The 57,671-nt window shown below is 35.9% G+C and carries 52 protein-coding genes (1 of these 52 running past the window's edge); 32 read left to right on the top strand and 20 right to left on the bottom strand.

The window, feature by feature from the left end; all coding sequences use genetic code 11:
• Positions 1-1,653, top strand: the 3' portion of a protein-coding gene (locus ACXAGJ_RS19855; protein ID WP_474842278.1) for a glycosyltransferase family 117 protein. 1,611 nt of this gene lie to the left of the window's left edge; the window shows 1,653 of its 3,264 coding nt (coding positions 1,612-3,264); the start codon falls outside the window, past its left edge; its stop codon occupies positions 1,651-1,653.
• Positions 1,654-1,695: 42 nt separating this feature from the next.
• Here ACXAGJ_RS19855 and ACXAGJ_RS19850 read toward each other — a convergent pair whose 3' ends face one another.
• Positions 1,696-1,914, bottom strand: coding sequence for a hypothetical protein (locus tag ACXAGJ_RS19850; RefSeq protein ID WP_474842276.1), 219 nt, complete (start codon positions 1,912-1,914; stop codon positions 1,696-1,698).
• 77 nt (positions 1,915-1,991) lie between these two features.
• Here ACXAGJ_RS19850 and ACXAGJ_RS19845 point away from each other — a divergent pair, with 77 nt between their 5' ends.
• Positions 1,992-2,639 (top strand): polysaccharide deacetylase family protein, encoded by a 648-nt coding sequence (locus tag ACXAGJ_RS19845; protein WP_474842274.1) that lies wholly within the window; start codon positions 1,992-1,994, stop codon positions 2,637-2,639.
• On the opposite strand, the gene ACXAGJ_RS19840 is transcribed toward ACXAGJ_RS19845, so the two are convergent.
• Positions 2,636-2,938 (bottom strand): thioredoxin family protein, encoded by a 303-nt coding sequence (locus tag ACXAGJ_RS19840; RefSeq protein WP_342039425.1) that lies wholly within the window; start codon positions 2,936-2,938, stop codon positions 2,636-2,638. The genes ACXAGJ_RS19845 and ACXAGJ_RS19840 overlap by 4 nt on opposite strands.
• 70 nt (positions 2,939-3,008) lie before the next feature.
• Positions 3,009-4,247: a metallophosphoesterase gene (locus tag ACXAGJ_RS19835; RefSeq protein WP_474842272.1), complete on the bottom strand. Its 1,239-nt coding sequence runs from the start codon at positions 4,245-4,247 to the stop codon at positions 3,009-3,011.
• A gap of 398 nt (positions 4,248-4,645) precedes the next feature.
• On the opposite strand from ACXAGJ_RS19835, the gene polA reads away from it, so the two are divergent.
• A complete protein-coding gene (gene polA / locus ACXAGJ_RS19830; protein WP_474842418.1) occupies positions 4,646-7,474 on the top strand; it encodes a DNA polymerase I in 2,829 nt (942 codons plus the stop codon).
• A 106-nt stretch (positions 7,475-7,580) separates the two neighbouring features.
• Here polA and ACXAGJ_RS19825 read toward each other — a convergent pair whose 3' ends face one another.
• Positions 7,581-8,045, bottom strand: coding sequence for a hypothetical protein (locus ACXAGJ_RS19825; protein WP_474842270.1), 465 nt, complete (start codon positions 8,043-8,045; stop codon positions 7,581-7,583).
• Between the two features lie 202 nt (positions 8,046-8,247).
• Between ACXAGJ_RS19825 and ACXAGJ_RS19820 the strand changes: the two genes are divergently transcribed.
• The 4 genes from ACXAGJ_RS19820 (at position 8,248) to ACXAGJ_RS19805 (ending at position 11,708) form a co-directional block, all read left to right on the top strand.
• Positions 8,248-9,069, top strand: coding sequence for a TerC family protein (locus ACXAGJ_RS19820; RefSeq protein WP_474842268.1), 822 nt, complete (start codon positions 8,248-8,250; stop codon positions 9,067-9,069).
• A 352-nt stretch (positions 9,070-9,421) separates the two neighbouring features.
• Positions 9,422-10,126, top strand: a complete 705-nt coding sequence (locus ACXAGJ_RS19815) for a hypothetical protein (protein WP_474842266.1) — start codon at positions 9,422-9,424, stop codon at positions 10,124-10,126.
• Positions 10,127-10,150: 24 nt separating this feature from the next.
• Positions 10,151-10,873 carry a hypothetical protein gene (locus ACXAGJ_RS19810; protein WP_474842264.1) on the top strand — a complete coding sequence of 241 codons (723 nt, stop codon included), beginning with the start codon at positions 10,151-10,153 and terminating at the stop codon, positions 10,871-10,873.
• 109 nt (positions 10,874-10,982) lie between these two features.
• Positions 10,983-11,708: a hypothetical protein gene (locus tag ACXAGJ_RS19805; RefSeq protein WP_474842262.1), complete on the top strand. Its 726-nt coding sequence runs from the start codon at positions 10,983-10,985 to the stop codon at positions 11,706-11,708.
• 81 nt (positions 11,709-11,789) lie between these two features.
• Here the strand turns inward: ACXAGJ_RS19805 and ACXAGJ_RS19800 are convergent, their stop codons facing one another.
• The gene (locus ACXAGJ_RS19800) at positions 11,790-12,980 is read right to left on the bottom strand and encodes a serine hydrolase domain-containing protein (RefSeq protein WP_474842260.1); all 1,191 of its coding nucleotides are present in this window, start codon (positions 12,978-12,980) and stop codon (positions 11,790-11,792) included.
• A 55-nt stretch (positions 12,981-13,035) separates the two neighbouring features.
• The gene (locus tag ACXAGJ_RS19795; protein ID WP_474842258.1) at positions 13,036-15,732 is read right to left on the bottom strand and encodes a DUF5916 domain-containing protein; all 2,697 of its coding nucleotides are present in this window, start codon (positions 15,730-15,732) and stop codon (positions 13,036-13,038) included.
• Between the two features lie 281 nt (positions 15,733-16,013).
• On the opposite strand from ACXAGJ_RS19795, the gene rplM reads away from it, so the two are divergent.
• The 9 genes from rplM (at position 16,014) to asnS (ending at position 27,557) form a co-directional block, all read left to right on the top strand.
• Complete coding sequence (gene rplM / locus ACXAGJ_RS19790; RefSeq protein ID WP_474842256.1) at positions 16,014-16,469, top strand: 50S ribosomal protein L13; 456 nt, start codon at positions 16,014-16,016, stop codon at positions 16,467-16,469.
• Entirely contained in the window at positions 16,469-16,855 is a 387-nt protein-coding gene (gene rpsI / locus ACXAGJ_RS19785; protein WP_474842254.1) for a 30S ribosomal protein S9, read from the top strand. Before rplM ends, rpsI begins: the two co-directional genes overlap by 1 nt.
• A 130-nt stretch (positions 16,856-16,985) precedes the next feature.
• On the top strand, positions 16,986-17,780 hold the full coding sequence (rpsB, locus tag ACXAGJ_RS19780; protein WP_073315669.1) for a 30S ribosomal protein S2: 795 nt from the start codon (positions 16,986-16,988) through the stop codon (positions 17,778-17,780).
• 163 nt (positions 17,781-17,943) lie between these two features.
• Positions 17,944-18,765 (top strand): translation elongation factor Ts, encoded by an 822-nt coding sequence (gene tsf / locus ACXAGJ_RS19775; protein WP_073315670.1) that lies wholly within the window; start codon positions 17,944-17,946, stop codon positions 18,763-18,765.
• 394 nt (positions 18,766-19,159) lie between these two features.
• Positions 19,160-19,867, top strand: coding sequence for a UMP kinase (gene pyrH / locus ACXAGJ_RS19770; protein ID WP_073315671.1), 708 nt, complete (start codon positions 19,160-19,162; stop codon positions 19,865-19,867).
• Positions 19,868-19,937: 70 nt separating this feature from the next.
• Positions 19,938-20,501, top strand: coding sequence for a ribosome recycling factor (gene frr, locus ACXAGJ_RS19765; RefSeq protein ID WP_073315672.1), 564 nt, complete (start codon positions 19,938-19,940; stop codon positions 20,499-20,501).
• A gap of 90 nt (positions 20,502-20,591) precedes the next feature.
• The gene (locus ACXAGJ_RS19760) at positions 20,592-23,036 is read left to right on the top strand and encodes a DUF5686 family protein (protein ID WP_474842251.1); all 2,445 of its coding nucleotides are present in this window, start codon (positions 20,592-20,594) and stop codon (positions 23,034-23,036) included.
• Positions 23,037-23,123: 87 nt separating this feature from the next.
• Positions 23,124-25,526: an efflux RND transporter permease subunit gene (locus ACXAGJ_RS19755; RefSeq protein WP_474842249.1), complete on the top strand. Its 2,403-nt coding sequence runs from the start codon at positions 23,124-23,126 to the stop codon at positions 25,524-25,526.
• 588 nt (positions 25,527-26,114) lie between these two features.
• Positions 26,115-27,557: an asparagine--tRNA ligase gene (asnS, locus tag ACXAGJ_RS19750; RefSeq protein ID WP_073315674.1), complete on the top strand. Its 1,443-nt coding sequence runs from the start codon at positions 26,115-26,117 to the stop codon at positions 27,555-27,557.
• A gap of 40 nt (positions 27,558-27,597) precedes the next feature.
• Here the strand turns inward: asnS and ACXAGJ_RS19745 are convergent, their stop codons facing one another.
• The 5 genes from ACXAGJ_RS19745 to ACXAGJ_RS19725 form a co-directional block, all read right to left on the bottom strand.
• Complete coding sequence (locus ACXAGJ_RS19745) at positions 27,598-28,335, bottom strand: matrixin family metalloprotease (protein ID WP_474842247.1); 738 nt, start codon at positions 28,333-28,335, stop codon at positions 27,598-27,600.
• A 466-nt stretch (positions 28,336-28,801) separates the two neighbouring features.
• Positions 28,802-29,383 carry a hypothetical protein gene (locus ACXAGJ_RS19740; RefSeq protein ID WP_474842245.1) on the bottom strand — a complete coding sequence of 194 codons (582 nt, stop codon included), beginning with the start codon at positions 29,381-29,383 and terminating at the stop codon, positions 28,802-28,804.
• A gap of 4 nt (positions 29,384-29,387) precedes the next feature.
• The gene (locus tag ACXAGJ_RS19735; protein WP_474842244.1) at positions 29,388-29,846 is read right to left on the bottom strand and encodes an ankyrin repeat domain-containing protein; all 459 of its coding nucleotides are present in this window, start codon (positions 29,844-29,846) and stop codon (positions 29,388-29,390) included.
• 93 nt (positions 29,847-29,939) lie between these two features.
• Complete coding sequence (gene katG / locus ACXAGJ_RS19730) at positions 29,940-32,186, bottom strand: catalase/peroxidase HPI (protein ID WP_474842242.1); 2,247 nt, start codon at positions 32,184-32,186, stop codon at positions 29,940-29,942.
• Between the two features lie 439 nt (positions 32,187-32,625).
• Entirely contained in the window at positions 32,626-33,384 is a 759-nt protein-coding gene (locus ACXAGJ_RS19725) for a helix-turn-helix domain-containing protein (protein ID WP_474842240.1), read from the bottom strand.
• Between the two features lie 323 nt (positions 33,385-33,707).
• On the opposite strand from ACXAGJ_RS19725, the gene ACXAGJ_RS19720 reads away from it, so the two are divergent.
• From ACXAGJ_RS19720 to ACXAGJ_RS19675, 10 genes are all read left to right on the top strand, one after another.
• Entirely contained in the window at positions 33,708-34,103 is a 396-nt protein-coding gene (locus ACXAGJ_RS19720; protein ID WP_474842239.1) for a molecular chaperone Tir, read from the top strand.
• 4 nt (positions 34,104-34,107) lie between these two features.
• Positions 34,108-34,821, top strand: a complete 714-nt coding sequence (locus ACXAGJ_RS19715; RefSeq protein WP_474842237.1) for a PspA/IM30 family protein — start codon at positions 34,108-34,110, stop codon at positions 34,819-34,821.
• Between the two features lie 33 nt (positions 34,822-34,854).
• Positions 34,855-35,169: a YbjQ family protein gene (locus tag ACXAGJ_RS19710; RefSeq protein ID WP_073315682.1), complete on the top strand. Its 315-nt coding sequence runs from the start codon at positions 34,855-34,857 to the stop codon at positions 35,167-35,169.
• A gap of 165 nt (positions 35,170-35,334) precedes the next feature.
• Positions 35,335-36,060, top strand: a complete 726-nt coding sequence (locus tag ACXAGJ_RS19705) for a hypothetical protein (RefSeq protein ID WP_073315683.1) — start codon at positions 35,335-35,337, stop codon at positions 36,058-36,060.
• Positions 36,061-36,067: 7 nt separating this feature from the next.
• On the top strand, positions 36,068-38,134 hold the full coding sequence (locus ACXAGJ_RS19700; protein ID WP_474842234.1) for a flotillin family protein: 2,067 nt from the start codon (positions 36,068-36,070) through the stop codon (positions 38,132-38,134).
• 142 nt (positions 38,135-38,276) lie between these two features.
• Positions 38,277-38,576, top strand: coding sequence for a hypothetical protein (locus ACXAGJ_RS19695; protein WP_474842232.1), 300 nt, complete (start codon positions 38,277-38,279; stop codon positions 38,574-38,576).
• Between the two features lie 45 nt (positions 38,577-38,621).
• Positions 38,622-38,933 carry a GIY-YIG nuclease family protein gene (locus ACXAGJ_RS19690; RefSeq protein ID WP_474842230.1) on the top strand — a complete coding sequence of 104 codons (312 nt, stop codon included), beginning with the start codon at positions 38,622-38,624 and terminating at the stop codon, positions 38,931-38,933.
• Between the two features lie 129 nt (positions 38,934-39,062).
• Complete coding sequence (locus ACXAGJ_RS19685) at positions 39,063-43,952, top strand: DNA repair ATPase (protein WP_474842228.1); 4,890 nt, start codon at positions 39,063-39,065, stop codon at positions 43,950-43,952.
• 354 nt (positions 43,953-44,306) lie between these two features.
• Complete coding sequence (locus tag ACXAGJ_RS19680; protein WP_170864576.1) at positions 44,307-44,783, top strand: MarR family transcriptional regulator; 477 nt, start codon at positions 44,307-44,309, stop codon at positions 44,781-44,783.
• Positions 44,780-45,256: a GNAT family N-acetyltransferase gene (locus ACXAGJ_RS19675; protein WP_474842226.1), complete on the top strand. Its 477-nt coding sequence runs from the start codon at positions 44,780-44,782 to the stop codon at positions 45,254-45,256. The genes ACXAGJ_RS19680 and ACXAGJ_RS19675 overlap by 4 nt, the downstream gene beginning before the upstream one ends.
• A gap of 57 nt (positions 45,257-45,313) precedes the next feature.
• Here ACXAGJ_RS19675 and ACXAGJ_RS19670 read toward each other — a convergent pair whose 3' ends face one another.
• Entirely contained in the window at positions 45,314-46,150 is an 837-nt protein-coding gene (locus ACXAGJ_RS19670; protein ID WP_474842224.1) for a hypothetical protein, read from the bottom strand.
• 106 nt (positions 46,151-46,256) lie between these two features.
• Positions 46,257-47,075: a hypothetical protein gene (locus ACXAGJ_RS19665; protein ID WP_474842223.1), complete on the bottom strand. Its 819-nt coding sequence runs from the start codon at positions 47,073-47,075 to the stop codon at positions 46,257-46,259.
• A gap of 620 nt (positions 47,076-47,695) precedes the next feature.
• Here ACXAGJ_RS19665 and ACXAGJ_RS19660 point away from each other — a divergent pair.
• The 6 genes from ACXAGJ_RS19660 (at position 47,696) to ACXAGJ_RS19635 (ending at position 52,817) form a co-directional block, all read left to right on the top strand.
• Positions 47,696-48,391, top strand: a complete 696-nt coding sequence (locus ACXAGJ_RS19660; RefSeq protein WP_073315691.1) for a hypothetical protein — start codon at positions 47,696-47,698, stop codon at positions 48,389-48,391.
• A gap of 54 nt (positions 48,392-48,445) precedes the next feature.
• On the top strand, positions 48,446-49,081 hold the full coding sequence (locus tag ACXAGJ_RS19655) for a hypothetical protein (RefSeq protein WP_474842221.1): 636 nt from the start codon (positions 48,446-48,448) through the stop codon (positions 49,079-49,081).
• Positions 49,054-49,848: a sensor histidine kinase gene (locus tag ACXAGJ_RS19650; protein ID WP_474842219.1), complete on the top strand. Its 795-nt coding sequence runs from the start codon at positions 49,054-49,056 to the stop codon at positions 49,846-49,848. The genes ACXAGJ_RS19655 and ACXAGJ_RS19650 overlap by 28 nt, the downstream gene beginning before the upstream one ends.
• A 47-nt stretch (positions 49,849-49,895) precedes the next feature.
• On the top strand, positions 49,896-50,534 hold the full coding sequence (locus tag ACXAGJ_RS19645) for a response regulator (protein ID WP_474842217.1): 639 nt from the start codon (positions 49,896-49,898) through the stop codon (positions 50,532-50,534).
• A gap of 220 nt (positions 50,535-50,754) precedes the next feature.
• Entirely contained in the window at positions 50,755-52,212 is a 1,458-nt protein-coding gene (rpoN, locus tag ACXAGJ_RS19640; protein ID WP_474842215.1) for an RNA polymerase factor sigma-54, read from the top strand.
• A complete protein-coding gene (locus ACXAGJ_RS19635; protein ID WP_073315696.1) occupies positions 52,212-52,817 on the top strand; it encodes a hypothetical protein in 606 nt (201 codons plus the stop codon). The genes rpoN and ACXAGJ_RS19635 overlap by 1 nt, the downstream gene beginning before the upstream one ends.
• Here the strand turns inward: ACXAGJ_RS19635 and ACXAGJ_RS19630 are convergent.
• The 7 genes from ACXAGJ_RS19630 to ACXAGJ_RS19600 all read right to left on the bottom strand — a co-directional run bounded on the left by ACXAGJ_RS19630 (position 52,812) and on the right by ACXAGJ_RS19600 (position 57,589).
• Complete coding sequence (locus ACXAGJ_RS19630) at positions 52,812-53,477, bottom strand: porin family protein (protein ID WP_474842212.1); 666 nt, start codon at positions 53,475-53,477, stop codon at positions 52,812-52,814. The genes ACXAGJ_RS19635 and ACXAGJ_RS19630 overlap by 6 nt on opposite strands.
• 179 nt (positions 53,478-53,656) lie before the next feature.
• Positions 53,657-54,136 carry an ExbD/TolR family protein gene (locus tag ACXAGJ_RS19625; protein ID WP_474842210.1) on the bottom strand — a complete coding sequence of 160 codons (480 nt, stop codon included), beginning with the start codon at positions 54,134-54,136 and terminating at the stop codon, positions 53,657-53,659.
• Positions 54,137-54,159: 23 nt separating this feature from the next.
• Positions 54,160-54,765 carry an ExbD/TolR family protein gene (locus ACXAGJ_RS19620; protein WP_474842208.1) on the bottom strand — a complete coding sequence of 202 codons (606 nt, stop codon included), beginning with the start codon at positions 54,763-54,765 and terminating at the stop codon, positions 54,160-54,162.
• Positions 54,766-55,076: 311 nt separating this feature from the next.
• The gene (locus tag ACXAGJ_RS19615) at positions 55,077-55,559 is read right to left on the bottom strand and encodes an ExbD/TolR family protein (protein ID WP_073315700.1); all 483 of its coding nucleotides are present in this window, start codon (positions 55,557-55,559) and stop codon (positions 55,077-55,079) included.
• 23 nt (positions 55,560-55,582) lie between these two features.
• Entirely contained in the window at positions 55,583-56,191 is a 609-nt protein-coding gene (locus ACXAGJ_RS19610) for an ExbD/TolR family protein (RefSeq protein ID WP_474842205.1), read from the bottom strand.
• A 1-nt stretch (position 56,192) separates the two neighbouring features.
• Positions 56,193-56,666 carry a hypothetical protein gene (locus tag ACXAGJ_RS19605; RefSeq protein ID WP_073315702.1) on the bottom strand — a complete coding sequence of 158 codons (474 nt, stop codon included), beginning with the start codon at positions 56,664-56,666 and terminating at the stop codon, positions 56,193-56,195.
• A gap of 122 nt (positions 56,667-56,788) precedes the next feature.
• Positions 56,789-57,589, bottom strand: coding sequence for a MotA/TolQ/ExbB proton channel family protein (locus ACXAGJ_RS19600; protein ID WP_073315703.1), 801 nt, complete (start codon positions 57,587-57,589; stop codon positions 56,789-56,791).
• Between the last annotated feature and the right edge of the window lie 82 nt (positions 57,590-57,671).

Here is a 57,671-nt window from a genome sequence, read left to right as displayed (position 1 = left end):
TTAAAAAATAAAGCTCGTAACACTTATTATTTCTTGCCACTACTTCTTGGACTCCTTGGATTTGTGTTTATGGCTCAGCGTGATAAAAAGTATTTTTGGGTATTGTTGATTTTCTTCTTGTTTACAGGATTAGCATTAAAAGTATACCTCAACGAAAGACCTTTTGAACCCAGAGAAAGAGATTACGCACTTGTTGGATCTTTTTACGTATTTGCCATTTGGATTGGGTTTGGAGTTTATGCCCTTTTCGATCTTTTGAAAAAATATATCACTCCAAAAATTGTGGCTCCAGCAATTACAGTTGTCTGTTTGCTTGCCGTTCCTGTAGTTTTAGCGTCTCAAAACTGGGATGATCACGATCGTTCTAATCGATATACAGCACAAGCAATGGCAAAGATGTATTTACAATCTTGCCAGGAAGATGCTATTCTATTTACCATTGGAGACAATGACACCTTTGCTCTATGGTACGCACAGGATATCGAAGGGTATCGTACCGACGTAAGAACGGTAAATACCAGCTTATTTGCTACGGATTGGTATATTGACCAGATGAAAAAAGCAGCTTATAACGGAAAACCTATTCCTTCACAATTACAACACAGTTTTTACGCTTGGGGAAATAATGACGCTATCTACTACAAACCAGTGACTAATGACACTATGCTCATTAAAAATTGGATGCGTTGGATTGAGACTGATGACCCAAGAACAAAAGGAAATACAGGAAGTGGTAAATTGGTAAACACTTTCCCTACCAAACATATTAGAATCCCTGTAGACAAAGAAGCTGTATTACGAAGTGGTATTGTTGCTCAAAAAGATGCTGATCTCATTGTTCCTTATATCGATATTCATTTAAAAGGTGATCTACTGTTCAAAAACAGGTTATTGATGCTAGATATTATTGCCAATAACAATTGGGAACGTCCTATCTACTTTACTGGTGGAAGCTATGGAGACGATGACTTTTTATGGATGAAGGATTATTTGCAGTTGGATGGAGTTACCTTTAAATTGGTCCCAATACGCACCAAAGTAGATCGCCGTAATCCATTTGACATGGGTAGAATCGACACCGATTTAATGTATGAAAATGTAATGAGCTGGGATTGGGGGAATAGTAATGACCCTAATATCTATCACGACCCAGAAACCAGAAAAAATGCGATTACGTACAGAAGTAATTTAGCACGATTGGTAGAAGCTTTGATTACTGAAGGCAAAAAAGACAAAGCCAAAGAAGTGATGGATCTGGCTATGGACAAAATGCCCATCGAATACTACGAGTATTATACCCTACTTGAGGCATATATAACCGGGTATTATGAGGTAGGAGAAAAAGAAAAAGCCCGTGAACTTTGGCATAAAGTTGCCAAAAAGTACCAGGAACAACTCACTTATTTTGGTAGTTTAAGCTTAAAAGAACAGTACCAACATGCAGAGGATATTGTGACTAATGTAGAACGTTACCGTAGTGTGGTAGATTTACTACTAATAAATCAAGATCGTGAGCTAATTGAAGAAAAGGCTGAAGAATTTAATAACTACTTAAGATTATTTACACGCTTGTACTCTTCAGACGAAGAATATGATGATGATAACCTGTTGGAAGAGGAAGAAGACACTTCGAAAACGATACTAAAAGACTAAACATTAAAAAAGACTTCTTTCGAAGTCTTTTTTTTTATAATTCTATTGATTAGTAGGGTCTGGATCTCCTGTAGGACCAGTAGTTCCTGGACCACAACCCGTCAAAATACACTTACTTACATAACAATTTGTGTAATTTTCAGTATACCTAGGGCAGGTACCATATGTGCGCGAAGTCTGTCCCCCTTTAATAGATATAGCCCCAATTTTAGAAATTTTTTGGACTTTAAGCTCTAATTTTTTAGATTTTCTTTTTTTCATTATTTAGGTTTTAAAATGTTTCTTTCAAAGATATTAAAAAAGCAGTCAAAAAAAGTAGATTGCAAAACAAGTTTTTAATGATGATTCCTTACAAAACTCCTAACATCCTAAAACAGTTATTCCCATCATACATTTGGGATTTACAACATAAAGATAAACGTACACTATATCTCACTTTTGACGATGGACCCATTCCAGAAGTTACCGAATTTGTTTTGTCCTGTTTAAAAGAATACCATGCCAAAGCGACTTTTTTCTGTATTGGAGACAATGTAAAAAAACATCCAAACATAGCTCGCCAAATCATTTCTGAAGGCCATGTTATTGGCAATCATACGATGAACCATGTAAAAGCATGGAAAACCAATACCAAAGCATATATCTCAAACACACACGAATGTAAAAATAGTATAGAAAAAACCCTGAATCAACCTATCTCTAGGCAATTATTTAGACCCCCATATGGACAGATTAGCCCCATCAAATACAAAGCCTTACAGAAATTGGGATATCAGATTGTAATGTGGGATGTTTTATCCAAAGACTGGGAACAAAAAATAGCTCCTGAAATTTGCTTACAAAACATCATTAAATACACAGAAGAAGGAAGCATCTTAGTGTTTCACGACAGCATCAAAGCTTCAAAAAACTTATATGAAGTATTACCGAAGGTATTTGATTATTTTTCAGGGGAAGGATATACTTTTAAAAGTATTCAGTCTTAAACATATTCTTTCATCAGGCCGATCAAGGTGTTTGCGTCCTGCTCACCACTTTGTCTCCAAACCATCTCACCACCTTTATATATCATCAAGGTAGGCAGTCCTTTAATTCGCAAAGCGGTTGCAAGCTCTTCGTTTTTATCAACATCGATTTTGATTACTTTCCCTTTATCTCCCATTGCTGCAGCTACATCCTTAAGCACAGGGTGCATGGCAATAGAAGGTTCGTTCCATTCGGTGTAGAAATCCAATAGAACCGGAACATCAATATCAATTATTTCTCCAAACTTTGACATGTTCAATACTTTTATTTGCTATGGCATGGTAAATAACCACTCGCTAAACTATCGTAAATATACTATTTTCTCAGAATTAAGCAGTTTCTTTACCTTTTCTTAATTCTATGATAGTAATCTCTGGCCAAATCCCTACTCTTCCTGGGAATGCATGGAAACCAAAACCTCTGTTCACATTCAGATAACGTCCTGTTTCATTATACATCCCAGCCCATTGCTTATACACATACTGCACCGGACTCCACCTCATAAAACCAGGAATTTCAATCCCAAATTGAAAACCATGCGTATGCCCACTCAACGTCAAGTGAAAATGATCATCATGTTTTTTCACCTCATGTTCCCAATGTGAAGGATCATGACTCAGCAACACCTTAAAATCATCCTTAGACACCTTTTTTGACGCCTTGGTCAAATCTCCTGCTTTTTTAAAATTATGCCCCCAGTTCTCGACACCGATTACCGCTATTCGTTCCCCATCTTTTTCGATAAAGGCACTATCATTAAGTAACAGATTAAAATCGATTTTAGTATGTATATCTTTTATCGCCTGAAAATTAGCAGCTTTCTCAGCCTCACTATCCCAGGTCACATATTCTCCATAATCGTGATTTCCCAAAACAGAATATTTCCCGTACTTAGGGTTCTTGATTCTTTTAAAAGTATCAATCCAATCATCCATTTCTTTTGCCATGGTATTTACTATATCCCCGGTAAAGAGCAAAACATCAGATTCTTGTTCATTAATTAAGTCTACTGCGTATTCTATTTTGGCCGGATCATCAAAACTCCCAGAGTGAATATCTGAAATCTGCGCAATTCGAAAGCCATCAAAAGCTGAGGGCAAATCTTCAAAATGTAATACATGACGTATTACCTTAAAATTATACTTTCCTTTAAAAATTCCATGAAGCAGTCCCGCAAAAGGAATTGCAGCAGCACCTAAAGCGATTTGACTAATAAATTTTCTTCTATCAGGCATATACTGTGCTACATTACCATCAAAAAAAGTATTGGTAAGGTAATTATAACCCGCCACACATATTCTTATGATATCCTCTCCAAACATAAAAAGCACCAATATCATTTTTGGGACCAATGTTAGCAACAACAAACCACTTGCTCTCAAAGAATATTTAGTAGGACCAACACTACGGTCATAGTTTGCAAAAGTATATATCACATAGGCCAAAATCCCTAAAGAAATGACCATATAAATAATTTGAACAATTTGATTTTTCGAAAGTGTCTTAACTGCCTGAAAAGCATAAGTTTCGACCAAAAGAAATATCGTAATAAGGATTAACCAGCGCATATATTATTCTAAATTCATTAACAAGACAAAACTATCTCTCCTTTTTCATATGTCGTCATTTTTAAGTAAAAATTAACGCAATACAATTTTATTATCGTTTATACGTTATAATTTATGTAAATTCATGAGAGAAATCTTAATAAATTGTTTCGGAAGTAAAATATTTATTTGTAAATTCGAACAATATTTCCTTTTGGGGCATAATAATTTAAAAATCTTAAACATATAGTAAAAAGACTACTATCGTATTTATAGCAGTTGATACATTGTTATCAATTTTATTTTGGGGCGAAATGCCGTCAGCTCTTGACGGCATTTCTTATTTACATTTATTACCTATTTCGTCTCATTTTGATTAATCTTCTTTTTATATTGCGTTTCTAAAATTTCAACTTGTTATCATGTCACAAAAACGTCTTTTTCTGCTCGATGCCTACGCCCTTATCTTTAGAGGATATTATGCTCTTATCAAAAATCCAAGGGTGAACTCCAAGGGTCAGGACACATCGGCCATTATGGGATTTGTGAATTCACTATTTGATGTGATTAAAAGGGAAAGGCCAGATCATCTGGCTGTTGCTTTTGATAAAGAAGGAAGTAGAGATCGTTTAGAAATATTCCCAGAGTACAAGGCAAATCGGGACGAAACCCCTGAGGCGATCAAAATTGCTGTTCCTTATATCCAGAACATCCTAAAAGCTATGCATATCCCGATCATTGAGCAAGCGGGAGTTGAAGCTGATGATTTGATTGGAACCATTGCCAAGCAAGCCGAAAAAGAAGGTTATCAAACTTATATGGTGACCCCCGATAAAGATTATGCACAATTGGTATCCGAAAATATCTTTATGTACCGTCCGGCTCGAATGGGTAATGGTATTGAAATATGGGGTATCCCAGAGGTGCAGAAAAAATTTGAAGTGGAACGCCCAGAACAGGTGATTGATTATCTAGGAATGATGGGTGATGCCGTGGATAACATCCCCGGTTTACCTGGTGTGGGAGACAAAACAGCCAAGAAATTTATTGCTGCCTATGGCTCTATGGAAGGTTTACTGGCGAATACCCACGAGCTAAAAGGGAAAATGAAAGAAAAAGTAGAAGCCAACGCAGAACTAGGCTTACTTTCTAAAAAATTAGCCACGATTATAATCGATTGTGATGTAACATTCAATGCTGATGACTATGAACTTTCGGAACCGGATACTTCCAAAGTTCATGAGATCTTTGAAGAATTAGAATTCCGAAGACTGAAAGATCAGTTTACAAAGATATTTTCCGGAGAAACAGCTGCAACTACCCAAGGCACTTCAACTCCTGCTGCAAAAAAATCAAGCAAACAAGCGGGAGCTGGACAATTTTCATTATTTGGAGAAACTGAAGATAGCTCAGAAGCTACTTCCTCATCTAGACGTAAAACTATTGCCAACACAGAACATTTCTATCAAAGTATTGCTCCGGGGATGGCAATGAAGTTGTTTTTAAAAAGCCTGCTGCAACAGGAGCATGTATGTTTTGATACCGAAACCACTGGTTTGGATCCATTGGTGGCAGAACTGGTAGGAATCGCTTTTTCCTGGGAAGCAACCAAAGGATTCTACATCCCTTTCCCAGAAGATCGCAACGAAGCGCAAGCGCTTATTGAAGAGTTACGACCATTTTTTGAAGCCGAGCATATTTCAAAAATTGGGCAGAACTTAAAATATGACATCAAAGTACTGGCAAAGTACAATATCGAGGTAAAAGGAAAGTTATTCGACACCATGTTAGCTCATTATCTTATTAATCCAGATATGCGACACAACATGGACGTACTTTCTGAAACTTACCTCAACTACACTCCGGTCTCTATAACCGAGTTGATTGGAAAGAAAGGAAAAAATCAGCTTTCCTTTAGACAAGTGCCCGTAGATCAACAAACCGAATATGCTGTAGAAGATGCTGACATTACGTTTCAATTAAAGGAACACTTCGCTCCAGAATTAAACGAAGCCAAGACTGTTTCGCTATTTGAAGATATCGAAATTCCTTTGCTACGCGTGTTGGCTGATATGGAAATCGAAGGAATCAATTTGGATAAAAAATTCCTAGAATCCCTTTCTAACGAGTTAGACAACGACATCAAAGCTTTGGAAAGCAAAATTTACACAGCTGCTGGTGAAGAGTTTAATATCGCTTCTCCCAAACAGCTAGGTGTAATTCTTTTCGAAAAAATGAAATTAGTAGATAAGCCCAAGAAGACCAAAACGGGACAATACTCTACTGCAGAAGACGTATTATCCTATTTAGCCAAGGACCATGAGATCATCCAAAGTGTATTAGATTATAGAGGGCTTACCAAACTAAAAAGTACTTATGTTGACGCCCTACCTAATCAGGTTAACGAAACCACAGGTCGCGTTCATACCGACTACATGCAAACCGTTGCTGCCACAGGACGATTGAGCTCTAACAATCCTAACTTGCAAAACATACCTATTCGAACAGAGAGAGGTCGACAAGTACGAAAAGCATTTGTTCCTAGAAATGATGACTACACCTTGCTTGCTGCCGATTACTCTCAGATAGAATTACGAATTATTGCCGCGTTAAGTGAAGAAGAAACGATGATTGAGGCTTTCCGAAATGGAGAAGATATCCACGCCTCTACCGCTGCAAGAGTATTTAACGTACCGATTAGCGAAGTGAGCAGAGAGCAACGTAGCAATGCCAAAACAGTAAACTTTGGGATCATCTATGGGGTTTCTGCCTTTGGTTTGAGTAACCAAACCAGTCTTTCTCGTGGCGAAGCCAAAGAATTGATTGACACCTACTACAAAACCTACCCTAAACTTCGCAATTACATGAGCGAACAAGTTGATTTTGCTCGAGAAAATGGATATGTACAAACGGTATTGGGTAGACGTCGCTATTTGAAAGATATCAATTCTGCCAATGCAGTTGTACGTGGAGCAGCAGAACGAAACGCCGTAAATGCACCTATACAAGGTAGCGCAGCAGATATTATTAAAATTGCGATGATCAACATCCACAAGAAGTTAAGGGAAGGCAATTACAAAACCAAAATGCTATTGCAAGTACATGATGAATTGGTGTTTGATGTCTTTAAACCTGAACTCGAAGAGATCAAAACACTGATCAAAACCGAAATGGAAAGCGCTTATGAACTTGCAGTACCTTTGGATGTAGATCTAGGATTGGGTAATGATTGGCTGGAAGCACATTAAAAAGTTATAGCTAACATATATTTTAACTTAAAAGTCAAAAGACCGCTTAACAAATTAAGACGGTCTTGATCTATATCAATAGGATTTCAGGATAATATTCGCCCCACTATTGTCTCTGATATACCAATTCTACTTTTTTAGTTAAATCTCCATCAAAAAGGGTCCATTCATCTGAAACCAGTAATTTATCCCCATCTACCTGAAAAGTTTGGCTGCTCCCATCTTCATAAGTTATCACCAAAGAGGTATCAGATAATTGGTAAGAACCATTTTTAGTTTCTCCTCCACAGGTAGTTCTCAATTCAGAAGCGGTATCCAAATACCCAAATTCGCTAGTGAAATTATAGCCACTTGTAAGACTTTCCAACACAATACGAGAGTTACCATAACAATCGGTTTCTAGCAGTTCGTTTCTGTTGGCAACATTGTCTCCATCAACATCGATCGGGTTATCGGTATTTACTTCGACTAACTGATACGTAACCGCTGCAAAACTCCCAGAATCATCGTCATTAGAACATGATGTTAATAGCGCCCCTAAACACATAATGTAAAAAAATAAGTTTTTCATAGTTTATTAAAATTGATTTGTTTGTTTACCCCCGAACATTACCAACTACCATGCCAATACACCCGTAAAAAACGACTCAACTTCTCATAAACAAATTAACCACTCACTTTCAGCTTCTTAGAAGAATTTTGACCTTGCAAGGTGAGCAAATACAAATTTTATATTTATAATTGCGTGAGCAAAATAACCAATACATACTTTTATGGAACAACTTTTCACACTTGATAGTCTTTTTACACTTTTAATGCTTGTATTGCTGCAGGCGGTTCTCGGTTTTGATAATTTATTGTACATCTCTTTAGAATCAAAAAAGGCTCCTGCAGAAAAACAAAGCTTTGTTCGAAGAATAGGTGTGGGATTAGCCATTGTACTTCGTATTGTATTACTTTTTGCTTTAATGTCTTTAATCCAATACTTCCAGAATCCTTTTGCTAGTCTACGGGATAATGGGATTTTTGAGTTCGAGCTTAATGTCCACGGACTTATTGTGCTAGGCGGGGGTGTTTTTATCATTTACACAGCCGTAAAAGAGATTTGGCACATGATGTTATTGAATGAACATGAAGTTGCACAAAAAGATGTGCGCAAAGGTTCTATCAATACGGTAATCTTTTGGATTGTGATCATGAATTTGGTTTTTTCATTTGATTCTATCCTGAGTGCTATGGCGCTAACTAGTCATATGGAATATATACCCCAATTGATCCTTATGTCAATTGCCATCATATTAGGAGGTATACTAATGATCGTATTGGCTGATAAAGTTTCGAATTTCCTTCAGAAAAACAGAATGTATGAAGTGCTAGGGCTTTTTATTCTTTTGATTGTAGGAATCATGTTATTGTCTGAAGGTGGTCACCTAGCGCATCTATATTTGTTTGGCAACCCTATTACACCGATGAGTAAAACAACCTTCTACTTTGTAATTGTCATCCTTGTACTAATTGACATTGTACAAGGTAGATATCAGAAAAAGCTACTAGCGCAAAAAGATGCTGGATCCAAAATAGAAGGTCCTAAATAAAGAAGCTTATTGTTTCACAAACACATACTTTTAAAAAATAGCAACTGAAAGTTCTTTTCAGTTGCTATTTTTTTGTTCTTACTAACATGGTTTAAACGAGTAACTGAAAGTTGAAAACAACTGAGTACCTCAAGTTCGGAGCAATAATATTTCTTTTTTCAGGCTCTATGCAGCACTCAAATATGTTTCATGTTGCTGTCGTTTTTTTTCTATCCTAATTTACCCCCATCTTTATCCCTTTTTTTTCCCTTTCAATCCTATTTTTTCCTCTTTACAAATCTTTATAGCTATTAAAACCTCTGGTAGCCTGTTATTTGTAGCCATCAAAAACAAACATTTTAAAAACAAAAAAATGAAAAACTTATTTTTTAGAATAGCACTACTATTCGTATTGGGGCTAATATTAGTAAACTGTGAAGATGGTGAGATTGGCCCTCCAGGGGTAGATGGGATAGATGGTATAGATGGGCAAAATGGTGTTGACGGACAAGATGGTCAAGATGGTCAAGATGGCGAAGACGGTGAAAACGGCGTAGGCTTTGATGAGCTCGCAAGATTTGGAAGCCTTGCACTTACTGTAGAAGGAATCCTACCTAATGACATCCCTTTTACAGACACTGAAGTTTTCAAATTTATTGACCCTGAAGAAATCCCTGTCGCAAATTCGGTAGTACCTCTAGCGACTGGTTTACGTTTTAACACAAAACGATTCTTAAGCACAACAGATGAATTTGCACAAAAGTCTTCTGTGAGAATCATAATGGATGTTATAGATCCCGATGCAACGATCCCAACCTTCGAAAATTTTCAGATCAAAGTAGATGATATTGCCATCTTTTTTGACGATGCTACTTTTTTGGGGATCGTGTTTGACAGCAATGAATCTGAAATATTCAACCTAAACATTTCTGACTTTAATTTTAATTCTGAAACCAATCATTTGATTTTCTCATTCTCATTCACTGTCAACGAAGAGGACAATTTTACTAACAATCCTCTTGTAGTTTCTGGAACTGCAGATGTATTTGTTTTGGAAGAAATAAGACCTATTAGATAAAACAATTATTAAAGAAAAATAACAATGAAAAAAATTAAATATATATTCAAAGGCTTTCTAATCTGCTCTGTTGGACTATTAATTACAAGTTGCGAAGTTGAAGATGGAGCACAAGGGCCTGCAGGGCAAAATGGCATTGACGGGGTCGATGGTATTGACGGAGTTGACGGAGTTGATGGAATTGATGGAATTGATGGAACGGATGGTCAAGGGTTTGAAGAGTTGACCCAATTTGGGGCTATCAGTCTTTTTCTAGAAGGCACTCGACCCGACAATATTCCTTTTACCGATAACAATCTGTTTAAATTCACTCCTATATCTCCAAATATTTTACCCAATGCCAGTTCGGTTTTTGAGACAGATACAGGTTTTCGATTTGTATTGGGACGATCACTAAGTGCTCCTAATATCAATCAACCAATAATAAGTATGATACTAGATGTAAACGCTCCGGGAACACCAAATCAGGAATTTGAATTAAAAATACTAATTCAAAATTATGCAGTAATTTCTGCAGATCTAACCATTTTTGAAGTAGAAAATTTTGACATTTTTACTGAAACTGCATTTTCCAATATTAGTGTCACAAATTTTAACTTTAATCTCGAAACAAAAAACCTGAAATTTTCTTACAATTTAGATATATCAGGAGAATTTAACACCACTCAAAATGATCTTTCTGTTTCGGGAGAAGTGGATGTAAATGTACTACAAGTTACCGAAGACCCGCTTAATGATCTAAGATAAACTAATTATTAAAAAAAGAACAGCATCCCAAGTGTACAACAACGTTTCAAACTTAATAGATAGGGTGCTCCAACAAAATGAACGTTCTTTAAAAATCACAATAAACATAATGAAAAATACAAATCATATTTTCAAGCTATTTTTAATACTAAGTGTAGGATTCTTCTTTACCAACTGCGAAGGAGAAGATGGACTACCCGGACTAGATGGTATTGATGGAATCGACGGTATTGATGGAATCGACGGACAAAATGGACAAGATGGACAAAATGGACAGGATGGACAGAATGGTGTTGGTTTCGATGAATTATTAGCATTTGGAGACATTACTATCAATTATACCGGGATAAGGCCAGATAATAATACTTCATTTACAGACACTAACATTTTCAAATTTACAGCAGTCGACGCTAATTCATTAAGAGAATTTAATTCATTTACAACAAATCCAAATGAACCTAGTATAGCCTTTTCCATAATTAGATTTTTGGGACCTCCAGAAAGTAATCTCCAAGGTTCTTCTGTTAGTTTTACACTAAAAGCTATCAATTCTGGAAGCCAAAATGAATCCTTTGATTTTTTACTAAATTTTGATAATTACAATATCATCTTTGATGATAACAGAATACTACAGCTAAATGATAATTTTGAAGGAGAAGCAATAGAAAATTTAAGTATCGAGAACTTTAATTTTAATGATGAAACAAATCAACTTACATTCTCCTTCTCATTTGATGTGTCGGGAGAAAACAATGAAACCGGCAATGATATCAAAATTTCTGGAGAAGTAGATATTATCGTTTTAGAAAACATTGGAAATGCAGATCCCAATTAATACTATTTTAAATTATAAAATCTTTGTCTAAAGCAATATCATTATGAAATCCTTATGAGGGTAATTGGCTCTCATAAGGATTTACCTATTTCTCAGATCAAGATAGAAGTCATAATAATTTAAGAAAGTAGGAATCACTGGACCGTTAAATGGATTTGGTCCATTAAACAACACACAGATTCCTATGTTGTTTTCGGGATCTACCATTATTTGGGTTTTGTACTGATTCACATTACCCCCATGATAGATGACTCTCCTGTTGTGATAATCCAGAATCCTCCAACCCATAGCATAATACGAATCAGTAACCCCTTCCCATAGGTTTACATAGGTGTCTTTATCGCTAGTACAGATCACAGGATTAAAAATCTCTGTAAGCTTGTCTTTTGAAATCACATCTGGGTGATACCCCAACAAAACCTTAAGATACTCCCCCATATCAGATATCGAGGCATTTATTCCTCCTGCAGCGGCTACGTTGTAGTAGTTCTTATGTAGATTATCTAATCGATATTTTTTTGAATAATGGTTATAACTATGCGGTAAAGCAACATCGGGATTGTTTTTGATGGCTTCAAAACTACTTGAAGCTGTTTTCATGCCCGCTGGATTAAAAATACGATCTTTCAGCAGTGCTTCAAATGGTGTTCCTGTGTTTTGCTCCATTACCTTCTCGATCACAGAAAACATCGCATTTTGATATTCATATTCTACACCTTCGCGAGCAACCACTCCTTTTCTCTTGAAGTTTTTAATAATCTGATCCAGATTCATTCCTTGCTGAATCAACCTGGTATAGGTATATGGATACAAACCTGTAGTATGTGACAACACATGGTTTACATTTAATCTTTTGGCCTGTTCCCTATCTCTAAGATCAAATGAAGTTACCGTTTCTTTAATGTTCTGATCCCAGGTGATTTCATTACGATCCGCTAGATTACCGGCAAGAACCGCAGTCACTCCCTTGGAGAGACTTGCTATTCTAAAAACAGTATTGACCCCCACGGAATCTTGAGTATGAATCTCTTTTACACCAAACCCTTTTTTGTAGATTACTGTAGAGTCCTTCACTATAACTACAGCTGCACCTGGACATTCTGAAACATTAAAATTGGTAGCAAAGAACTTTTCATAATGCTCCAAAAAAAATGATAATGATTCCTTTTCTGAAATTTGAGGTTTGGGATCGGGTATTATTTTTTCTTCTGTTGGCTTTGAAGTATTACAAGATATGATACCAACCAACAGAAGAATGTAAAAGTATTTCATATTGCAACAATCTAGAGTGCCGCAATATATGTTTTAAAAATGCTTTTTAAAAAACTTAAAGCACAAACCTATACGTCGCTTTAATCAAAAAAGTATTTTCGGGTTGTTTATCCAGAATTTGATTATTTAAATTCCGAAAAAGATGCTCCCCTGGGTCTCCACTTCCTGTTACGCCCTGAGACCAAACCAAAAATATTTCAGACCCCGGTATATACTCCCATCGTAGCACCAGGTTAGAACGAAACTGCACAAAAGCAAAATCAGGATTACCAAAAGTATAATCCACATCACCATCTCGGTTTTCGTCTATCGAATATTCATCATCGGCAAAAGAGATCTGATCCTGATCATACAATGTAACTCGTTCAGCAAGGTCTTTGGCAACGGGATTATTAACAAAGTTAAAGTCTGTATACCTTCCTCTCGAAATAAAAGGCTCACCATAATATTGTATCGTTAAATTTGGATTGATGTTATAATTTACCCTAATACTGGCGCTTAAGGTTTGTTGATCAATATTTGCCGTGATATACCTAGGAGTTCCACCAAAATCGACCTCGGTCACATACTGCGTTTTATTAGGATTTTGCCTGAACTGTGGATTAAGAGATAAGCTCAACGCATTAAACGGTTGATAATTGAGTCGCACAACATATCGATTAAAAGAGAAGTTGTTCTGTTTAGCTCTCGACCCATCATACCCCAACGTGAAGCTAAACTTTTTCCTTCTATCCGAGCCAAAAAACAGAAAAGCGAAGTTTTCTTCAGAGAATCGCCATCTTGGCCCTCCTTGTAAAATAGTATTCGAAAAAATCCTTGGTTTATGTCCAAATCCAGCTTCGGTCCACCAGTTATTAATGTAATTTATTTCACCTCGAATAAAATATTGGATACGATTGTAGTTTCCATCAAAATCAAAAGTTGAAAACTGTTCGGCAAAAATATTTGCCCTTCGATACAACTTTGTAGGTTTCAAAAACAAATATCGAACATTCGCAAACTGACGAATTTCGTCTGCCTGTCTCAAAAATCCAATATCATTAAGTTCTAATTCTGGTGATCTCCAAAAAACCCCCGCATTATATCTCCAACGTCCACCACCAGATTTCCCTCCTACTAGTTTACCTCCGGTACCTGTTAACGAAGTTCTATTTGGATCAACCTCTACATGACCCGCATCTGGTCGTTGAAAGTTATGCGTAAGCTCTTGCTGTGTTGCTTCAATTGCCTCTTTGGATCCTTCGACATGACTAAGCACCATATTTCCTTCTATATAATACTTTCTATCTTTCCAGTTATGTCTAAAATCTACACCCCCGGAGTAAGCAGATTTTCGAAGGGCGTTCAGATTATTTTCTCTTGTACCCACTAACTCAGAAGTCTCATCTGTATTAGGATCATCACTATCTATTTCGAAAGGATCTCCCAAATCCCGATTTGTAGCTGTAAAAATCCCTCCTATAAATGTATTGCGTTCGTTGAAATCTTTTTGAACCCGTCCTACAAAATAATTGGTAAGAGGTTCCACTACGGCTTCTCTTCTATTTCCATCCTCATCTTGGATGGTGGCAATCTCTCTTTCCGTGATACTTTCTAATACTCCAATAGACCATCCATTTTTAGTTTTCCCACTAAACTTAGCTGCACCAAGAATAGTGGTATTAGTAGGCCTATCTATAAATTCACCATCCAGTTGGTTTATAGATCCCTGAGGATTTCTTCCGATTCTTCGGGAATAAAAGACGTTATCAAATCCATTGGCAAAACGATAGTCAAATATATTTTTGTTCTCCACAAAAAAGGGTCGTTGTTCTCTGAAGAAGATCTGAAATCCATCGAGCGCAATGGCTGCAGGATCCGCTTCTACTTGTCCGAAATCAGGATTTACAGTCAAGTCCAAGGTAAGATCATTGGTGATTCCAATTTTAGCATCAAGCCCGCCATTTAGTTTAAATTCTTCTCCATCTCTAAACGGATTCCCCTCTTCTGCCGGAAAGGTATCAAACTGTGTTACGGCAAAAGGCTGAATTTCTAGTTGTTTTTGTGGTTCGATATCGATCAACCCATGTAGCTCTCCAAATTCGCTTACCCAACCCGGAGCATCTTGCGGAATTCGCTGCCAAACCGAACGTTCTTCGTTTCTAAAAAAACGACGATTAACTTGAAGTCCCCAGATTTGTTCTTTACTCTTACCAAACTTTACCTGACTTAAAGGAATTTTCACTTCAGCCGTCCATCCTTCATCATCGATTTGTGTAGCTGTGTACCAAATCGGATTCCAACTGCCATCCCAATTATTTCCATTTTGAGAAATAAACTCATCTCCTTTTACACCTGAAGCTGTTATAGTAAATGAAAAACCAGTTCTTTTGTCGTGGTAGGTATCCAGGTTAATTTCTACCCAGTCACCTGCAAAACCATCTCGACGAGATAGTCGTTTCTCAATTTTATCAGGCTCGGTATCAAAACACCGATACGCTACATAAAGGTATTTTTGATCATACACTATTTTAAATTTGGTCTGTTGAGAAGGCGGCGTATTTTCATCGGGTTGATTTTCGATAAAATCTCCTGTCCATTCTACAATGTCCCAACTGGCGTCATCTATTTGTCCGTCTATTGTAGGAGGTTCCCGATCTTTGAGCGGTTTGGTAACGTAAATTCTTTTCTTAACTGTACTTGTCGAATCTTGTGAATAAGAGGTAAAATGTACCAATACGAAAAGTACTAAAATATGGGTCACATATTTCATGATGATTAGATGTTTATTGATTGATGTACTTAAAAATGACAGAAATAATTGAGCTTTGTCACACATGCCGTTGTTTTTTAGTAAAAAATTAACACCGAAACAGGCGTATCCGTTGATGAAATCCAATAATTAATTCCATTCACACTCACATCTCTGATTACCAATGTATCATCTAATAAAAATAATCTGAATCTGAGGTTTGCTATATAAATATATAATCGTACATTTGCACCCCTATTTTATATAGGAAAAGGAATGTTTAATAAGTAAAATTAATTAGTGTGGACACATTAAGTTACAAAACAGTATCTGCTAATCAAGGCACCGTGAATAAGGAATGGTTGCACATAGATGCTGAAGGACAGACTTTAGGACGTCTATCTTCTGTAGTTGCAAAACTACTTAGAGGAAAGCACAAACCTAACTTTACCCCACACGTTGATTGCGGTGATAATGTTATCATTACCAATGCCGAAAAAATCAACTTAACAGGAAAAAAGTGGACTGATAAATCTTATATCCGTCACACAGGATATCCTGGAGGGCAAAGAAGTCTTACTGCTCAGGAGTTATACGAAAAGAACCCAGAGCGTTTAATCGAAAAAGCGGTAAAAGGAATGCTACCTAAAAACAAATTAGGAGCTGCTTTATTCCGTAATTTAAAGGTATATGCTGGAGCGGAGCACAATCAGGACGCTCAGCAGCCTAAAACTGTTAACTTAAACGAATTTAAGTAATGGAAGTTATTCACAAAATTGGTCGTAGAAAAACGGCTGTAGCTAGAGTATATCTTAAAGATGGCTCTGGAAAAATTACGGTTAACAAAAAAGATCTTAACGACTACTTTACTACCGCTCCTTTACAGTACAAAGTAAACCAACCTCTAATGCTAACTAGCAATGAGGACAAGTACGATGTAAATGTAAACGTTTACGGTGGTGGAATTACAGGTCAAGCTGAAGCAGTTCGTTTAGCTATCTCTAGAGCGGTATGCGAACTAGATGAAGAAAACAGATCAATCCTTAAACCAGAAGGATTGTTAACCAGAGATCCTAGAATGGTAGAGCGTAAGAAATTCGGTCAGAAGAAAGCGCGTAAGAAATTCCAGTTCTCTAAACGTTAATTTAATAAAACTGTATTTGTTGTTACCTCGTTTTTATCGAGGGTTAGTTTAGCATCTAAATGCACGAGGCCATATCAAAAGATAGCCACTTGAGCATTGCTAATTCAACAGAACGTAAACTATTACAAAAATGGCAAACAATATCGAAGTAAAAGAGTTACTTGATGCAGGTGTACACTTTGGACACCTAACAAGAAGATGGGACCCTAACATGGCACCATATATTTATATGGAGCGTAATGGAATCCACATCATTAATCTATATAAAACTGCTGCAAAGATTGAAGAAGCTTCTGAAGCTTTAAAGAAAATCGCAGCGTCCGGCAGAAAAATTCTTTTTGTTGCGACAAAGAAACAAGCTAAAGAAATCGTTGCGGAAAAAGCAAGTAAAGCAAACCAGCCATACATTACTGAAAGATGGCCAGGTGGAATGCTTACTAACTTTGTAACTATCCGTAAAGCCGTTAAGAAAATGGCTGCAATCGATAGAATGAAGAAAGATGGTACTTTCAACACACTATCCAAAAAAGAGCGTTTACAGGTAGATCGTTTAAGAGCAAAATTAGAAAAGAACCTTGGTTCTATCTCTGATATGACTCGTTTACCTGGAGCCCTATTTGTTGTAGATATTACTCGCGAGCACATCGCAGTAAAAGAAGCTCAGAAATTAAACATTCCTATTTTTGCAATGGTGGATACAAATTCTGACCCACGTCAGGTTGACTTTGTAATCCCTGCAAATGATGATGCTTCAAAGTCTATCAATAAAGTAATGGACTACGTTACGGATGCTATTGTTGAAGGTTTGAACGAAAGAAAAGCTTCAAAAGACGCGCCTAAAAAAGAAGCTCCTGCCAAAAAAGAAGCTCCTGCAAAAGAGGAAGCTGCAGTAGTAGCTGAAGCTGCAAAACAAGAAGAAGAATAAACGAAAATATCGTTTAGCAATCTTTACAGTTACAGGTTAAGTATCATATAATTCTTAACCATAACATAAAATTGACGAGTCGTTTGGTTCTTTACTTTTGCAGTAATAACTAAACGACTTGTTGTTTATTAAAAAAACACATTACACATTAAATTTTAAAGGTATGGCAAAGATTACAGCCGCAGAAGTAAATAAATTAAGAAAAGCGACAGGTGCTGGAATGATGGATTGCAAAAAAGCACTTGTAGAAGCTGAAGGTGATTTTGATAAAGCAATTGAAATCCTAAGAAAAAAAGGACAAAAAGTTGCTGCAAACAGAGCTGACAGAGAATCTACTGAAGGTGCTGTTATTGCAAAAGTAAACGACTCTAAGAACAAAGGAGTAATCGTTTCTCTAAACTGCGAAACTGACTTCGTAGGGAAAAACGAAACTTTCGTTTCTTTGGCACACGAACTTGCAGAATTAGCTTTAACTGCTTCTTCAAAAGAAGATTTACTTGCAAAAGACTTTAATGGGATCTCTGTTCAGGATAAATTAACTGAGCAAACAGGTGTGATTGGAGAAAAAATAGAAATCGGTGATTTCAGAATATTAGAAGCTCCATTTGTAGGATCATATATCCATGCAGGTAACAAAATTGGTGTATTAACTGGTTTATCTCAAAGTGCTGATGGTGCTGATGCTGTTGCAAAAGATGTGGCTATGCAAGCTGCAGCGATGAACCCAGTGGCATTAAACGAAGATGGTGTTGACCAATCTGTAATCGACAAAGAAATCGAGATTGCAAAAGATCAACTACGTCAGGAAGGAAAGCCAGAAGAAATGCTTGACAACATTGCAAAAGGTAAAATCAAACGTTTCTTTAAAGATAACACACTAGTAAACCAAGCGTTTATCAAAGACGGTAAGCAAAGCGTTGCAGACTATGTGAAAACATTAGGAGATGTAAGCGTTGTTGGTTTTGAAAGAGTAGCTTTAGGATAGTCATTAGTTTTTGACTTCATAAAAAATAAAAACCGCTTCAGATTTGAAGCGGTTTTTTTCTTCTTCATTATTGAAATATCTTTTCCGTCTTTTAACTTATAAGATCCTAAGATCTTATCCCCCATTATTAAGACTAACCCCCATTAGCCTAAAAAAGCTTAAAGACTACATCAAAATATTTCTCATCCCTACACTTTTTTGTTTTCCTTACCGCAAACCTATAACATAAATCAGCACAGATCAATACCCATTGCAGGGGAAAAACACCCTTTTTTTTATAGAAACCAGTAAACTTTAACATTTCAGAATTATTTTAGAAAGCTTTACCTTTATTAACCAAAGTATTTTCTAAATTGATAATATCATTATATTTGCAGCACAGTTCAAAACAGCAATGAAATACAAAAGAATATTACTTAAGTTATCTGGCGAGGCCCTGATGGGTGAACGCCAATATGGTATTGACCCCAAACGATTGGCAGAATACGCTGATGAAATCAAAAAAATTATAGACAGAGGTGTTCAGGTAGCCATCGTAATTGGTGGAGGTAATATTTTTAGAGGTGTAGCAGGAGCCAGTAAAGGAATGGACAGAGTGCAGGCAGATCATATGGGAATGTTAGCCACTGTTATTAACGGTTTAGCTTTACAAAGTGCCTTAGAAGATGCCGAAATCCCGACAAGACTACAATCTGCAGTAAAGATCAATGAAGTAGCAGAACCTTTTATTAGACGAAGAGCATTACGTCACCTAGAAAAAGGAAGAGTTGTTATTTTTGGTGGAGGAACCGGTAACCCTTATTTTACCACAGACTCTGCTGCTGTATTAAGAGCCATAGAAATCAATGCAGATGTGATCCTGAAAGGAACACGTGTAGATGGAATATACACCTCAGATCCTGAGAAAAATGCGGACGCCACAAAATTCGATTTTATCACTTTTGATGACGTATTAAGCAAAGGACTAAAAGTAATGGACACCACTGCATTTACACTAAGTCAAGAAAACGAATTGCCAATTATTGTTTTTGATATGAACAAATCCGGAAATTTATTAAAGGTTGTTTCTGGAGAAGCAGTTGGTACTCAAGTAAATCTTTAAAATCACAAACCATCTCATCAAAGTTGTTTTTGGTAAGACTTTTGATTGGTTAATAGAAAAGCATCGAACTATGAACGAAGAAATAGATTTTATTCTGGATTCAACAAAAGAATCTATGCAAGCAGCAATAGCGCATCTAGAAAAAAAACTACTTAATATTAGAGCCGGAAAAGCTTCTCCTGCTATGCTGGGTGGAGTTTTGGTTGAATATTACGGTTCTCCTACTCCACTTAATCAGGTAGGAAATGTTACCACTCCGGATGCACGAACTATTACTATCCAACCTTTTGAAAAATCTTTGATACCAGAGATAGAAAAAGGGATCATGATGGCCAATCTTGGGTTTAACCCAATGAATAACGGGGAAAGTGTGATTATCAATGTTCCGCCACTTACTGAGGAGCGTCGTAGAGAACTAGTAAAGCAAGCCAAATCTGAAGCTGAAGATTCTAAAGTTGGTGTTCGTAATGATCGAAAAAACGCCAATAATGAAATCAAAAAGCTCGAAAAAGAAGGGCTTTCAGAAGATATGGCCAAGAACACCGAAGTGGATGTTCAGGAGCTTACTGACGCCTATATCAAGAAGATAGATGAAATGCTATCTCACAAAGAGAAAGAAATCATGACCGTATAACTCTTATGATATACGATAATAATATCTTAATGCGTTTTCTATATGGAAACGCTTTTTTGTATATTCGTTTTTTTGAACCTCGTCCTTATAATGCGAAGTAAATTATTTTGTTTTTTATTTTTTACGCACTTTGTCGTCATATCCCAAGTTAGCATTAGAGGAATTGTAATTGACGAAGTATCTAAGCAACCCCTTCCTTTTGCCACTGTAAAAACTGAAAGAGCTTCTTACGCCCTGACCTCGGTGAATGGAGAGTTTGTAATACGTTGTAAAACTACCCCGGTTAAGCTAACCGTAAGCTATTTGGGCTATCAACCCAAAACCATACAAGTTACTGCAGAAGATAAAGAAAATGTAAGGGTAAGCCTGGTAGCTGCCGAAGAAGATCTGGGTACGGTAAATGTCAAAGATCAAGAAAATGTAGCCGCCAAAATCATCAAAGAAGCAATCCAAAGAAAAAAGCAAAACGATCCCAAAAAATCACTTCAAAATTACTCCTACAAAAGCTACAATAAGTTTAAGATTACCGAAGACAATCAAGCCTTATTAAAAACCCAGGATACCGCCCGAAGTGATATAGAACGTATTTTTAATGAAGCCCATTCCTTTTTATCCGAAAAAGTAAGTAACCATCATTTCAGAAAAGGGTTAGAAGAAAAAGAAACCGTTCTAGCTACCCGAATGACCGGTTTTGAAGAACCCGTTTATAATGTTCTTGGAATCAAAGTGCAATCCAATTCGTTATACAACGAAGATTACACTATTTTCAACAATAAATTTATTGGTCCTTTATCCAATAGAGCACTTCGTAACTATTACTACAAAGTGCTCGACACCACCCAGGATGAACATCCTGCCTTCGTGATTTTGTTTAAGCCTAGAAAATCAAAAAACTATGCCAGTCTAGAAGGAGTATTATATCTGGATGTAAAAACTTTAGCTGTTCAAAAAGCAATCATTGAGCTACGAGGAGAGCTTAATGTAATGGCCAGGCATGATTTCAATTATTTTAAGGAACAGGAAAGTTGGTTTCCTACTAGTAAAGAAATTACGATAAGACCAGGTAACGGAAGGCAAAAAGTGACGCTTTTTGGAGGAAGAATTTCGGTAGGACGCTTAGGTATCGACAAAAAAAGTTTTACCGGGAACAATGATTTCTTAGTCTCGAAGACAGATATTTTTGATATCAAGCTAAATACGAGTGATAACGACGTTACCTCAACTTTACCTGCTATAAAAATTGATCCAGAGGCGAATCATCGATCTGAAGAATTTTGGAATCAATATCGAACAAGTGCTATAACCGACAAAGACCTTAATTCTTTCCCTGTAGTAGATAGTATCGTAAAGGCTCAGAATATAAAACGCAGGATTAATGTTATTCAAAGTTTCAATGTAGGGTATTATCCTGTAGGTTTTTTTGATTTTGATCTTACCTACCCTATCAAATACAACAATTTTGAAGGATTGCGTCTAGGAGTAGGCGGATTAACAAATAATAAATTATCTGATCGATTCAGACTAGAAGGCTATCTGGTATATGGATTTAGAGATTCAAAATCCAAATTTGGAGTTGGTGGTGGAGTATTGGTAAACAAAAAAACCACTTCCTGGTTGAATGTCAATTACACAGACGACATCAGAGAGGTAGGAAGTTTTATGTACCTAACCGATCGCAGGGTCTACTCATTATTCGAACCTCGATTAGTCAACATCGATTTCTATTACAAACACCGAACCTGGAGCACAAGTTTACAACATCAAATATCACCCAAACTGCTTTCTGAAACCCAACTCTCGGTAAGCAACATTAATCAAACGGGAGGTTATCAATTTATAAACGATGGAACTGCTTTTTCTGGGTATAAAACCGCTGAAGCTACTCTTGCATTGCGATGGAGTCCTTTCAGTCGTTTTTTGAAAACCCCAACGGGCCTTAAGGAAATTCAGGACGGATATCCCAAGATTACAGCACAATATACCCAAGGATTTAAGGGCATATTTGATAGTAATTTTAGGTATAGCAAAATAGGAATCAAGGCAGAATACATTATCAACCGTATCAATCAATCCAGTACCAGTATTTTACTGGAAGGAGATTTAGCCACTGGCGATGTCCCGTTAACACATCTGTATCATGCATATCCCAATGCACCAACAAAAGAAACTGTTTTACAACGTTTTTCGGTGGCAGGGAGAAGAACATTTGAGACCATGTTTTTTGGTGAATTTTTTAGTGACAGACTCGCCACTTTACAGATCAAACACAGAATTGAACCTGTTAGAATCACAAGTTGGTTTAAACCTGAGGTAGTTTTTATTACCCGATATGCTTTGGGTGATGTGAGCAATATTCAAAACCATCAGGGAGTTGAGTTTACTTCTTTGGAAGATCTATATCAGGAATCTGGTTTTGAAATCAATAAATTATTCGCCGGTTTTGGTTTGAGTTTTGCTTATCGATATGGAGCCTACCACTTACCCGATGTTGCAGATAACATTTCGTTTAAGTTCACATTCTATTTGAAACTGTAATTATTTTAGAAATTAAGTATTTTCTTTACACGAATTCGTAAACAATAACTATCCAAATCATTACATTTGCATCTGGAAAATAAAGGAATGGCAAAATTATTCAGTTTTGGTTTTTGGAATGCGCTAGCTGGAATCATCCTCCGTAACAGAGCCGCAATTTTTATTGTAATAATAGGGATCACCGTTTTTCTCGGATTTCAATGGAAAAACATGAGATTTTCTTATACCGAAGCCAACCTCCTACCCGATGACCACGAAGTAAATATACAATACAAACAATTTCTTGATAAGTTTGGTGAAGAAGGGAATCTGATCGTTTTGGCTGTAAAAGACAGTACACTTTTTACTCCCGAGAAATTAAAAGCCTGGAATGCGTTTAATGAATCCTTTAAAGCTTTCCCAGAAATTGATTTGGTAGTTTCTATTGGGGATCTCAAAAAATTAAAGAAAGAAGACAATCCTCCAAGATTCGAGCTAATTCCTTTTATAAAAGACTCGACCTACTCTGAAGAGCAAGTTTCTAAATATGAATATGAGCTTTTTAATAAGCTACCTTTTTATGAAGGCTTAGTGTTTAGCAAAAATTCACACACGATCCAAAGTGCTTTATATCTCGATAAAGAAATAGTAAACACTCCCGTAAGAAAGGATTTCATTATGAATACCCTGCAACCCATGGTTCAGGATTTTGAAGCAAAATACGACCTGGATATTAAGGTCTCTGGCATGCCTTACATACGCACCTTGAATTCGCAAAACATAATGGATGAAATTTTAATTTTCATCATTGCGGCCTTGCTGGTAACTTCTCTCATCTTTTTCTTTTTCTTTAGGTCATTTAGAGCAACATTCATATCGATGACAGCTGTAATCATTGGAGTGATGTGGGCATTTGGTCTTTTGGGTCTTCTGGAGTATGAAATCACAGTGCTTACTGCTATTATTCCACCCTTGGTAATTGTAATCGGTATTCCGAATTGTATTTTCTTAATCAATAAGTATCAACAAGAGATAAAAAAACATGGGAATAAGGCCAAATCGTTACAACGTGTCATTACCAAAGTAGGAAATGCCACCCTAATGACCAATGTAACTACTGCAGCTGGTTTTGCCACTTTTGCCTTGACAGAAAGTAAACTTTTAAAGGAGTTCGGAATCGTTGCATCACTTAATATTGTAGCCCTATTTATTCTTTGCCTTTTGGTTATTACTATAATTTACAGCTATATGCCGCAACCCAAAGAACGACATCTAAAGCACTTAGGTAAGCGATGGATAGAAAGGCTTGTAGATTGGATGGAGAATATGGTAAAAAACAGAAGAGTTACCATTTATTTTTCTTCGGTTATTATTTTGATTGCTAGTATTATCGGGATTTATACGATCAAAGTATCGGGTAGTTTACTCGAAGACATGCCAAAGGGTGCAGGTTTTTTTCAGGATATTCTATTTTTTGAACAAGAGTTTGATGGTATCATGCCTTTGGAAATATTGGTAGATACCAAAAGAAAACAAGGAGTTTTAAAACTTCCTACGTTGAAGCGAATGGAGAAGCTACAAGTACTGTTGGAAGAGACTCCAGAGTTATCCAAACCGATCTCTATTGTTAGCTTAGTAAAATACTCTAAACAGGCTTTTTACAACGGTAATCCAAAATATTATCAATTACCGACCAGTCAGGAACGAAATTTTATCCTTCCCTATGCAAAAAGCTTCGAATCTGAAGCCGGAGTCATGCAAAGCTATGTAGATTCTACAGGGCAGTATGCAAGAATCACTACTTTTATGAAGGATGTGGGTACCGAAGAGATGGAACGCATCGAAGCCGCTCTTTTACCCCAAATAGCAAAAATATTTCCTGAAGATCGATATACCATCACTTTCACGGGTAAGGCCTTAGTTTTCCAGAAAGGAACAAAATATCTTGTATATAATCTGATATTCTCCCTAGGTCTTGCTATATTTTTGATTGCGCTATTTATGGCGTGGATGTTTAGATCTTTTAAAATGATTATCATCTCATTAATCCCCAACTTGCTTCCGCTGCTGATGACTGCTGGACTTATGGGATTCATAGGGGTACCAATAAAACCCTCTACCATTCTTGTATTTAGTATAGCATTTGGAATATCTGTAGATGACACTATACATTTTCTTGCCAAATATCGTCAAGAATTAAAATCCAATCATTGGAGAATACGAAAATCTGTTTTAGCATCCCTAAGAGAAACCGGGGTAAGTATGTTTTATACCTCTACGGTTCTGTTTTTTGGGTTTTCGGTGTTCTTAATCTCCAGTTTTGGAGGCACTAAAGCTTTAGGAGGTTTGGTATCTACCACCTTGCTTTTTGCGATGCTTGCCAATTTGTTGCTACTTCCATCACTACTCCTTTCGTTAGAACGAAGTATTGCCAACAAGAAAACGCTAAAAGAGCCTAAACTAAAAATTATCCCTAACGAGGAAGAAATCGCCAATTCTGAAGAAGAATAAATAATAAAATGACTTCATAAAAAAAGCCCCGTTAGTAAACTAACGGGACTTCTGTAAGATAGATTACCCCAAAACCTATCGAACTAAACTTAACGTAAACACAATCGTCATAATTGCATATGCAAGATACTGCCCCTTTTCGTATTTTAAAATAGCCTCTAGGGGGGAAAAATCCCCTTTTTTATCAATATGCATGAATTTTAACATTATTTAAACAAGTAAAAATTAACAAAAACCTCAAAAACTACTGATTTTCAATATCTTGAAATATTCTTCAAGAATATCAAAACTCTCTCTTCATTATCTAAAAGACCGTATTATTCGTTTTTTTACCCCAAATCATGACTTTTTATAACTTTTAGATATCATCACAGTATCAAAAAAACGACAATATCTATCATATGTGACAACATCTTTGGTAGTATCAAAAAGAATACCCAAAGAATTTACGTTCAAAAATGATTTTTTGAATTCATTTGATGATGCTTCAATCCGATTAAAAATTTATCTTTGCTAACTTAATTTTCTAAAGAATACTTTTTTAAAAGAGTATTCGAAGAGCATTTAATTACAAGAAATTAGATTACAATGAAACATACTAAAGTAATAGAGGTACTACAAAGTGATAAACTATTACAGCCGGTAATGGTAAAAGGCTGGGTTCGTTCTTTTCGTAACGATCGTTTTATAGCGATCAATGATGGATCAACTATTAATAATATTCAGTGTGTTTTAGAAGACAATACGGTTGAAGCTGCAATCCAAAATAGAATAACTATTGGTGCTGCAGTGTCGATCACAGGAACTTTGGTAGAAAGCCAGGGTAAAGGACAGCGTGTAGAGATTCAAGTTTCAGAATTAGAGATTGAAGGTGATGCGGATCCAGAGGAATTAAAACTTACGATTCTTTCACCAAAACGTCACTCTCTGGAAAAACTAAGAGAGCAAGCGCACTTAAGAGTACGCACCAATACTTTTGGTGCTATTATGCGTATGCGCTCTAAGTTATCTTTTGCGGTGCACGAGTATTTTCAGAAAAATGATTTTTATTATGTGCATACTCCAGTAATTACAGGAAGTGATGCTGAAGGAGCTGGTGAAGCTTTTAAGGTGACTAACTTTGATCTTAAAAACGTTCCGCAAACAGAAGATGGTGAAATCGATTATAAGCAAGACTTTTTTGGACGCGAAACCAATCTTACCGTTTCTGGTCAGCTAGAGGCAGAAACCTATGCCATGGGATTGGGACAAGTGTATACTTTTGGCCCAACTTTTAGAGCAGAAAACTCGAATACATCGAGACACCTTGCAGAGTTTTGGATGATCGAGCCAGAAGTTGCTTTTTGTGATCTGGACGGAAACATGGATTTGGCAGAAGATTTTATCAAATACATCATTCAATATGTATTGGATAACTGTCAGGATGATTTGGCGTTCTTAGAGAACAGATTGGTTCAGGAAGACAAACAAAAACCTCAGGCAGAACGTGCAGAAATGTTACTTAGAGATAAACTAAAGTTTGTTTTGGAGAACAACTTCAAAAGAGTGAGTTACACCGAAGCAATCGAAATACTTCAAAACTCTAAACCCAACAAAAAGAAGAAATTCAAATTTCCGATTGATGGATGGGGAGCAGATTTGCAAAGTGAGCACGAGAGATACTTGGTTGAAAAGCATTTTAAATGCCCAGTAATTTTGTTTGATTATCCAGCTGACATCAAAGCATTTTACATGCGTTTGAACGAAGATGGAAAGACAGTACGAGCCATGGACATTTTATTCCCGGGTATCGGTGAGATGGTTGGAGGATCTCAACGAGAAGAACGTTTGGATGTCTTAAAAGAAAAAATGGCTGCTCTGGATATTCCTGAAGAAGAATTATGGTGGTATCTAGATACTCGTCGATTTGGAACCTGTGTACATAGCGGATTTGGACTTGGTTTTGAACGTATGGTTCAGTTTGTTACAGGTATGGGTAATATTAGAGACGTTATCCCTTACCCAAGAACTCCACTTAACGCGGAGTTCTAAAAGCTAGGGAAAGCTACAACATTAACATAAACACCAGTAATTATAGCGCATTATTGGTGTTTATCATATCTATTCTCTTTTTCATTTTCTCCTCTTGTACGTGGTTGAAGTGTTTTCTTGATTGTTTATCCAAAGTTGTGCTCATAATATTTACTGTTTCATCGTCGTGAAACAATCCAAGAGCATGACCAATTTCGTGTGGACTTGTAGAAGTAAATAGGTTTTCATAGGTTAATAATACTCTCTGGCTTCTTCCCATTCCAGCTATTCCAATAATATTTGATCTCTTGATGATGTAAATGTTTATCTTGTCTTTTTCATAAGAATCTGCACATTGCATAAAAAATGTACTTGGCTCACCTCCTCTATTATCTCTTAAATCATACAATTCATTGTTAACCAAAGATTTTGATTGTGCCAATTCTAAACCAATACCGTATCTGTGAAAGTAATAACCATTTAAGTATTCAAAAAACTCTGCTTCGTCCAGGTGATAGTCTGATTGATGAATAGAAGTCTCTGATTCTACGTAGAACAAATTAACTTTGATTACTTTTTCAGGATTTTCTATCAACATAAAGTTAGAAATATCCTCTGGATGCGTATCTTCGTTTGCTTCACAGGAAGACATTATAAGTATATAAAAAGAAAGTAACATCCATTTAAAAAATAAAGGCAATATTTTTTCTGAAATGATGTACTTATTTAATTCTAAAAAACTTAATCTAATTGTTGTAAAAAAATTCTTAGGGTAACCGATTTTTCTTGTAGCTTTCATTCGTAATGTATTTGGGATGCTTCAATCTTTGAAGCTTTTTGTTAAACTATTCTTCCAGGGGCGCAGAAGATTTTTTTAACATTTTGACGAAAAGCTTATCTACTTGAGTACGATGATTTTATGTGTGTTAAATCGATTTATTTAAAATTAGAAATTCCATTTCAAAAACAGATACGGAAAAACCGTAATATATTTATGTCATTGTTTTAAAACCTTCCCATTCACCGATAGATATTGGTATTTCGGCGAAATGTTAATTTTTTTAAAGAAAGAAAATACGTACGGAAATTGAGGATTTCCATACTATTTTGTAAGAAATTATTGCAAAACAAGGGGAAAATCCCCCCTTATCGATAGATCATAGTCATCACGAAAATCGATGAATAGTAGACACTTAAACGCTAAAAACGTCAATTCTAAAGAATTAGCTCAAAAAAATTGATCAAAACAACACTTAATCGAAGTTTTAATTGTAATGTTTTTTCAATAAAATTTCTGAGATCAGATCTTTTATAATAAGATCATCGGGATCTGGTTTCTTGATTTGATTTTTTGCTCTCTTTATCTTTTCGTAGTGAGGCATTTTTCCAGTTTCTGTCAAAAACTTAAGAACTTCTTCAAAAAAACCGTTCAAAATAGGAAAAACGTATTTACTAGTTTCATTCTTCTCTTTAAGATGAATAAACTTTTTGGTGTACGCCAAAAAAACTTGAGGATACTGTGCAAAAGTCATCAATGCTTCACAAAAGCTTTGATATACTTCTTCGCGAGTAAGGAGATTTTTAAATTTTAATTTCGACTGATCAATATATTTAATGGTATATAGTAGAATACTTTCTCGAATAAAAGTGCTGTAGTCATTTTTGGAATAGTAATATACTTCCATACCAATGTTGGTGTTTACTACCAATACTTCTTCTCCTATACTTTCTTTTAGGAAAGCTTCAAAAATGGCTACCGCAGAAGATGACATTAGCAATCTTCTACGCAAATCTGTAGTGCGAATATTGACAGATTTAATGCTATATGTACTATTAGTGTTATTCAAAAAACTAAGTATTTAGCTCGGCTATTTCTAAGCCTTGATCTTTTGCATGCATAGCGGCAGTATATCCATTATTATCTTTTGCATTGATATCGGCACCATTATCTATTAATAATTTTACGATATCCTTGTGACCAAAAGTAGCTGCATAAATAAGTGCTGTAGCTTCGTTATAATTTTTGGCATTTACATCTCCTCCAGCTTCAATTAGCAACTTGGCTATTGCATAATACCCTTTAAAACATACCCCCATTAGAGCGGTATTTCCTGAGGCGTCCTGAGTATTGATATTTGGTTGATGACTCAACACAATTTTGGTAACATCCTCATTACCGTAATATGTAGCAAGTAGTAAAGGTGTAGATCCTCTTTGATCTTTTGTATTTACCAAATTTGGATCTTGATCTAAAATTGATTGTACAGTATTTGTATTTCCTGAACGAATTGCGTTAAAAATATCTTCCATGTAGTATCGCTATAATTTAGTACTCATTTCTAAAAGCAGGTGGTAACTCAAAAAGTCCCACCTGCTAAATTTACTACTTTATATCATTAAAACTTATGCTAAATCAAAACGATCTAATTCCATCACCTTGTGCCAAGCCGCAACAAAATGATTTACGAACTTCTTCTCAGCATCAGAAGAGCCATACACTTCTGCAATGGCACGTAGTTCTGTGTTTGAACCAAATATAAGATCCACACGTGTCCCAGTCCATTTTACTTCACCAGTTCTACGATCTTTTCCTTCAAATACTTCTTGTGCGTCTGAAGTTGCACTCCAAGTTGTACTTAGATCTAATAAATTCGTAAAGAAATCATTGGTAAGCGCATCCGTTCTTTTGGTAAACACACCGTGCGTAGAACCATCAAAATTGGTATTCAACACTCGTAACCCACCTACTAATACCGTCATCTCAGGAGAGGTTAGCGTTAACAACTGTGCTTTGTCTACCAGCATTTCTTCTGCAGAGACTTGATATTTTCCTTTGATATAATTACGGAAACCATCTGCTCTAGGCTCTAAAACAGCGAAGGATTCTACATCTGTTTGTATTTGTGTAGCATCTCCTCTTCCTGGAGTAAAAGGCACAGTAACATCATGACCTGCATTTTTTGCTGCTTGCTCTACCCCTGCATTTCCTGCAATAACGATCAAATCTGCCAAAGAAACTTGTTTGTCTGATTGTCCACTATTAAATTCATCTTTAATACGTCCAAGTATATCCAATACTTTAGCGAGTTGAGTTGGGTTATTTACCTCCCAATCTTTTTGAGGAGCTAATTGTATACGAGCTCCATTGGCTCCACCACGCTTATCAGAACCTCTAAAAGTTGACGCTGATGCCCAAGCTGTTCCTACTAATTCTGAAATAGACAATCCTGAAGCTAAGACATTTGCTTTCAAACTTGCTACATCTTGATCATTTATCAAAGTAGCAGTCCCAGCAGGAATTGGATCTTGCCAAATTAATTCTTCCTGTGGTACTTCTGGTCCTAGATAACGAGATACTGGCCCCATATCTCTATGTGTAAGCTTATACCATGCGCGAGCGAAAGCATCTGCGAACTCTTCTGGATTATTCTGAAAATGTTTTGAGATTTTGATGTATTCTGGATCTATTCTCAACGCCATATCTGCAGTTGTCATCATCAGATCCTGAGATTTTGAAGCATCATGTGCCATTGGTGCTTTTCTAGCAGCAGAAGCTTCTGTAGGTTTCCATTGATGTGCACCAGCTGGGCTTTTTGTCAATTCCCATTCGTATCCAAAAAGAACATCAAAATAATCATGATCCCATTTGGTTGGATTTGGTGTCCAAGCACCTTCTATACCGCTTGTAATCGTATCATCACCATGACCACTACCAAAGGTATTTTTCCACCCTAAACTCTGCTCCTCTATACTTGCCCCCGCTGGTTCTCTTCCTACATACTTATCGGGATCTGCAGCTCCATGGGCTTTTCCAAAGGTATGTCCACCGGCTACAAGAGCAACAGTTTCATAATCATTCATCGCCATACGCCCAAAGGTTTCGCGAATATCTCTCCCTGATGCCATTGGATCAGGATTTCCATTTGGACCCTCTGGATTCACATAGATCAATCCCATTTGAACCGCTCCCAAAGGATTTTCAAGTTCTCTATCCCCCTCATATCTTTTATCTCCTAGCCACTCGGTCTCCGAACCCCAGTAGATATCTTCTTCAGGCTCCCATATATCTTCTCTACCTCCTGCAAAACCAAAAGTTTTGAACCCCATAGATTCTAATGCGCAATTTCCCGCCAAAATCATAAGGTCTGCCCACGATATCTTCTTACCGTATTTTTGTTTGATTGGCCAAAGTAGTAATCTAGCTTTGTCTAGGTTTCCATTATCAGGCCAGCTATTCAAAGGAGCGAAACGTTGTGTTCCTGAACCTCCTCCACCTCTACCATCTGAAATTCTATAGGTACCCGCACTATGCCAGGCCATACGTATAAAAAGAGGACCATAGTGCCCGTAATCTGCCGGCCACCAATCTTGAGAATCAGTCATCAATGCATAAAGATCTTTCTTAACTGCCTCTAAATCCAATGACTTAAATTCTTCAGCATAATCGAATGCTTCCTCCATAGGATTAGATAATGAAGAATGTTGACGGAGGATATTCAACTTCAATTGATTTGGCCACCAATCTCTGTTCGATGTTCCACCACCGGCACCTTCTTTATGGGCACCATTTAGAAAAGGACACATGCTGGCATCCAATCCATTAGAACTCGATCCATGAGGATTCGTGGTTTTAAGACTGTTATTTTCCATTGCAGATAAATTAAGATTAAATGATTATTGTTGTAATTCTTTTCAAATTTATAATAATTGATTCTTATAGCATTTTAAATTTCAATATAAAAAATCTATAATAGTATTCAATAACATTATAAATCCAATCGACAGCTTACTCCTTTTCCTATTTGGATTGTACTCCCAAATGCCCATTTCTATCATGACAAGAATAGGTTAGACTATTCTTTATCGAGGATTATAAAAAGTACCAATAAACACTTTGGATTATAAAATTCGAGGATAAACGCGTTGCAATAGAATTGCTACAGGCAAACCCAAGAGAAGAACAACCAATCTATATAGAATTGGTATAGTTTTGTGTGAATTAAGTACACTTAAAGATACTCGATATTTCACACAAAATCAACTATATAAATTGATTGTGATAATTTTAAAATAATGAAAATCTATACGGCTATGAGAGTCGTTCCCTCATTTTTTGAAGTTGCTGCTCGATGATCAATAGCTTATCCTCAACATCATCCCCAAACTCCGGAATTCTTCTGTAAAAAACATAGCGAACTCTCCACATTTCCTTAATTTCAGATATCGGATATTCTTCATCTTCTATGTTTTTATGATCTGCTCTAAGCACAGCACTCTCTTTAGTAATGTATAGTCGGCGAAAAATAATCTTGTCATCCACCAAGACAAATACCAAGGTACCTGTATTCAATTTCTTAATTACTGTAGAAGGAACCTTTTCTCCTATAATAATATCCTTAGGATAAAAGCCTTTGTCGTGTGAAGTCATTTCTAAATTACTTACCGTATACCCTCTAAACTCCTTTGCAGGATTAACCGGTAATTGAATAGTTGGTAACTCTTTGATAAAAGTTTCTTTATCATATAAGTTAATATACTCATTCTGATTATTGTCGGTAATACATGGTATATAGGCAAATTGCTCTCGCTTTGCATCCGCAGCATACGTAGTAAGGTCACCTTTGAACTTTAATAATTGATTTACGGTGAGTTCATTGGTAAGTAAATCATCTATTTGTATGCTAAAATAGTTAGCAATTTTAATTATAGTTTCTATTTTAGGCTCACTTCTTCCTTCCTCATAGGCTCCCAAAGTCCCTCTTTTCAGGTCAAACAGCTCTGCAAACGCCTGCTGACTCAATCCTTTTACACCTCGAATTTTTTTTATGTTTTTTCCAAAAAAAGACATTTTTGCTAATTTTATTTGCAATTATCGAAAATTGTTGTACATTTACACTAACAATATTAGCTAATATCCTTTAAAAAAGCTAATTTTAGTAGAAATACTTTTGTATTTCTTTTCATTTACGGAAAACTCGGGGGAGTATACTAAAATTTTTAGCAGGACAATTAATTTATTAACTTTAAAAACATCATACCCATGGTATCCCTAGTAATTTATCTAGCTGAATTAGCTAGTAATATTGCCGAAAATTTATGTGACTTTTTGTAATATTGGTATCTATCGCACTATCAAACTATTTCATTAATAAGTCCATAAACAAACATCAAATGCAAGATCATTTTCAAACTATAAAAGATTACTTACTAAAACTGAACTATAATATTACCTACGAGAACAAGACCGAGGGTATTATAATGGTTAGTAAGGAAAATGAAGGAATCAAAAATATGATTCTCGGAGTTGCTCCTCCTATATTGATTATGGAGCAACATATTTTTAATATTAAAAACAGAAACGAAGTCGTTTATAAGAATCTACTTCAAAAAAATCGAGATATTGTGCACGGAGCTTTTGTACTAGATGAAACTGGTGATAAAGTAATTTTCAGAGACACATTACAAGTAGAAAATCTTGATCTCAATGAGCTCGAAGGTTCACTCAATTCTTTAGGATTGTTATTAAGCGAATATTCTGAACAGATTATAAATTTTTCAAAATACTAAGACAATGAATTTTTTTAAAAGATTATTTAAGATAGGAGAAGCCGAAGCGAATTCTGCAATTGATAAAATGGAAGATCCTATAAAAATGACAGAACAAGGCATCAGAGATATGAAAACAGATCTAGAAAAAAGCCTGGAAGCTCTTGCTCAGGTAAAAGCTTTGGCCATACGTGCAAAAAATGAAACTGAAGAATTTGCTGCAAAAGCCGAAGACTATCAACAAAAAGCAATGCTTATCCTAAAAAAAGCACAGAGTGGTGACTTGGAGTCTACAGAAGCAGATCGTTTGGCAAAAGAAGCCCTTATCAAAAAAGAAGAATCACTGAAACAGGTGACCCGTACCAAATCAGAATCTGATAAATTTGACAAATCGGTAACTCAATTAGAAAAAAATGTTGATGAAATCAAAAAGAACATCAGCAAATGGGAAAATGAACTAAAAACCCTGAAAGCTCGTGTTAAAGTTTCTAAAGCCACAAAAAATGTAAACAAGCAGATGGCTGAGATCGATAGTTCAAGTACGGTTTCAATGCTAGAGCGCATGAAGGATAAAGTGAATCAGGAAGAAGCACTCGCAGAAGCGTATGGAGATATTGCCAATACAGCAAAAACCATTGACGAAGAAATCGACAAAGCTGTAGACCTTACAGAAACGAACGCCGAAGATGATCTGGCGAAATTAAAAGAGCAATTAGGTATGAAAGATAAGGATGCTTAATTACCTCTAATACAAACCTAAAACAACATACCCATGATTATATCAACTACAGAGACTGTACCCAATAAAGAGATATCACAAATAGTAGGTATCGCGAGAGGGAGTACAGTACGAGCAAGAAACATCGGGAGAGATGTTTTTGCCGGACTCAAAAATATAGTGGGTGGAGAAATTGAAGAATATACAAAGCTTCAAGCCCACTCTCGTGAGCAAGCAATGCAACGTATGATACAAGATGCAGAAAAAATTGGTGCCGATGGGGTAATAAATATCAGATTTACGACATCAATGGTTATGCAGGGAGCTTCAGAAATATTAGCATATGGTACGGCAGTGAAATTCAAATAAAAATTCATGTCATGGAAACTGTTTTTATATTCGTACACGCGATGATTTGGACTGGAGTTTTGGCGACGCTCATCTATCTTGTTTTTCGTAGAATTCGATTATACAAAAAAGAGAATTTCGAAAAAAAGGACAATTAACTAATGACTAACTAATAACACTAACCTTTTGAAAGAATTATTTGACATAGCAATTTCGATAGTCAATCTACCGTTAACCATACTGTTTGGGTTACTCATCCTCTACTGGTTGCTCACCACTTTAACAGGTTTAGATTTGGATTTCTTTGATGCCGATATTGATTTGGATATCGATGCAGATGCAGATGTGGATGTGGATGTTGAAACAGATTTTGATGCCAGAAGTAATCTGGATATTCCTGAAATATCCAATACCGAAGTAAAAAAAGAAGATGTAATACGAAGAAGAGGAAAGCTGAATTTCTTTCAGATATTTTTGATCTACTTTAACTTCGTAGGATTGCCGTTTATGTTCACTTTTTCATTTTTTGTATTGTTCTGGTGGGCAATAACAATGGCGGGGACTTCTATCACGCATAGTTATGACAATGATTTTGGGTTCATTTTCTTTTTTGGGGGGATCCTACCCGCCTTATTTTTAACCAAAATTTTTACAACACCGTTTAAAAAATTCTTTACAAATTTCAATAATAAAGGAGAAAGTGCACTCGATTTGTTAGGAAGACAAGGCGTTTTACAAAGCACAATTTCGGGAGATAAAATTTCTACCCTTGAGATAAAAATTCAGTCCGACCCAATAAAGGTGATGGTACAATCCAAAGATGGTATTGAAATTCCTGCAAATGCAAGAGTAGAAATCGTAAATCAAGTCAAAAACAAACAACTTTATATTATTCAACAACTAAATTATTAAAGCAATTATGAGCAATTTAGCAAACATAGCTATTATCGTAGTAGTAGCATTAGTACTCTTGATAGTACTGTATTTTATAATCATTGCCATTTTCTATAGAAAAATCCCTCAAGGGGAATCACTTGTGCGCACAGGTTTTGGTGGAACGGCAGTTGCCTTCGACAAAGGTCTATATGTAATTCCAGTGCTACACAAAGTAGAAATTATGGATATTTCGATCAAGAAAATCGAAATAGAACGTACCGGGGTAAACGGATTGATCTGTAAGGATAACATTAGAGCAGATATCAAAGTAGCCTTTTTTGTTCGAGTGAATAAATCGGTAGAAGATATCATCAATGTAGCACAAACTATTGGCTGTAATCGTGCTTCTGAAATAGATACTTTGCGCAGTCTTTTTGATGCTAAATTCTCTGAAGCTTTAAAAACAGTAGGTAAAAAGTTTGAATTTGTAGAGTTGTATGAAGCCCGAAGAGAATTTAGAGATGAAATTGTAAACATTATTGGTACCGACCTAAATGGATACATATTAGACGACTGTGCCATCGATGATTTGGAGCAAACCTCACTAAGTGTGATGAAAGCAGATAACATTCTGGATGCAGAAGGAATCAAAAAGATTACAGAATTGACCGCTGCTCAAAACATAAAGTCGAATCTGATCAAACGAGACGAAGAAAAAATAATTCGTAAACAAGATGTAGAAGCTCGTGAAGCTATTCTTGAATTGGATAAACAATTAGCAGAAAAAGAAGAACAACAAAAACGTGAAATTGCCAATATTAAGGCTCGTGAAGAAGCAGAAACTTTAAAAGTATCTGAAGAAGAGCGATTAAAATCTGAAACCGCACGTATTTCTACAGAAGAAAAAGTAAAGGTAGCCGAAGAGAACATGCAGCGCCAGATCATTGTTGCTGCTAAAAATAAACAGCGAACAGATGCCGTTGAGACCGAAAGAGTGGAAAAAGACAGAATGCTGGAAGCCACAGAACGCGAAAGAATTGTTACGTTGGCACAGATTGAAAAGGAAAAAGTAGTAGAAATAGAAAAGAAAAATATTCAAGATGTAATTCGCGATCGAGTAATGCTCGAAAAAGGTGTGGTGCAAGAGCAAGAGAATATGAAAGATATCGAAGCCTTCAAAACTGCGGATCGTGATAAGCAAGTAAAAATTACTATTGCCGAAGCAACTGCTCAGGAAGATCTGATCAAAACAATAAAAGCCGCTGAAGCACAGAAAGAAGCTGCAAAACAAAAAGCAGAGGAAATCAATATCGAAGCGCAGGCCAAAAAAGAAGCTAGTGAAAAAGAAGCCGAAGCACGTAAAACACTTGCTGAAGCTCAAGCCAAAGAAGAAGCTACCTTGGGTATGTCTGAAGCACAAGTAATGCACGCCAAGGCAGATGCCAGAGAACGTGAAGGATTAGTAGAAGCCAACGTTATCGAAAAAACTGCAAAAGCAGAAGCCGCAGGTATCCAGGCAAAAGCAGAAGCGATCCGTGAAGAAGGATTGGCTGAAGCTGAAGTGATCAAAGAGAAAGCACTTGCTGATGCCGCAGGAATTGAAGAAAAAGCAGAAGCAATGAAGAAACTTGACGGTGTTGGTAAAGAGCATGAAGAGTTCAAACTACGCTTAGACAAAGAGTTACAAGTAGACTTGGCTCATATCAATATCCAGAAAGAAATTGCAGATGCACAAGCCGAAGTTATCGGAGAAGCACTGAAAGCTGCCAATATCGATATCGTAGGTGGTGAAACCATGTTCTTTGAGCAAATTATGGGACAAATCACCAAGGCTAAAGGATTTGATAGACTAGTACAACATTCTGATAATATACAAGATGTAAAAGATGCAATCCTGGGGAGTGAAGATGTAAAAGGAAATTTGTTGGAAAAAGTTAAAGAATTTGCAACAAAATACGGCATCTCTTCAGAGGATATCAAAAACCTAACGATCGCAAATTTATTGTTAGAACTAAAACAGAAAACAACCGATCCAGACGAAAACAATTTATTTACCAACTTGTTTAATCTAGCCAATGGATTAGGGCTTTCTGACAAAAAACTGAAGTAATACAAACACCAAGTATAAAGGTTTAGTTGCACTATCTAACAAAACTATGAGAATCATCAACTCCACATTTTTAAACCCATAAAAGTCTTCCCATTCCGGGAAGACCGGGATGGGAATTGTTTAACTTTTAAAAGGTTTATATATGGGAATAGCAGCAATGAATGCTTCGATTAAATTTAATGATCGAAGAACCAAAAGAGAAGCTTTCAAGGGATGGTCCTCTGCGAATAATGAAAGTGAAGGCATTAAAAAAGAGCCTGTTTCAGAAGAAGTTTTACAGCAAATAAGGAATAGAGCAAGAAAACAACAGAAGAAAGAGAATATTAGAAACGGTATTATTCTAGTAGCAAGCGTCATAGCTACCATCCTCTTTGTCAAACTCTTGTTTAATTATTATTCTGAAAATTTCATAGGAATCACTGATGCGTTTTTGTATAAATAAATCCAATGTCAGACTGAGCTTGTCGAAGTCCTAATAGAATAAAAGATGAAACAATATTATGTTTATATAGTTGAATGTAAAGATGGTTCTTTTTACATAGGTATTACTAATGACCTAGAACGCAGAGTATATGAACACAACATTGGAACAAAAGAAGATGCTTATACTTTTAAGAGAAGGCCAGTAAGTTTAAAATGGTTTCAAGCTTTTACAGATCCAAACGAAGCTATTAAAATTGAAAAACAATTAAAAGGATGGAGCAGAAAAAAGAAAATAGTACTAATAGAAGAAGATTGGGATAAATTAATTGAATATTCAAAAAATCACACTCAGTTCGGAAACAAAATAGAGAAATAGAATTGAGGTCCGCCTTAGTAGGCGCTTCGACAAGCTCAGCGTGACCTACAGACTTAAAATCAAATTTAAATTGTCTGACTGAGTCTGTCGAAGTCCTTTGTAACAGCGAATGTAAATTCGATTTAAAACATGCAAGAAGAAAACAACAATCAACATACTCAATTGGATGGTGGAACTTACGAGATCATTCAAAATCGTCTACAAAAGCATAAGGGCGATCTCCAAACCCGCCTTACCCAATTAAACGATGCAAGAAAAGAAGTCTTTGGTAGCGTAGAGACAAAACTAATCGCCAACAATCGAATCAATACAGAAAACAACTGTATTGCTAGAGATATAGTAACTATCGGAGAATATTGCTTATTTGGTTATAATGTACATTTTGGTCTTCGAACCGAAATCACCTTGGCTGATGTTTTTAGTATTTACACTTATACCAATGAACATTTCTCGGCAAAGACCTTAGATCTGATCAACGATCCTGTGTTTATTGATGATTTTACAAATCTCTATAAATACTATCGCAATACCATCTTTTCTAAATTCGCTATCGTTGGCAACTACCTCCATATGGTGTTTCAATTAAGTGAAAGTGTTTCAGATATTAAAACCTTCAAGTGGTTAATTAATGAAGGAACTCTTACCTATGTCGACAATAGAAGTGAACATGAATTTAAGTTTCCGAAGCAACACGAATTCAATTGGATCGAAGTATCTCGTGATATGCATCGATACGGAGCACATCCGCATATCTCCATTCTGGATAAAGTTTTTGTAGAAACTATCGGAGGAGATCTTACCATTAAAATTGAAGATAATACCGACGAAGGTAAAGGTATTCTGGATGAAGCTGTAGAACACGCTGATCAAACCCTGGATGATGGACAATATCGATTTGCTGATTTGGGTAATTTGATCACATTAGAAATCAAACCTTTTCAGGAAGCGCCACGCTATTTTGTCTATAATCATAAAATGCAAGAGGTAAAAAAAATAGAGTCTATCAAAGATGCTTGCTTACTTTTGCCTGATGATCAAGGAATCATTTATCCTAACGGATATTACCTGCAGTCTGGAGATTTCAAACTCTTTACCAATGAGGTTTCTGAGGTTAAGTTTCAGGAAAAAATCATATCTCCCAATGGAGAAGACTTTTTGTATGTGTTTTACGAAAGCGAAAAGGGGCTCTACACCCTAATGTCTTATAATGTCATCGAGCAAGAGGTAAAGACTCCCATCGTTTGTAATGGTTTTACGATTCTCCAAAATGGTGAGCTTTGTTATTTCAAAACCGAAGACGAGCAGACCAAACATCATGTAATTCAGATTTGGCAAACTCCTTTTATGAAAGGAGATACCATTCCATCAGAACACACAGATACTTTATTATACAAAATAGGAAACAAGGATATTGTAAAAGCTATGGCCGAATGCCATGCGCTGATCACCTTATTAAATAAAGAGGACAGTTATGACGGGTTGTATGATGACATTTCCAAATTCTCTAATGATGTCATCGATAGTTATTATTGGATTCGAGAAGAGGATACGTTTCGATTAGACATTCCTCTTGAAGAAATTAGTGGCGCTGCTAATGCTGCAATAGACGAATTTGAAAAGGTTGTTCAGCTTAGAAAAACTGCCGCCAACGTAACCAAAGAAACTCAAGATCAGGCAGAACTAATTTTTGGCAAAATAAAAAGTAGTTCTTTTCGATCTATCGATGATTTTGTGCAGGTGTTATCACAACTGCGAACACTACGTGGTGAAACTATCAGTTTAAATGATATCCGATATGTGGATAAGGAGTTCATCAAGTCTCTGGAAACCCAGATTGCCGAACAAACCGAGAAAATTTCTCAACGTTGTGTTCAATTTCTTCTGGACGACAAAGCGCTACTACCCTATCACAAAAGAGTAGAAGAAAAACAAGCAGTTCTAGAAGATATCAAAAAAGTAATCGATGCCAAAAAGCTGGAAGAAGAGGTCAATCAAATTGCAACCGATCTTGAAATGCTGATTGATATCGTTTCTAATCTTCAGATCGAAGACACTTCTCATTCTACCAAGATCATCGATAATATCTCCTTGATCTTTGCTACAATTAATCAATTGAAAGCAGGAATTAAAAATGCGATAAAATCTTTGGGAAGTAAAGAAGCTACGGCAGAATTTGCGGCTCAGTTAAAGTTAGTAGACCAAAGTATTATCAACTATTTGGATATTGCTAATACTCCCGAAAAGACTGATGAGCTTTTAAACAAGGTTTCTGTTCAGTTAGAGGATCTGGAAGGACGATTTGCAGACTTCGAAGAATTTATTGCTCAAATTATAGAAAAACGAGAAGAAGTATATAATGCCTTTGAGGCAAGAAAAAATGGACTAATAGAAGCCCGCAACAAAAAGGCTGTTGCTTTAGAAAATGCAGCAAATCGAATTCTGAAAGGAGTTACAAAAAAAGCATTGAGTTTTGATGCAGTAGCAAATATTAACGGGTATTTTGCCTCGGATTTGATGATCAACAAACTAAGAGACATTATTGATCAGCTTACGGATTTGGACGATGCAGGAAAAGCCGAAGCTATAGAAACGGCCTTAAAAGTAGCCAAAGAAGATGCCACCCGTAAATTAAAAGACAAACAAGATTTATATGAGGATGGCGAAAACATTATCAAGCTTGGTAAACACAAATTTGGTGTTAATAAACAACCTCTGGATCTCACTATTGTATACAAAGATTCGGCACTTGCATATCATCTTACAGGGACGGATTTTTATCAGGAAATTGAGAATGAGGTATTATTACGATCCAAAAAATATTGGGATCAGGAATTAATTTCCGAAAACCCAGAAATATATCGTTCGGCTTATCTCGCTTATAAAATTTTTAAAACCATAGCTAAAGAAAAATTACAGCATCAAACAGAAGAACAACTTCTGGAAATTGTAAAATCTGAGAGTAGCAAAAACTACGCAGAAGGGTATGTAAAAGGGGTTCATGATATAGACGCGGCCAAAATATTAAAAGTTCTTGTCGAACAAGATCATGGTCTTGGTTTATTGCGTTTCACCCCAAATACCAGAGCTTTTGCTCAGTATTTCTGGTTTAGCTTAGAAAAAGAAAAGCAAGAGTATTGGAACACAACAATAAAAGCTTCTGGAGAGGTTTTACAGGTTTTCCCAGATAGTCAAGAGCATCATAATGTAATTACAAAACTAAATAAAGAGATCAGTGTTTTTGTAGAAGAAAGACAATGGTCTGAAACCAATGAAAGCAACGATATTGCACATTATTTATTTACAGAATTACAAAGCGATAATAGTTTTTGCATTAGCCAAACGGCCAATGAAATATATGACGCATTCATTTCTGAACTAAAAAAGAAAAAAGTATTTACCAAACTTAAAAAAGCGCTAGACTTAGATACAAAACCAAAGTCAAATGGTCATGTTGATTGGAATTCAAAAATCAATTTAGCCTTACAATGGGTAAGTTCTTACATCAAAGCAAATATCCCAGAACATATCGATTATGCTCACGAAGTCGTTTGTACTTTATTGTTCAAAGAAGAAGCAATTTCTGAAGTAATTCATGTAAACCCTTCGCAAGTCATAAAAGATTTGAAAGGAAGTCATGGTACAATCACTGAAGGTAACTATTCGTTCAATTACCATACTTTTGTTGCTGCATTACACCAATTCGCAACGGTAGAGACACCCGCCTTTGAAGCATATAGAGAAGCCAAACATCAAGTTACAGACCAATTAAAAGAAGATTTGAAACTAAATGAATTCAAACCTAAAGTACTATCTTCTTTTGTACGAAATAAATTAATAGATCAAGTATATCTTCCTTTGTTTGGGGATAACCTATCCAAACAATTGGGTAGTGTTGGCGAAAATAAGCGTACCGATCGAATGGGAATGCTATTACTTATTTCTCCTCCAGGATACGGAAAAACGACTTTGATGGAGTACATGGCTAACCGATTAGGGTTGGTTTTCATGAAAATTAACGGCCCGGCCATTGGACACGAAGTTACTTCTGTAGATCCCATGGCTGCAAATAATGCCGCTTCAAGAGAAGAACTAAAAAAGCTAAATCTAGCTTTTGAGATGGGGAATAATGTGATGTTATATCTTGACGATATACAACATTGTAATCCTGAGTTTTTACAAAAATTCATCTCTCTCGCTGATGGAACTAGAAAAATAGAAGGAGTATACAATGGCAATCCAAAAACCTACGATTTACGAAGCAAACGTTTTTGTGTAATTATGGCAGGTAACCCATATACAGAAAGTGGAGAAAAATTTCAGATTCCGGATATGTTGGCTAACCGTGCTGATATTTATAATCTTGGAGATATTATCGGGGATACAGCGGATTTGTTTAAATTGAGTTTGATTGAAAATGCAATGACTTCAAACCCCGTCCTGCACCAATTGAGCAGCAAACACTTTGACGATATTTACAAATTAATCGAGATCGTAGAAACCGGAACGCAAGAAGGTGTCGAGTTAGAAGGCAATCACACTAAACAGGAGGTACAAGATTATGTATCTGTTCTCGAAAAAGTAGTGCTAATACGAGATACGGTATTAAAAGTAAATGAAACCTACATCCAATCTGCCGCTATGGAAGATGCTTATCGCACAGAACCTTCGTTTAAACTACAAGGTTCCTACCGGGATATGAGCAAATTAGTAGCCAAGGTCGTGCCTATTATGAACGATACCGAATTAAGGACATTATTGCTTTCACATTACGAAAACGAATCACAAACATTAACCAGTGCTGCTGAGGCCAACTTGTTAAAATATAAAGAAATGACAGGAACCATTTCGGAAGAAGAAATGACGCGCTGGGAAACCATTAAAGAAACCTTTACCAAAAACAATAAATTGAAGGGATTTGGAGATAAAAACGAAATGGCACAAGTATTAGCCCAAATGATGCAATTTAGCGACCACCTAGCCGGCATTCAAGAAGTGCTAAAAAATAGACTAGGTAAATAAATCTAATAAACGGTTTAAGTTTTATGCCCAAGCAAAAATTATTGGGCCAAAACGTAACTTCTGGTGGAGTTTTTATACCAATATGTAATTTTGATTATTAAGTAGATCAGCACATGAAATATCTAAAATTTCTTGGTTTTTTAGGATTAATAGGGTTTCTCCCCTACTTTATAGAATGTCCAAATTACATCAAACTATTTAAACTCTTTTTCTTTTGTTTTTGGGTGGATAGTATTTCCAAATCTACAAAGGCAAAAAGGCAAAATCAATTGTAAAAGATGCCCTTCTTATTGCAAAAACTTTTGTTTTTTAAAAATTATTATTATTTTTACATAAGCACTTATATAAATACTTATGAAAGATAAGCTTCAAGAATATGCAGAACTTGGTCTCGGATCAAGATTAAAAAGGTTAAGTGAATATCTAATGAGAGAAACACAATTAGTATATAATGCTTGTAATATAGACTTCGACCCTTATCTCTTTCCTGTATTCAGGTTTATAATCGATCATAATACAATAACTACAACTACGATTCAGGAAGGGCTACAATTCACACAACCAGCTATCACCCAATCGCTAAAAAAACTAACAGAAAAAAAATTAGTCACTTATAAAACTGATACCAAGGACAAAAGAAAAAAACTGTTTACGTTGAGTAAAAAAGGAAAAGACTTACATCAACAAATGATCCCTATTTGGGCAGTAATCGATGAACAAGTAAAATGGCTTACCGAAGGAAGTGCTATTGGCTTAACTCATCATTTAACCCATCTAGAAAATCAATTTGCAGAAAAATCATTAAGCCACCGAATACTTGAAAAACTATGAGACCTCTATCCAATCAACTAACTATTATCCCTTTTGATCCAAAATATGCCAAAGACTTTGCCCGTCTTAATGTAGAATGGTTAGAAAAGTACTTTGTCGTAGAACCTTTGGATCAACAATTATTAGAAAAATGCGAAGAAACTATTGTACAAAAAGGAGGGTATATCTTCTTTGCCAAAGTGGAAGAAGAAATTGCAGGAACCTTTTCTTTGATCCCCGTAGAATCAAACATATATGAGCTAGGTAAAATGGCCGTCTCTCCTAAGTTTCAGGGGCATAAAATTGGCCAGCAGTTACTACAGCATGGGATTGATTTTGCAAAGAATGAGGGTTGGAAAAAAGTCATTCTATATTCCAACACCCTTCTTGAAAATGCCATTTACATCTACAAAAAATTTGGCTTTGTCGAAATCCCCATAGAGAAAAACCCTTTGTACAAGCGTAGTAACATCAAAATGGAGCTAGTACTATAAGAAACACCACTTTTGAGATTCTCAAAAGTGGTGTTTACTCATAACTCCTTGTATGACCTACCCATTCACTCTTCTAATGACTAGATGGTTTTTTCCATAGTTGTTATCCCAATACTCTTGACCATTTACTCTATACAACACAGCATATTCTACTGAGTTAATAGTACTATCAAAGCGAACAAATCCAGACCAGCGCTCTATCCCAAATTGATTTGGACTTGTTACCGAAATAAAAGGTCCACTATTCCAAAATGGACGATATGATAGTGAAAACTCATTTTGTGTCTGCCATCCATCGGTAGTATACACCACGATAACCTCTTTGGCTGGTGACAAGTTCCTAACATCTACGGTAACATTCAATTGGTTTTGATCATAAAAAGACGAGTAGAAAATACTATCAAAATCAGTATCCACACTGATATTGGAGTCCGGATTAGCCAAAAAATATCCATCTCTTACCGACATCTTGTAATTGGCTCCATTATTATTATCCCAATAGACCTGACCATCTACTTCGTATTTCACTACAAATTCATCTGCATAAATTTGTGATGATGTTGTTTGATTTCCAATCCAGATCTCTTCGTCTTCATTAATATCAAAACTGTAAGATAGTGGGATTTCCTCCCAAGATCCATCTAGTTTCTCATGAAAAATACTTACCGATTTATCAAAGGCTAAATCAGAAACTTGCACTGTAAATTTTCTTGTGTAGCTAGAAAACCCTCGATACGTCCCAAAAGTCGTCCAGGACTTTACTAAACTTACCGGGTTTAAACTCTTTTCGCTAATATTGATCAAATCAGTACTTCTTTGATTTTCGATCAGCTCTTCTTCTGTGTTACACGAAAAGATTAATAATGCTATTGCCAAATAAAACAGCTTTTTCATTCTTAGTTGGTTTTAAAAGTTTATTAATTAATTGTTTTGCGTATTGCGAGTCTCACCTTTCTATATTAGGTATAGAAACGCGATATAAAGTTGTATTGATTTTGATTTAGTAAGTCACTTTTTGAATGACGTAATTACTCCCATAGTTGTTGTCCCAATATTCCTGGTCCCCAACTCTGTAAACGACTGCATACTCGATTGCATTTACCTCTTCTTGATCTACTCGAACCGTGGTTTCCCATTTATCTATATCAAATTGATTAGGACTTTGGATATAGTGCGCATACCCCACTCTAAAATACCTTTGGTAACTCAAAGCTGCTGTCTGGGTAGTTAACCACCCATCGGTGGTATAAACCACTTCTACAGATCCTGCAGTGCCGTAATTTCTTCTGGCATCTACATTTACATTAAATGATCCACCAAAAAACCTAGTGTAATACTGATCTACAGAAACTTCAACTTCTGGTGCCAAAAAAGTCCCCATATTAACAAGCATACTGTAGTTAGCGCCATTGTTGTTATCCCAATACGTTTCTCCATTTACCGAGTACTTCACAACAAACTCATCGTTATAGATCTCTGTATCAGGTTCTACTTCTCCTACCCAGATTTCTTCATCATCACCTATACTTTGCAGAAAGGTTAACGGAATATCCTCCCAACCTCCGTTGAAGGTAGAATGATGTATTGATACTTGTTTCTGAAATGCCAGGTTTTTTACTTTTACAACAAAGCGTCTTACATATCTACGTAGCACAGGGCTACTGCTATTTGAAGTCCAGGCTCTAAGTAATTTTACATTATCTGAACTGTTTTTTGCAGCAAGTTCTATAGATTCATTATCTACTTCTAATTGATCCGTGTCTGTATTACAAGAGTACAGCCCTAGTACTATTGCAAATACGAAATACATTTTTCTCATAATAAATACGTGATTAGATGGTTGTGGTTTTTGTTTTTAACTTTTCGAAAAGTTTAGTGGCCGACCTATTGTTATCTTCAAGGTAGATCGGTCGAGCATACAACCGCAACTGGCATAGACGTATTTAACATTTTTTTCACCAAGAACGTTTTCGAATCACCTGGCTTTTAACTTAAAATTAAATCCCAAAAATTGGATTTAAAGCATTTCTATTATTGCACCATATTTTTTATGAAAAGTATTTTTTAAACCGAAAATTTTAGGAATCAATACGGCGAAAATTTTAGTGCATATTTAGCGTGCAATTCTTTACGAAAAGGTTTGCAAAGATATTTTAAGAAAATCTCCCTTATTTTTTCGCAACCTCATTGATGATAAATAGGGTGTAAATGGCAAGGGGGTATCTATTTTTTAAAAGAGTGGAACCCCTTTTTTCTATAGGGGTTTTTACCCCTTTATTTGATAGACTATTCTTCTAGAAAACCATTTCAAAAACCTGCCAAAACACTTAATTTACAACAGGTTACAACCATCTGCTCTTAACAAAATTTTATATCTTTTTTTGAATCCTATAGAATAATAGTACTTTTAGAATTCACAAACATCTAATAACCCATAAAATGAAAAACAGAACTAATTTTATTGGATACCCCATTGTAGCCATCATTGCTGCACTAATCACTTATTACTGCACTAGAGAACCCGGGCCAGTGATAACACCGGATCCAACTCAACCGGAAGAAATTATTTCATTCAAGGACGCTGTTCAATTGTACGGAAGCTATTCTAAAAATCGTGCTTGTGTGATAAAAACTTTTGAAAGCAGACGAGACAGCCTATTAGACAAACTATGTCCTAGTGACAGAAAGCCCATTTCAAACTTTGTTCCTTCAAGGTCTTTTTATTTAAGTAAGGATTTTTTGGATGAATATATCTCCTATGTAAAATGGGTAACGCCAGACTCAATAGATATTACTGGTTACCGCCTTTACTTAGGAAATTATCCAGATGCTGAAAAATTTGTAGACGGAAAACCAATACCAGACCCAAGAAGAAACACCTTTTTTATTGCACCCACAACCTTATTAGGAAGTGATAATCTGCATAGAGGATACACTTTTGCAGATAGAAATAATGACGGTAGACAAGAATTAGTATTTCTAGAAGACGTACTAGACCAAATAGGATATGGAGAACAGGGATCATTAGATCCTCAGATGATGCAACAAATACAAACCGCAGGCTTCTTTTCAGCTTTTATGGGAATTCAAGAAAACCAAAGTACCATTGCGAATGATATTGGAAGCTATCCATAATTTCATCAAAACAACTAAACTTAAATAGTGGAAAGAGAACATCTAATAATCATAATGTATGCAACAATTTTAGCAGAATTAATAACAGCCGTAATCGGAACCTTGTATTATAAAAAATATAAAGGAACCAAACTGAAACATTTTATTCTGTATTTGTGGTATACTGCTATAAATGAAATTGTAGTTGGATTATATTTGAAGAGATATCTTGAGATAGAATGGGGGGATTTATTATACAACTTGTATTATATAATAAGCTTTATATACTTTCTTACCTTGTTTAGAAATTACTTGATGATCAAAAAGAATAAAAGAGTAGTGCATACTTTTTTAATAACTTATATTATTCTTTTGGTCATAAATGGTTTCTATCAGAATTATATTTATGAGTTACAAATTATTCCATATATAGCTGCTTCAAGTTTCTTAGTAGTAACCATTTTCTTATATTTCATAGAAATTCTCAATTCGGAAAAAGTACTAAATGTTAGAAAAAATTTACTTTTTTGGATTAGCATAGGTTTATTGTTATATCATATAGGCAATATTCCTTTTAGAATTCTAAGAAATTATTATTCGGATATAACCGATGCTACAGTATCTTTTTTATTAGGTGTCTTTTTGACTATAATAATGAATATCTGTTTTATTATTGGCTTTATATGGAGCGACAAGAAACAGCTATATTAATTGCAAGTATCGTATTGATTGTTATCATTACGATTATGATTTTCCTTTTCATTATTTTCCAAAAAAGGAAAAACATTTTATTACTGCAACAAAAAGAAGCTGAAAAAAAGTTTGAAACTGCAATTGCTGAAACTCAGATTGAGATACGCGAAGAAACCTTGCGTAATATCAGCTGGGAATTGCATGATAATATTGGCCAGCTACTCACGCTGGCCAAAATACAGGTAAATATTGCACAGGATGACCCCAATAAACTGCAGGAAGTTACTGATACTATTACCAAGAGTTTAACTGAACTCAGATCGTTGTCAAAACTGATTAATCCAGATGCGATAAAAAGCTTAAGCTTAACCGAAGCTATTAACCTGGAGATTGAACGTTTTAACCGATTGCAATTTATAAAGGCTACCCTGAGCAGTAATACTGAAGTACGAAGCCTTGACGGCAAGGCAGAAATTATCATCTTCAGGATATTGCAGGAGTTTTTTACCAACACTATAAAACACTCCAAAGCCTCTACACTAGATGTAAACGTAAACTATGATGAAGAGAAACTAGTTATCCATGCCAAGGATAACGGAGTTGGCTTTAACATCAATGATTCCAACACCCAACAAGGGATTGGATTATGTAACATTCAAAACAGAGGAAAACTAATCGACGCCGAAGTAACGCTTGATTCTGAGGAAGGAGTAGGGACATCCATTACTTTAACCTATCATTATGATAAAAAAAGCTTACCTTCAGCCGTCGATGAAAACGACTAATCACATTAAGTAAAAAAATTCACACAAATTAAAAAGAACAGGGAGTTATGAAGTATTCGGTAGTTATTGTAGAGGACCACATCTTGTTATCCCAAGCCTTATCGGGTTTGGTAAATGGATTTGACAAATTTAAGATCTTATATATCTGTAAAAACGGGAAAGAGCTACTTACCCGATTTAAGGATCCCAAAAACATTCCGGATGTAGTACTTATGGACATCAATATGCCTATCATGAATGGCATTGAAACAACAGCAGCGCTCAAAGAAGAATATCCAGAAGTAAAGGTGCTGGCATTATCTGTAGAAGAAGATGAAAATACGATTTTAAAAATGCTACGAGCAGGTGCCAAAGGATATCTATTAAAAGATACAGAAAAAAGCATTCTTGAGAACGCTTTGATACAAGTACAAGAAACAGGGTTTTATCACACTAAAGATGTAACCAATCTATTATTGGGTTCGCTTAACCCAAAAGAAGACAATAAAGTATCACTAAAAGATCGTGAATTAGAATTCATCAAACATGCTTGTACAGAAAAGACCTACAAAGAAATAGCAAGCGATATGTGTTTGAGCCCAAAAACTATTGAAGGATATCGGGATTCTATTTTTGAAAAATTAAATCTAAAGAACCGTACTGGTCTGGTGATCTATGCCATTAAAAACAAATTATTTGTACCATAAACCGCAGTTCTACCCTGTAGTTGTTCGTATTAAAAAACGCATTCCTACATATTAAAATCGTTTTTGGCCCGTTTATTGATCAAGGCAAAGAAAGAAAATCTTAATTATATATCTATAATTAAGATTTTTTGGCATTTTTTAAACAAACTAACCATCTTATACTTCGATAAAAACAGTGTTTTTTGTTTATTTTTGTGAGTAGAAGAACATTGATCATTTTATGCTAAAACAACAATTAAACTTTAAGCTTTCTCAAAAACTTTCGCCTCAACAAATCCAGTTGATGAAATTGATTCAGCTTCCTACTCAAGCCTTTGAACAGCGTTTAAAACAAGAGATGGAAGAGAATCCCGCTTTGGATAGCGGAAAAGAAAAATCAGACGAATTCGAAGATACGTTTAGCAATGAAAATGATGTAGATGACTTTGGTAACGATAAAATCGAGACCGAGATTAATGTTGATGAATACCTGAGCGATGACGAAATCCCTAGCTATCGATTAAGTTCTAATAACTACAGCTCTGATGATGAAGAAAAAAGCGTTCCTTATGCATCAGGCACCACGTTTCATCAACATCTGGTCAATCAATTAAATACCTATCGACTAGATGAAGAAGAACGTCAGATCGCAGAGTTCTTGGTAGGTAGCGTTGATGAAAGTGGATATATCCGCAGATCGATTTCTGATATTTTGGATGATTTGGCTTTTACACAAAATGTATATACAACAGAAGAAAAAATAGAAAGTGTTCTTGATGTAGTTCATCAACTAGACCCTGCTGGGGTGGGCGCTCGTAATTTACAAGAATGTTTATGGTTGCAATTGGATAGGAAAGAAACTACTATACCTATTAAATTAGCCTCGCAAATACTTAAAAAGGCCTTTGATCATTTCAGTAAAAAACATTACGACAAACTCATCGCAAAGTTTGATGTTACCGAAGAGCAATTAAAAGAAGCTATCGAAGAGATAGAACACCTAAATCCAAAGCCTGGTGGAGCCTATGCAGGTAATAATCGCATTATTGAGCATGTTGTGCCTGATTTTACCATTAGAATCGTTGATGGAGAGTTAGAACTTACTCTTAATGGACGAAATGCTCCCGAATTACATGTATCCAGAGAATACAATAATATGCTTCAGGGATACAAAGCGAGTAAGGAAAAGTCAAAGTCTCAGAAAGATGCGGTGCTCTTTATCAAACAAAAATTAGATGCTGCAAAATGGTTTATCGAGGCGGTTAAACAGAGACAACAAACACTTTTTATTACTATGAGTGCAATAATGCACTATCAAAAAAGTTATTTCCTTAGTGGAGACGAACGAAATCTAAAGCCTATGATCCTAAAAGACATAGCTGATGAGATCGGGATGGACGTCAGTACAGTATCTCGGGTTGCAAATAGCAAATATGTAGATACTCCTTATGGAACTAAATTAATCAAGGAGTTCTTTTCTGAATCCATGACCAACGATCAAGGTGAAGAAGTTTCTACACGAGAGATTAAGAAAATTTTGGAAATAACTATTGGCGATGAGGACAAGAAAAAGCCGTTAACCGATGAGAAACTGGCTCAAATCCTTAAAGAAAAGGGATATCCTATCGCTAGAAGGACCGTTGCTAAATACAGGGAACAATTAGAGATTCCTGTAGCGAGGTTAAGAAAGAAGATTTAATGAACTTTTTTTTAAGAATTGCTTCTTACATACTACACCCTTTATTAATGCCCCTTATAGGTGCACTTATATATTTTGCCGCTGCTCCAAGGTTCATCCCAGAGGAAATTATCCAAACCAAAATTTTTGGATTAACGGTACTTACAATTCTTATTCCAGTTGTTTTATTCTTCTTTTTAAAAAGTCTGGGCACGATTAGCTCTATTCATTTAGAAAACGTAAAACAACGTAAAATCCCCCTGCTATTACAATCCATCTTGCTGATTGTAGTGATCAAAATGGTTATTGATGTGTATCGATACCCAGAACTATACTTTTTTTTCTTGGGCATATTGCTATCTACCTTAAGTGCAATTTTTATGGCACTTTTCAATATAAAGGCTAGTCTGCACATGATCGGGATCAGTGGGATTACAATGTTTACCATTGCGCTCAGTATTCACTTTGAGATGAACCTCACCCTTCTTATTGCTGGTTTGATGATTGCAAATGGAGTTGTTGCCAGCTCCAGACTACACCATAAAGCGCATACTGGTTTGGAACTTGTTTTGGGCTTGTTAATGGGAGTGATCCCTCAACTTACTTTAATCAACTTCTGGTTATAAAATATAAAACATCAGCCCTACCCTTGCGGTATTAATATTCACTTTTTCGCCATCAATTTGAGCACTATCGTCAAAAAGAGGATTAAGGCTATAGTAGAAATGAAAGTTGAAGGTGTTCCATCCAAAGGTAAATGTAGCTCCGATTCTCCACGGGTTCAGTTCTTCAATATTGGTAAGCTTTACTTCTCGTGTTTCATCTTCAAACCTCGACCTAAAATAGTACATATAACCAATTCTGAGTCCTGTATAAATTCTATAAAACTTATGACTTTCAGGAACAGAGGTTCTCCATCTAAATTCGATAGGCGCTTCAAACAGATGTGTAGCAAACCTATTGGCATTAAAATCAATTCCTTTCAGACTACTAAAAACCGATTTCCCCGTAGCTTCATTTTCATCAATCAACAAATTGTGATTAAAAACGTTCAAAGAATATCCCAAACCTACTCCAAAAGCTACATTACGTCTTTTGTTGATTGGCATGTCTCGTATAAACCCAAGCTGAAACCCTCCAGAAAATCCAGATTGACTAACATCAGTAGGGCGGTTAAGGATTAAATTATAGGTAAATCCAACATAAAACTGATCTTCACGATAGAGGGAATCCACAACTATCGCCGCCTCAGCCTCTGTATCCAGTTCTGGAACTGTTTGACACACTAGCGGATTAATAAAAAAACAACAACTAATAAATAACAGTAGTCTCTTCATATAGAACACTAAAATAAATCTATTTCTATTAGAAACGGCATAAACATAACAAAAAACTAAAAAGGTTTACATAGGACCTCATCAGATGACAAGGCCCTACACAAACCTATAACTACTAAAAAACGTCTTTATTGACTATTGCTAGCCACATCTCCATTTCGAGTGGTATAATTAATCTTTAAAGCATTAACAGCTCTTAATTCCTTTTTAATATCACCTACTAACCCCATTTTGGTGTCTTTGTCAATCTTAAGGGCAGTGATCAAAAAAGGAATCTCGGCATCACGTTTACCGGCACGCTCCGATAATACAAATGATTTGATTTCTTGTAAACTAGCAAATTTATCATTCAACTGAATCTTTGCTTCATTACCCACATAAATGTATCTAGAACTAGGTTTACCTGCATATATAGACATTACTAGGTTTTTGTTCTCTAACCGTTCTACTTGATCTGCATACGGCAATCGATTTTCTATCATCAATGCATCCTCCCGCATCACCGTGGCGACCATAAAGAAAAATAACAACATAAACACAATGTCTGGCAATGAAGCCGTAGAAATTTCAGGTAATTTTTGATTCTTTTTATTTTTAAACGTATTCATTTTACTTGAGTTTAGGGTGAGTACTAATGTCTTGGTTCGGCTTCAGATAACTTTTCTGGGTATAAGGATTGAATATTTCGGATCCTCTCCTTTAACTCCTCCCTACTTCCAACATAATTTGGGTCTTTCAAACTTTCTTCCATAGCCAAAAAAGAAACCCCATACAACTTGGTTGACACTCTATTGCGCAACTCATTGTACGCTGCCATCAGTTCATTTTGTACAGTGATATATGTCTGATAGTTGGTTTCCCTACTATTTACCAATGACACAATCGCTTTTCCAGGGTTTTCCGAAGACAAAGGATCTTTACTCCCTAAACAATAATCACAGCCCTGATTGGCAGATCCCCCTCCATTATCCAAAAAAGCAATGGTTGCCGATTTAAGTTGATCAATCTTCATCAACTCCCCTTCTACCAAAAGTTCATTTTGTTGATTGATCTCAACCCTGAATAAATTCCGCTCTTTGATGTCAGCAATTACAGGTTCATCTAGCAAAGGAGGAAGTTTCCGATTAATCCCCTTATCCGTGTCGATAGTCGTCGAAACCAAAAAAAAGATGAGTAATAAAAATGCAATATCCGCCATAGATCCTGCATTTACCATTGGTGCGGTTCTGTTTACCATAATACATATATTTAATTAATAATTACTTACAACAGTAACAGACCATGATCCGATAAGACATGAATGATGTAGAAGAAATGAAGAAGTGTTTCTACGCACTACAACCTTTTACCAAATATTCAATATCTATTTTTGGAAGGTTAGATATTGGCTAGTGATTACATATTTAGATCATAGTAATACAAATTATGGCACAATTCTCATGCCATTTTTCAGGTAATAAACTCTAAAACGGAAATAATAACACAAAAAAATCCCGTCTAAAAGACGGGATTTTTTATATGTATAAGATTATCTTCTTTTATATCACTTTACTGAAGGTTATCCATTGCACTTCCAGTTCTGGTGGTATAATTGATTTTCAACGCTTGTACGTCTCTTAATTCCTTTTTGATATCTCCTACAAGACCCATATTGGTCGCACCATCAACTTTTAAGGCTGTGGTAAGGAAAGGAACTAATTCTTCTCTTTTGGATGCTCTCTCGGCCAAAATAAACGCTTTGATATCGCTTACATCTGCAAACTTATCATTAAGCTGAATTCTAGCTGTGCTACCAGCGCTAGCTTGATACCTAGAACTCGGCTTTCCTGCGTAGATATACATCACCAAATCTTTTTTATCTAATTTCTCGATTTGGTCTGCCGTTGGCAATCTATTTTCGATCATCAACGTATTTTGACGCATTACGGTTGCAACCATAAAGAAAAATAATAACATAAATACAATATCAGGTAACGAGGCTGTTGATATAGCCGGTAAGTCACCACTCTTTTTCTTCTTAAACTTAGACATAAGAATTCTTTTTTTGTTATTACTTATTTCTTTGGTTCTGCCTCAGAAAGTTTTTCTGGGAACAAGAACTGTATTTTCTTGATATCTTCCTTTAGAGATTCCTTATTACCTGTGTAATTTACGTCTTTGAGCTCTTTTTCCATCTGTACGAATGTTTTTCCAAACAAACGCTGTGCTTCACGATTACGTAACGTAGTATATGCTGCTACCAATTCATTTTGTACAGCAATATACGTTTCATAATTTGTTTCCCTGTTATTACGCAGAGAGATTACAGCTTTTGTTGGGTTATCCGACGAAGCTGGATCTTTTGATCCTTGACAGTAATTACAGGCATCTTCTCCTGCTCCACCACCATTATCTAAAAACTTAATGGCAGCTTCACGAAGATCCTGCAACTCCATTGGAGTTTCCTCTACAAGAAGGTCATTATTTTTGTTTAATTCAACCACAAAAATATTTTTTTCCTTCAAGATTGGAGGTGGTACTTCTTCGTCCTGTGGAGGAGGAAGCTTACGGCTAATACCACTATCTGTTTCGATAGTCGTTGTAACCAGGAAGAATATAAGAAGTAAGAAAGCGATATCTGCCATAGATCCCGCATTTACTTCTGGTGCTGCTCTTCTTGCCATACTATTTACCTATTAATTTTTTAATACCAGAGAAAAACATTAATCCTACTGCTACGGCAGCTAGAACATAAAATGCATATAATCCAGTTCCTACCCATTTAGATCCACTAGCAGAAAGTACGTCACCATCTTTAAGCGGGGTCTCTACTCCGTTTGCCATAGCAAAACCGATACCCACTACAATAAGGAAAGCTACAACACCTATTGCTGTATTTTTAAGACCTGAAGGGTTCTTTAGTAATGTTGAAATTACAGTGAATAATGTAGCCACGATAGTTACTATGAAGATAATCAAAGTAAGGCTATACAATGGACTTACTGAAGACTCGGCAACATCTAATGGAAGTTCTCTTGCTTCAGAAACACCATTCTGATCCATCAAATCACTGATTGAGCTACTCATAACATACCAAAGGATCGCTCCTAAGATACCTACTCCTAGCACAACATATGATAATATTTTAGAAAGTTTCATGTGTCTATATTTTATTTGGAATGCAATTGCACTCTGATTAACTAATGAATGTCATTTTTGAAATCGTCTTCAAAAAGACTTTACTAGCAGGGAAAATCCCTACTTTACCGTATGCTTAGTAATTACTTTTTGTTCTTGTAAGCTACTAACATATCGATTAAAGTAATCGATGCATCTTCCATATCGTTAACGATTCTATCAATTTTTGCTACGATGTAGTTGTAGAAAATCTGAAGGATAATCGCTACGATAAGACCAAATACTGTAGTCAAAAGTGCTACTTTAATACCACCTGCTACAAGAGAAGGCTGCATGTCTCCAGCCGCTTCAATTTTATCGAATGCCTGAATCATACCAATTACCGTACCCATGAACCCAAGCATCGGAGCAAGAGCGATAAATAAAGATATCCAAGATACGTTCTTCTCTAATTGTCCCATTTGAACACCACCGTAAGCTACAACAGCTTTCTCAGCAGCGTCTATGCTTTCATCAGCTCTGTCAAGTCCTTGATAGTAGATAGAAGCAACAGGTCCTTTAGTGTTTCTACACTCTTCTTTAGCTGCTTCAACACCACCACTATTTAAAGCGTCTTCAACTCTTTGTTGTAATTTCTTAGTGTTGGTTGTAGAAAGATTTAAAAAGATAATTCTTTCGATTGCAATCGCAAGACCTAGGATCAAACATAAAAGTACGATACCCATAAATTCAGGTCCACCCTCTATAAAACGTTTTTTAAGGTTTTGGTGAAATGTTAACTCTTCAGTAGTAGCAGAAGCATCTTCTTGTACTGTTGTCGATGTTATAGGAGCAATTAATAATTGCACATTAGTCGTTAATAACTGGGCAGGTGCAGTTGACGCCTGTAAATTTCCAAAAGCCATTACTGCTGTGATTGCCAGAATAGAAAATAATCTTTTCATTGCGCTGATTCTTAATTTTAATTAGTTAAAGGGTTAAAGATATAAAAATATTATAAAAACTGTCAAATATTTAAATATATTG

This window comes from Aquimarina sp. AWH4_224 (assembly GCF_056160245.1).
Note: the sequence above shows the minus strand (reverse complement) of the source record. Positions and strands in the feature narration are given on the sequence as shown.

Coding starts and splice junctions, on each gene's coding strand:
- ACXAGJ_RS19850 (WP_474842276.1), bottom strand. CDS start 1,914: ATGAAAAAAAGAAAATCTAAAAAATTAGAGCTTAAAGTCCAAAAAATT.
- ACXAGJ_RS19845 (WP_474842274.1), top strand. CDS start 1,992: ATGATGATTCCTTACAAAACTCCTAACATCCTAAAACAGTTATTCCCA.
- ACXAGJ_RS19835 (WP_474842272.1), bottom strand. CDS start 4,247: ATGCGCTGGTTAATCCTTATTACGATATTTCTTTTGGTCGAAACTTAT.
- ACXAGJ_RS19825 (WP_474842270.1), bottom strand. CDS start 8,045: ATGAAAAACTTATTTTTTTACATTATGTGTTTAGGGGCGCTATTAACA.
- ACXAGJ_RS19820 (WP_474842268.1), top strand. CDS start 8,248: ATGGAACAACTTTTCACACTTGATAGTCTTTTTACACTTTTAATGCTT.
- ACXAGJ_RS19815 (WP_474842266.1), top strand. CDS start 9,422: ATGAAAAACTTATTTTTTAGAATAGCACTACTATTCGTATTGGGGCTA.
- ACXAGJ_RS19810 (WP_474842264.1), top strand. CDS start 10,151: ATGAAAAAAATTAAATATATATTCAAAGGCTTTCTAATCTGCTCTGTT.
- ACXAGJ_RS19805 (WP_474842262.1), top strand. CDS start 10,983: ATGAAAAATACAAATCATATTTTCAAGCTATTTTTAATACTAAGTGTA.
- ACXAGJ_RS19800 (WP_474842260.1), bottom strand. CDS start 12,980: ATGAAATACTTTTACATTCTTCTGTTGGTTGGTATCATATCTTGTAAT.
- ACXAGJ_RS19795 (WP_474842258.1), bottom strand. CDS start 15,732: ATGAAATATGTGACCCATATTTTAGTACTTTTCGTATTGGTACATTTT.
- rpsI (WP_474842254.1), top strand. CDS start 16,469: ATGGAAGTTATTCACAAAATTGGTCGTAGAAAAACGGCTGTAGCTAGA.
- rpsB (WP_073315669.1), top strand. CDS start 16,986: ATGGCAAACAATATCGAAGTAAAAGAGTTACTTGATGCAGGTGTACAC.
- tsf (WP_073315670.1), top strand. CDS start 17,944: ATGGCAAAGATTACAGCCGCAGAAGTAAATAAATTAAGAAAAGCGACA.
- pyrH (WP_073315671.1), top strand. CDS start 19,160: ATGAAATACAAAAGAATATTACTTAAGTTATCTGGCGAGGCCCTGATG.
- frr (WP_073315672.1), top strand. CDS start 19,938: ATGAACGAAGAAATAGATTTTATTCTGGATTCAACAAAAGAATCTATG.
- ACXAGJ_RS19760 (WP_474842251.1), top strand. CDS start 20,592: ATGCGAAGTAAATTATTTTGTTTTTTATTTTTTACGCACTTTGTCGTC.
- ACXAGJ_RS19755 (WP_474842249.1), top strand. CDS start 23,124: ATGGCAAAATTATTCAGTTTTGGTTTTTGGAATGCGCTAGCTGGAATC.
- asnS (WP_073315674.1), top strand. CDS start 26,115: ATGAAACATACTAAAGTAATAGAGGTACTACAAAGTGATAAACTATTA.
- ACXAGJ_RS19745 (WP_474842247.1), bottom strand. CDS start 28,335: ATGAAAGCTACAAGAAAAATCGGTTACCCTAAGAATTTTTTTACAACA.
- ACXAGJ_RS19735 (WP_474842244.1), bottom strand. CDS start 29,846: ATGGAAGATATTTTTAACGCAATTCGTTCAGGAAATACAAATACTGTA.
- katG (WP_474842242.1), bottom strand. CDS start 32,186: ATGGAAAATAACAGTCTTAAAACCACGAATCCTCATGGATCGAGTTCT.
- ACXAGJ_RS19725 (WP_474842240.1), bottom strand. CDS start 33,384: ATGTCTTTTTTTGGAAAAAACATAAAAAAAATTCGAGGTGTAAAAGGA.
- ACXAGJ_RS19720 (WP_474842239.1), top strand. CDS start 33,708: ATGCAAGATCATTTTCAAACTATAAAAGATTACTTACTAAAACTGAAC.
- ACXAGJ_RS19715 (WP_474842237.1), top strand. CDS start 34,108: ATGAATTTTTTTAAAAGATTATTTAAGATAGGAGAAGCCGAAGCGAAT.
- ACXAGJ_RS19710 (WP_073315682.1), top strand. CDS start 34,855: ATGATTATATCAACTACAGAGACTGTACCCAATAAAGAGATATCACAA.
- ACXAGJ_RS19700 (WP_474842234.1), top strand. CDS start 36,068: ATGAGCAATTTAGCAAACATAGCTATTATCGTAGTAGTAGCATTAGTA.
- ACXAGJ_RS19695 (WP_474842232.1), top strand. CDS start 38,277: ATGGGAATAGCAGCAATGAATGCTTCGATTAAATTTAATGATCGAAGA.
- ACXAGJ_RS19690 (WP_474842230.1), top strand. CDS start 38,622: ATGAAACAATATTATGTTTATATAGTTGAATGTAAAGATGGTTCTTTT.
- ACXAGJ_RS19685 (WP_474842228.1), top strand. CDS start 39,063: ATGCAAGAAGAAAACAACAATCAACATACTCAATTGGATGGTGGAACT.
- ACXAGJ_RS19680 (WP_170864576.1), top strand. CDS start 44,307: ATGAAAGATAAGCTTCAAGAATATGCAGAACTTGGTCTCGGATCAAGA.
- ACXAGJ_RS19675 (WP_474842226.1), top strand. CDS start 44,780: ATGAGACCTCTATCCAATCAACTAACTATTATCCCTTTTGATCCAAAA.
- ACXAGJ_RS19670 (WP_474842224.1), bottom strand. CDS start 46,150: ATGAAAAAGCTGTTTTATTTGGCAATAGCATTATTAATCTTTTCGTGT.
- ACXAGJ_RS19665 (WP_474842223.1), bottom strand. CDS start 47,075: ATGAGAAAAATGTATTTCGTATTTGCAATAGTACTAGGGCTGTACTCT.
- ACXAGJ_RS19660 (WP_073315691.1), top strand. CDS start 47,696: ATGAAAAACAGAACTAATTTTATTGGATACCCCATTGTAGCCATCATT.
- ACXAGJ_RS19655 (WP_474842221.1), top strand. CDS start 48,446: ATGTATGCAACAATTTTAGCAGAATTAATAACAGCCGTAATCGGAACC.
- ACXAGJ_RS19650 (WP_474842219.1), top strand. CDS start 49,054: ATGGAGCGACAAGAAACAGCTATATTAATTGCAAGTATCGTATTGATT.
- ACXAGJ_RS19645 (WP_474842217.1), top strand. CDS start 49,896: ATGAAGTATTCGGTAGTTATTGTAGAGGACCACATCTTGTTATCCCAA.
- rpoN (WP_474842215.1), top strand. CDS start 50,755: ATGCTAAAACAACAATTAAACTTTAAGCTTTCTCAAAAACTTTCGCCT.
- ACXAGJ_RS19635 (WP_073315696.1), top strand. CDS start 52,212: ATGAACTTTTTTTTAAGAATTGCTTCTTACATACTACACCCTTTATTA.
- ACXAGJ_RS19625 (WP_474842210.1), bottom strand. CDS start 54,136: ATGAATACGTTTAAAAATAAAAAGAATCAAAAATTACCTGAAATTTCT.
- ACXAGJ_RS19620 (WP_474842208.1), bottom strand. CDS start 54,765: ATGGTAAACAGAACCGCACCAATGGTAAATGCAGGATCTATGGCGGAT.
- ACXAGJ_RS19615 (WP_073315700.1), bottom strand. CDS start 55,559: ATGTCTAAGTTTAAGAAGAAAAAGAGTGGTGACTTACCGGCTATATCA.
- ACXAGJ_RS19610 (WP_474842205.1), bottom strand. CDS start 56,191: ATGGCAAGAAGAGCAGCACCAGAAGTAAATGCGGGATCTATGGCAGAT.
- ACXAGJ_RS19605 (WP_073315702.1), bottom strand. CDS start 56,666: ATGAAACTTTCTAAAATATTATCATATGTTGTGCTAGGAGTAGGTATC.
- ACXAGJ_RS19600 (WP_073315703.1), bottom strand. CDS start 57,589: ATGAAAAGATTATTTTCTATTCTGGCAATCACAGCAGTAATGGCTTTT.